Source organism: Actinoplanes sp. NPDC049802, from assembly GCF_040656595.1.
Classification (GTDB): Bacteria; Actinomycetota; Actinomycetes; order Mycobacteriales; family Micromonosporaceae; genus Actinoplanes.
Window position 1 is genome coordinate 114,513 of record NZ_JBFAMR010000005.1, and the last position, 56,890, is coordinate 171,402.

Here is a 56,890-nt window from a genome sequence, read left to right on the forward strand (position 1 = left end):
GATCGCGAACCGGGTCCGCTGCTCGCCCTGGGTCACCGAGAACCAGAACTTCACCAGGTGGATCCCGGAGCGGACCAGCATCCGCTCCAGCTCCGGGGTCTGCCGCAGAAACTCCAGATACTCCTTGCGGTCGCAGAAGTCCATCACCCGCTCCACCCCGGCCCGGTTGTACCAGGACCGGTCGAAGAGCACGATCTCACCGGCCGCCGGCAGGTGCTTGATGTAGCGCTGGAAATACCACTGGGTGCTCTCCCGCTGGTTCGGCTTCTCCAGGGCCACCACCCGGGCGCCACGCGGGTTCAGATGCTCCATGAACCGCTTGATCGTGCCGCCCTTGCCGGCCGCGTCCCGCCCCTCGAACAGGACCAGCAGCCGCTCCCCGGTGTCCTTGCACCAGTTCTGCAGCTTCAGCAGCTCGATCTGGAGCAGCCGCTTGTCGTGGTCGTAGTCGGTGCGGGCGAGGCGTTCGTCGTACGGGTAGTCCTCCCGCCAGGTGTCCACCGGCTGCCCGTCGGCGTCGAGCAGCCGGGGATCGTCGTCTTCGTCGTCCTGGACCCGATAGCCGGCCAGCTCGGCGATCGGCCCGGCATAGGGATGAGTGGTCGCCGGCTCAAGCTCCGATTGCATGACACGCATTCATACCCGCGCCGGCCCGCGCCCAACGTTCTTGATCAGAACAGTCGCCGAACTTTCCGCCGTCGCGCCGCCTTCGCCAGCCCGGGCACCTCGGCCAGCTCCTCCCGGCCCACCTGTTCCTGCCGGCCGTACAACACGCCGAACTCGAAACTGCCCGTGCCCAGCTCCCGCAGGACCGACCGGGCGACGTTCGAATCCTGGAACGACCCCAGGCCGTCCTGGAGCGCGGTCAGCCGCTTCACCAGGCGCTTCGCGTCCTTGCCGTGCTCCGGGACGAGCAGCTCCACCGCGTACCGTGCCTGTTTGAAGCCCTTGCGGGACTCGTGGATCTCCTCCTCCACGCCGCTCTTCAGCGCGGCGTCCAGCGTCGCGTCGGCCTTGGCCAGCACCTTGCGCGCCCGCTTCACCGGGTCCGGCGTGTCGAAGGAGCCGCCGTCGACCAGCTCGTCGATCCGGTCCAGCAGGTCCAGATAACGGTCCGAGTCCAGAGCCGTGGCCAGGTCGGCGCGGCCGGTCGCGATCTGCTCCTCCAGGTGGCCGCGCACCCGGTCGGCGGCCGGAGCGAACTCCGGGCCACCCGCCTCCACCAGGGCCAGCAGCTTCTCCTCCAGCACCTGTGGATCCCGGACCGCGCCCAGCACCCCGGCCAGCCAGCGCAGCTCGTCGCGGATGCCGGAGTCGGGGATCGCCTTCCTGTAGGTCTTCAGCGTGCTCCGCAGCCGCCGGGTGGCCACCCGCATCTGGTGCACCGCCCGCGGCTCCCCCCGACGGGCCGCCGGGTCGTGGCCGATGATCGCGTCACGCTGCTCGCGTGCGTACCCGGAAACGAGGTTGACCTTGGTCTTGGCCTTGGGCTTCGGCCGGTGGGCGGCGAGCCGGTCGGCCAGCGCCCGGGCCACCTTGGAGGGCCCCTCCGCCGGGCGTGCGCCCGCGGCGAACAGCGCACGCTCGATGGCGTCGAGCACCTCCGGGCCGCCGGACACCAGCTCGACTTCGACCTCCTGCCAGGCCTGCTCGGCGCCCTCCGACTCGGCGTGCACCCGGTCCTGGGCGATCAGCGCGAGAGTGTTGCCGTCGGCGTCCCGCAGCGGCGTCTCCACCCGATGGGTACGCAGCCGGGCCACCGGGCCGAGCGGCTTGCGGCGGACGATCGCCCGGACCACGCTGACCAGCTCGTCCGGCACCACGTCGGAGTCGCCGGGCAGGCGGTGCTCGGTACGCCCGGCGCCGTCCCCGGGGGTCTTGAGATGCCACCCGGCGTCGTTGCCGCCGGAGCGCCGCCGCAGAGTCCGGCGGTTTCTCATCAAGATCAGGTCTTCGGTGTCGAAGTAGGTGGCGTCGAGATCGTGGATCTCGGCGCCGTCGACGCGGGTGATCTCCGCGGCGCCGACCAGGTCAGGAAGGTCGAACGTCTCGGGGACGTCGTATTTACGCTCGGTCTCGGTGGCGATCTCCACCCGTCCATGGTGCCTGGCGCGGCGGCTGATGCACAGCGGTGTCTCAGGTTGACCTGGCATCGTGGTGCCCCGGCTCGTAAGGAGTGCTGCATGGAGAAGCCCGAACGTCGTCCTGTCCCGCTCGCCGCCTCGCTGACCGGCCTGCGCCTCATCGGTGCCGGCGCGGTCCTCGGCCTGACTCTCGCGGTGCCCGCGTCACCGGCGCAGGCCGACCCGCCGCGCCCGCCGGCCACCACCCAGGACTCGTCGGCCGACGACGCTCCGGAGAGCTGACCAGGCGCCGGCTTCGGGGACCTAGAGCCGGGCGTCGTCGCGGGCGTGCAGGTAGAGGGCGCGGGCGTAGTTCGCCGTCGCCGCGTTGAAGTACATGGTGGCCAGATTGGTGTAGAAGCCGTTCGCGGTCAGCGCGTTCTTCGCGTTGGCCGAGGCGGACCAGCGGATCTCGGCGTCGGTGGTGCTGATTCCGCGGCGCGCGCAGCGCAGGCGGTTCATCTCCTTGCCGGTCTTCCAGGTGTCCAGGGCCTCCTCGGCCTCGCGCATCATGGCCCGCGCCTGCTGCAGGAGGAACTCGGCGAGATCCCAGCTGGCCTGTTCCTCGTCGTTGTGGTACCTCGGCGACATGCCCCCACCTCCGCGTTGCTCGATCTCGAGTGTGAGCGGGATGTCCGGACATGTCGACTTTTTTCGATCGCGCGCGTGAATTCCGCGCCCCCGTCTTGACCTTCTCCGGCCGGACCGGCGGCAGCCGGCCCGGCCGTCACGCGTCAGGCGGTGCGGGCCACGCCGATCGGGCACGTCATGCCGTTCGGGCCGTGGTTGCAGTAGCCGCCCGGGTTCTTGTCGAGGTACTGCTGGTGGTAGTCCTCGGCGTAGTAGTACGCGGTCAGCGGCTTGATCTCGGTGGTGATCGTCCCGTGGTCGGCGGCCGTGACCACCGGCTGGAAGGCGTCCCGCGAGGCCGCCGCCGTCGCCGCCTGGGCGTCCGTGGTCGTGTAGATCGCGGACCGGTACTGCGTGCCCACGTCGTTGCCCTGGCGCATGCCCTGGGTCGGGTCGTGGTTCTCCCAGAACGCCTTCAGCAGGTCCGCGTAGCTGATCTTCGCGGGGTCGTGGACCACCTGGACCACCTCGGCGTGCCCGGTCGTCCCGAAGCAGGTCTCCTCGTACGTCGGGTTGGCGGTGAAGCCACCCGCGTAACCGACCGACGTGGAGTACACGCCGGGCAGCTTCCAGAAGATGCGCTCCGCGCCCCAGAAACAGCCCATTCCGAAGACCGCGACCTCCAGGCCGGCCGGCCACGGGCCCTTCATCGGGGTGCCCAGCACGGTGTGCGTGTCCGCGACCGGCATCTCGGCGTCGCGGCCGGGCAGGGCGGTCTCGGCGGTGGGCAGGTCGAGCTTCTTGTACCGCAGGAACACGGTCACTCCCTTCGTCCGGTCTCTGCAACGCTGAGGCGGGTGTATTCCTTACCGATGGCGGCGGCGATCCCGGTCGCCTCCTCGTCGTCGGCGTATTTCCGGCGCGGCCAGAAGAAACCCTTCAAACCATCACCTTTGGTACGCGGGACGACGTGCGTGTGCAGGTGTGGCACCGACTGCGAGACGACGTTGTTCACCGCCACGAAGGTGCCCCGCGCTCCCGTCGCCACCGGAACGGCGGCGGAGAGCAACTGCACGAACCGAAAATATTCGGCGATGTCGTCACTCGGCAGGTCGGGCAGGGTCACGATGTGCGGGCGCGGGATCACCAGCACGTGCCCCTTGAACACCGGGCGGATGTCGAGAAAGGCCAGCCCGGCCGGGGACGACGCGACCAGGAACGCCGGGATCGACCCCGCCACGATGCCGCAGAACACGCAGTCCGCCATCAGGTGAGACTAGCCTTGCGCAGCATGACGGTTGACAGCTATGGGTTCGACACCCGCGCCATCCACGCCGGCCAGGAGCCGGACCCACGGACCGGCGCGGTGGTACCACCCATCTACCAGACGAGCACCTACGCCCAGGACGCCGTCGGCGCTCCCCGCCTGGGTTACGAGTACAGCCGTTCCGGCAACCCGACGCGTGACGCGCTCCAGGAGTGCCTCGCCGCGATCGAGGGCGGGCAGCGGGGGCTGGCCTTCGCCAGCGGCCTCGCGGCCGAGGACACCCTGCTGCGTACGGTGTGCCGGCCGGGCGATCACGTGGTCATCCCGAACGACGCGTACGGCGGCACGTTCCGGCTGTTCAGCAAGGTGGCCGAGCGGTGGGGCCTGGCCTGGACCGCGGCGCCGCTGGACGACATCGACGCGGTGCGGGCGGCCTTCCGCCCCGGGCACACCCGGCTCATCTGGTCCGAGACGCCGACCAACCCGCTGCTCAACGTCAACGACATCGCGCTGCTCGCCGGCCTCGCCCACGAGTACGACGCGATGCTCGCCGTGGACAACACGTTCGCCTCGCCGTACCTCCAGCAGCCGATCGCCCTCGGCGCCGACGTGGTGATCCACTCGACCACCAAGTACCTCGGCGGTCACTCGGACGTGGTCGGCGGGGCGCTGGTCACCGCGGACGCCGGGCTCGGCGACGAACTGGCCTTCCACCAGAACGCGATGGGCGCGGTGAACGGCCCCTTCGACGCGTGGCTCACCCTGCGCGGGATCAAGACCCTCGGCGTACGGATGGACCGGCACTGTGACAACGCCGAGCGGATCGCCGGTTACCTGAGCGAGCACCCGGCCGTGTCCGAGGTCCTCTACCCGGGCCTGGAGACGCACCGCGGTCACGATGTGGCGGCCAAGCAGATGAGCAGGTTCGGCGGCATGGTCTCGTTCCGTGCGGCCGGCGGCCCGGAGCAGGCGGTGGCCGTCTGCAACCGGGCGAAGCTCTTCGTGCTCGCCGAGTCGCTGGGCGGTGTGGAGTCGCTGATCGAGCACCCGGGACAGATGACACATCTGTCGGCTGCGGGCTCAGCGCTTGAGGTTCCCGCCGATCTCGTGAGACTGTCTGTCGGCATCGAAACCGTTGACGATCTGCTCGCCGATCTCGAGCAGGCTCTCGGATAACTGACCGACGCTGGAGATTCTGCGCGATGGACTCGACGACCTGGGTGGGAGCAACCGCCAAACAGATCGCCCGCGCGGTACGCCGCGGCGACGCGAGCGCTACCCAGGTCGTCGCCGACCATCTGGAGCAGATCGCCATCTCGGATCCGGCGCTCGGCGCGTTCCGGGTGGTCCGGGGCGGCGAGGCGATCACCGAGGCGGAGAAGGTCGACGACCAGGAGGACCTGGCGAACCTGCCGCTCGCCGGTGTGCCGGTCGCGGTCAAGGAGAACACTCCCGTCGCGGGGCTGCCCACCTGGCACGGCTCGGCCGCCGCCCGTACCCCGGAGGTGGCCGAGCAGGACCACGAGGTGGTCCGCAGGCTGCGCGGGGCGGGCGCCGTCGTGGTCGGGGTGACCCGGATGCCGGAGATGGGCCTCTGGGCCGTCACCGACGACGAGACCGGCCCCACCCGCAACCCGTGGGATCTGGAGCGGACCCCCGGCGGCTCGTCCGGCGGGTCGGCGGCGGCGGTGGCGGCCGGGCTCGTGCCGATCGCGCAAGGCAACGACGGGCTCGGCTCGATCCGGATCCCGGCGGCCTGCTGCGGCCTGGTCGGGCTGAAACCGGGCCGCGGCGTGGTCCCCGTCGACTTCGGCGACAAGGACTGGTTCGGCCTGGTGGAGAACGGGATGCTCGCCACCACGGTGGCCGACGCCGCGCTCGGCTTCTCGGTGCTCGCCGGCCAGGCGCCGGCCAAGCTGGTGGAGCCGTCCAAGCTGCGGATCGGCGTCTCGCTGCGATCCCCGGCGGCCGGGGTGAAACCCGACGAGCCGAACGTCTCGGCCGTCACCCGGGCGTCGAAACTGCTTGTCGACGCCGGACACGACACGGTCACCGCCGACCCCGCCTACCCGACCGGTGTGGCGCTCGGGGTGCTGGCCACCTGGTTCGCGGGGGCGTACCACAACTCCGAGGGACTGCCGCTGGACCGCCTCCAGCCGCGTACCCGCCGGCACATCCAGCTCGGCAGGGCGGTCATGAAGGCCGGGCTGGTCCGGCAGCGGCAGCGCGACACCTGGCGGGAGCGGTCCATCCAGTTCTTCGCCGACCGCTCGATCGACCTGCTGCTCACCCCGGCGCTGGCCACCGCCCCGCCGCCCGCCCTGCGGTACTCGGCGTCGGCCTGGCGCAAGAACATGTGGGCCAACGCGGCGTACGCGCCGTACGCCGCCCCGTGGAACTACGCCGGCCTGCCCGCGCTCGTGGTGCCGGTCGGATTCCGCCCGGACGGGCTGCCGCTCGCCGTGCAACTGGTCGGGCCGCCCGACTCCGAACTGCTGCTGCTCTCGGTGGCCGGCCAGTTCGAAGTGCTCAACCCCTGGCAGCGTCACGCCCTCGTCTGAGCCGGTGGCACGATTGGCGTCCATGGACCTGCTCACTCTCGCCGACGTCGAGGCCGCCCGTGACCTGCTCGCACCGGTGGTCAAGAAGACCCCGCTGATCCCGTCCCGGCCGCTCGGTGAGATCACCGGGGTGCCGGTCTGGCTCAAGTGCGAGAACCAGCAGCGGGCCGGGTCGTACAAGGTGCGGGGCGCCTACACCCGGATCTCGCGCCTGTCGCCCGCCGAACGGGCCCGCGGCGTGGTCGCCGCCAGCGCCGGCAACCACGCGCAAGGGGTGGCGCTCGCGGCCGGCCTGCTCGGCACGCGGGCCACCGTCTTCATGCCGGAGGGTGCGCCGCTGCCCAAGGTCTCCGCCACCAAGGGGTACGGCGCCGCGGTCGAATACGCCGGAACCAGCGTCGACGACGCGCTGGAGGCCGCCTACGACTTCGCGGGCACGACCGGGGCGGTGCTGATCCACCCGTTCGACCACGCGGACGTGATCGCCGGCCAGGGCACCGTGGCGCTGGAGATCCTGGAGCAGTGCCCGGAGGCGACCACGATCGTCACCGCGGTCGGCGGCGGCGGGCTGATCTCCGGGCTGGCGGTCGCGGCCAAGGCGCTGCGGCCGGACATCCGGGTCATCGGGGTGCAGGCGTCCGGCGCGGCGGCGTACCCGGCGTCACTCGCGGCCGGAACACCCCGGAAGCTGGAGTCGTGCGCCACCATCGCGGACGGCATCGCCGTGCGGCGGCCCGGTGATCTGCCGTTCGCGCACGTCGCGAAGCTGGTCGACGAGATCGTCACGGTGCACGACGAGGACCTGTCGGCGGCCCTGCTGGTGCTGCTGGAACGGCACAAGACGGTGGTCGAGCCGGCCGGGGCGGCGGCCGCCGCGGCGCTGCTGACCGGGGCGTACGTCCCGGTGGACGGCCCGGTCGTGGCGATCCTGTCGGGCGGCAACATCGACCCGATGCTGCTGCTGCGGGTGATCGAGCACGGGCTGGCCTCGGCGGGCCGGTTCCTGCGGCTCGCGGTGCGCTGCACCGACCGGCCCGGCCAGCTGGCCCGGCTGCTGCGCGAGATCGCCGAGCAGCGCGCCAACGTCGTCGACGTGAACCACTCGCGACAGAGCCCGCGGCTCAGCTTCGGCGAGGTCGAGGTGGCGCTGTCGGTGGAGACACGCGGGCCGGCGCACTCGTCGGCGCTGATCAAGGCGCTGCGCGACGCCGGTTACCGGGTGGCGCTGCTGGCCGACACGACCCCCTGAGAGCGAGAACGGCCCGCGGCGAGCGCCGCGGGCCGTTCTCGAAGCGATCAGCCCTCGAACGGGCCGAACTCGACCACGGTGACCTTGATGTCGGCGCCGCTGGGGGCCGTGTAGGTCACGGTCTGGCCGGGACGGGCGCCGAGGATGGCCTGGCCCAGCGCCGACTCGGGGCTGTAGACGGTGTACTCGGTGGTGGAGGAGATCTCCCGCGAACCGAGCAGGAACGTCTCGGTGTCGCTCTGGTCGTCGTCGAAGTAGATCGTCACTACCGACCCGGCGGTGATGGTCTCGCTGGCCTGGACCTCACCGATCTCCGAGTTGCGCAGGAACTCCTTCAAGTACAGGATCCGGCCCTCTTGACGGCTCTGCTCCTCGCGGGCGGCGTGGTAGCCGCCGTTCTCACGAAGGTCGCCTTCCTCGCGCCGGGCGTTGATCTCCGCAGCTACCGCCGGCCGGTTGGCGATCAACTCGTCGAGCTCGGCCTGCAGCCGGTCGTAAGCGTCCTGGGAGAGCCAGGTCTTCGGCGCCTCGGAACTGGACACGGTCGATCTCCTTGCTGGAACTGGGCAATGTCACTGCTCGGGGGTTGTAGCTCTTCGGGGTCGGAACATGAGGCCGCCGGGGGCAACATGCTCAACGCAGCGAATCACCAAGCTTACCAGCGGTGCTCACGCCGACCGGAGTGTGAAGTTTTGTCGGATCTTCTCAGTCCGCCGCGCGGCAGCCCATCACGTCGCCGACCGAGGCCCGCGCCGTGGTCGCCACCGGTTCCCGCAGCCGCACCGAACCGCCGCCCGCCGGTGCCGGAATCGTCACCGGCCGCCGGCCCACCTCGAAGCCGTCGTAGTCGCGCGCCCGCAACATGCAGTACGCCTGACCGCCCTCGGGCACCCGGACCCGGAACTCGATCACCATCTGGGTGTCCGACGGAATGCTCCAGCCGACGATGTCCGCGGTGTAGTCGGTCGCCCCGAACTTGTCGTAGTAGGCGACCGTGAGCCCGCCCAGGAGCAGCGCGGAGACCGCCACGGCGAGCACGGACGGCCAACGGCGACGGCCACCCTCACGGCGCCGGCCGTACCGTCCGGGCGGGAAGACCGGTGCTGTGGCGTGCGTCTCGCTCACCTGTCGACCTCTCGTGCGTTTGTTGTCGGTGGGATCGGCCAGAATGGCAGAGTCCATCTTCGCAGCCGATCCCGGCCTGCCCGCGGCAGGCCTGGTCGAGAGGATTCCAACACCGTGGCCGAGCAATTGCGTCTGATGACCGTTCACGCGCATCCCGACGACGAGTCGAGCAAGGGCGCCGCCACCATGGCGAAGTACGTCGCCGAGGGTGTCCACGTGCTGGTCGCGACCTGTACGGGCGGGGAGCGCGGCAGCGTCCTCAACCCCAAGATGGACCGGCCCGAGGTGCTCGCCGACATCGCCAACATCCGCCGCGCCGAGATGGACAAGGCGCGCGAGATCCTCGGGGTCGACCAGGCGTGGCTCGGTTTCGTGGACTCCGGCCTGCCCGAGGGCGACCCGCTGCCGCCGCTGCCCGAGGGCTGTTTCGGCCTCCAGGACCCGGAGGAAGCGGCGAAACCGCTGATCAAGCTGATCCGCGAGTTCCGTCCGCACGTCATGACGACGTATGACGAGAACGGCGGTTATCCGCACCCCGACCACATCATGTGCCACAAGATCTCGGTGGTGGCCTTCGACGCGGCCGGCGACCCGCAGAGGTACCCGGAGCTCGGCGAGCCGTGGCAGCCCTCGAAGCTGTACTACAACTCCGGCTGGACCCGCGCGCGGATGCTCGCCCTGCACGAGGGCATGCTCGCCGCCGGCCTCGAGTCGCCGTACGTGGAGTGGCTGGAGAAGTGGTCGGACCGGCAGGACCGGGGTGACAAGATCACCACCCGGGTCGAGTGCGGGGAGTACTTCGGCGTTCGCGACGACGCGCTGCGTGCCCACGCCACCCAGGTGGACCCGGACGGGTTCTGGTTCCACATCCCGCTGGAGATGCAGCAGAAGGTGTGGCCCACCGAGGACTTCGAGTTGGCCCGCTCGGTCATCGACAGCCCGCTTCCGGAGTCCGACCTGTTCGCGGGCATCCGGGAGAAGGTCTGCGTCCACTGAGCAGTAGGCTGGCGGGGTGGACGTTCTCGCGGTCAACAACTTCGGTGACACCCGGTCGGGCGGTCTGGCCGGCCCGATGGGCCTGTTCCTCATCGTTCTGATGTGCATAGCGACCGTGCTGCTGATCCGCAACATGAACAAGCGCATTCGTCGGCTTCCCGACAGTTTCCCGGTCGCCGGGGAGCGGGATCGTGTGGCGGAGATCGCCCGTGACGACGCCGGCGCCCGGAGTTCCGGCGCGACGACCGGCGCCGAAGTCGAGGCCGGTCGATCGGCGGAGGCCGCCGGAGCCGCAGAGCCCGAGGTGGCGGGCGTGCCGGAGGAGCACAGTGGATCCGCCGCCGGGAACGGCGCGGATCGCTCGTGACCGAGCCGCCCGCCGGCCGCGCCGGCGTGGTTTCGGCAACATCGCCCCGAGTGTGGCCCTCTCGGCGCCGTCAAGCCCTGTTGCGTTCATCGGGATTGATTTAGCCTTCCGCCGGGGGCCGCACGGCCCTCGGGACCCTGCGCGGAAGGGGGCGCCGACATGACCACTGTCCGGCGCCGACTCTCGGTAACCGTGGTGCACGTGCATTCGGCCGTGCGCCGCCGGGCGTCGCCATGACCCCTCCCCAGCGTTCCTGGCCGGGCTCCGCCATGCTGACCGGCCGTCCGCGCCCGGTCCGGATCCTGACCGCCGTCGTCGTGATCGCCGCAGCCGCGGCCGTCGTCCTCGGCGCCCTCCAGCCGGTGCACCCGGCCGACGGCCGCCCGCTCCCGCCCGTCTACGGCGTCTGCGTGGCCGCCGTGCTCGCCGCCATCGCCCAGCTCGCCGGCCTGCGGTTCCGACTCGGACCGGACGCCGTGTCGGTCAGCTGGGCCGAGGCCGCCGTGGTGGTCGGCTTCGTGCTGGCCCCGGCCGGCTGGCTGCCCGCCGCCACCCTGGCCGGCACCGGCGCCGCCTGGCTGATGCTGGCCTGGTTCACCGGGCTGCGCAACGTCGCCGAGATCGTGCACCTCATCGCTTCGATGACCCTCGGTGTCGCCGGCGCCGCCCTGGTCACCGCGCTGCTGGCCGGCGACGTCCCGGTGCACAGCGCCCGGCTGCCGCTCGCCCTGATGGCCGGCGCCGGCACCTACCTGCTCATCACGTTCGGCCTGGTCGTGCTCACCCTGATGCTGCACCGCGACGCGCATCCCGGGCAGATCGCCACCCGGGTCCTCTACGCCAAGCTGCCGATGACCGTGGGAAACCTGATCGTCGGCCTGTGCGCGGTCTACGCCCTGATCCGCGAACCGCTCTGGCTGCTCGCCTTCGGGCCGGTGCTGTGGCTGCTGCACCGGACGTACCGGTTCCATCTGCGGGCCGCCGAGGAACGCCGGATGTGGGAGGCGTTCGCGGCGGCCACCGCCCGGCTGCCCGGCGCCAGCGAGGCCGAGGTCGCCCGGGCCGGGCTGCTCGGCGCCCTGGACGTGTTCGGCGCCCGCCGGGCCGAACTGGAGGTCCGCACCGGGCACGGCCACCGGCGGTACGCCCAGGACGTCCCCGGCCTGGAGAACGCCACCGGCGCCCGCTCCGGCCCGGCGATCACCCGCAGCATGGCGGTGTCCGGCCGGCCCGTCGGCGAACTCACCGTCTGGCTCGGCGAGCCCGGGCTGCCGGTGCCGCGCGACGAGGCGGCCATCGCGGCGTACGGGGAGGCGCTGGCCGGGGCCCTGCACGACGCGGCCGCCCACCAGCGGATCGTCGACGTGGAGGCCCGCGCCGCCCACGACCGGGTGCACGACCCGCTCACCGGCCTGCTCAACCGGAGCGCGTTCCGGGCCGAGGGAGACCGGCTGCTGCGCTCGCTCGACCGGCCCCGGCCGGTGGCGCTGCTGCTGCTCGACGTCGTCGGCTTCGGCGAGGTGAACAGCACGCTCGGCCACCGCGGCGGCGACGAGGTGCTCCGCCTGATCGCGGAACGGCTCAACGGGCTGATCCGCGACGGGGAGCTGACCGGGCGTACCGGGGACGACGAGTTCGCCCTGCTCGCCCCGGTCGCCACCCTCGCCGACTCGAACGCGCCGGCGCACGGCGAACCCAGCCCGATGCTGCCCGCCCTGCGCCGGGCCCGCGAGCTGGTCGAACAGCTGCGGGTGCCGATGGAGGTGGCCGGGGTCCGGCTCTCGGTCGAGGTGACCGTCGGCGTGGCCGTGGAACGGGCCGGCCAGTGCGAGGTCGGCGAGCTGCTGCGCCGGGCGTCCCTGGCGATCGGGCGGGCCAAGGAGATGGGCGTCACGGTCGGGACCTACGACAGTGGGCAGGACGTCAGCAGCACCGACCGGCTGGCGCTGCTCGCCGACCTGCAGGACGCGTTCGCCGCCGACGACCAGATCATGCTGCACCTCCAGCCGGCCGTGGACCTAGTCACGTCCGAGCCGACCGGGGTGGAGGCGCTGGTCCGCTGGCGGCACCCGCGGCGCGGCAACCTGTCGCCGGCCGAGTTCCTGCCCGCCGTGGAACGCAGCGAGCTGCTCATCCCGTTCACCCGGCGGGTCCTCGACCTGGCCCTGGCCTCGGCCGCGGACTGGACGGCGAGCGGCATCGACGTACCGGTCTCGGTGAACGTGTCGGCCCGCAGCCTCACCGACCCGACCTTCCCTGCCCAGGTGACCGAAGCGCTGCGCCGGCACCGTACACCCGCTTCTCGGTTGGTCCTGGAGATCACCGAATCGGTGGCGGTCAGCGAGCAGGACATCGTCGACGAGGTGCTGGCCCGGCTCCGCTCCTCCGGCGTGCAGGTGTCGCTCGACGACTTCGGCACCGGCTTCTCGTCACTGGCGTCGGTCACCCGGATGCCGGTCGACGAGATCAAGATCGACCGCTCCTTCGTGGACGAGATGATCGACTCCGCGGCGGCCGGCGCCGTGGTGCGCGGCGCCGTCGAACTGGGCGCCCGGCTGGGCGTGCGGGTCGTCGCCGAAGGCATCGAGACGATCGAGCAGCGGGCCGCTCTCATCGCGCTCGGCTGCCCCTCCGCGCAGGGCTACCACTTCTGCAAACCGATGCCCGCCGACAAGATCGTCCAGGCGTTGTCGCAGCTGGCCCGGTCGGCCTCCGGCAACGTGACGCCGTTGCGGGCGGACGACGCCTCCACCGCGTGAGAGTTCCCGCCGTTCGCGAACATCGTCCCCCCACCTACAGGCGACGGGTCACCACCGACGGGCCGAGCAGACCGGCCATCGGCTGAGCTGCATGGCCTCGCCGGAGGGCGATCGGGTAAGCCGAGTCGTGCCGCATGTCGCCGCCGCGGTTGTGAGAGGGTTGTTCCATGAACCGGCTGGGTAGTGCCACCTCGCCGTACCTCCTCCAGCACGCCGGCAACCCCGTTGACTGGTGGCCGTGGGGGGACGATGCCTTCGCGGAAGCCAGACGGCGAGATGTGCCCCTACTGATCTCAGTGGGGTATTCGAGTTGCCACTGGTGTCATGTGATGGCTCACGAGTCGTTCGAGGACGAGTCGATCGCCGCCCAGCTCAACGACGGGTTCGTGTCGATCAAGGTGGACCGGGAGGAGCGGCCCGACGTCGACGCCGTCTACATGACCGCCACCCAGGCGATGAGCGGGCAGGGCGGCTGGCCGATGACCGTTTTCGCCACGCCCGACGGTGAGCCGTTCTTCTGCGGCACCTACTTCCCGAAGCAGAGCTTCGCCCGGCTTCTCGACTCGGTCATCACCGCCTGGCGGGAACAGCGCGACGACGTCGTCAAACAGGGCGCCGCGGTGGTTCAGGCGGTCGGTGGGGCCCAGCTCGTCGGTGGCCCGGCCGCGCCGATCTCCGCGGAGCTGCTCGGCGCCGCGGTGGTCGCCCTCCTCAAGGACCACGATCAGACGTACGGGGGATTCGGCGGCGCTCCCAAGTTCCCGCCGCACATGAACCTGCTGTTCCTGCTGCGCCACCATGAGCGCACCGGGTCGGCGGAGGCGCTGGAGACGGTCCGTCACACGTGCGAGCGGATGGCCCGCGGCGGCCTCTACGACCAGCTCGCCGGCGGTTTCGCGCGTTACTCGGTGGACGCCACGTGGACGGTGCCGCACTTCGAGAAGATGCTGTACGACAACGCGCTGCTGCTTCGGGCGTACACCCGGTTGTGGCGGCTCACCGGGGACGTGATCGCCCGCCGGATCGCCGACGAGACGGCCGCCTTCCTGCTGCGCGACCTCGGTACGGCGTCGGGCGGCCTGGCGTCCGCCCTGGACGCCGACGCGGCCGGGGCCGAGGGCTCCACCTACGCGTGGACGCCCGCCGAACTGGTCGAGGCGCTCGGCGAGGACGACGGCAGCTGGGCCGCCGACCTGTTCCGGGTGACCCCGTCCGGCACGTTCGAGCACGGGAAGAGTGTGCTGGTCCTGGCCCGCGACATCGACGAGGCCGACCCCGCGATCATCGCCCGCTGGCAGGACGTCCGGCAGCGGCTGCTCGCCGCCCGGGCCGCCCGCCCGCAGCCGGCCCGCGACGACAAGGTGGTCGCCTCCTGGAACGGGCTGGCCGTCACCGCCCTGGCCGAACACGGCACGCTGACCGGTTCGGACGTCGCCCGGGAGGCGGCGATCAGTCTGGCCGGGGTGCTGGCCGACCGGCACCTGATCGACGGCCGCCTGCGCCGGGTGTCCCGCGACGGTGTGGCCGGGGATCCGGCCGGGGTGCTGGAGGACTACGGCTGCGTGGCCGAGGCGTTCCTGGCCGTCCATCAGGTCACCGCCGAACCGCGCTGGCTCGACCTGGCGAAACAGCTGCTGGACGTGGTTCTGGCCCACTTCGGGACCGGGGCGGGCGGCTTCTACGACACCGCCGACGACGCCGAGAAGCTGGTCACCCGCCCGGCCGACCCGACCGACAACGCCACCCCGTCCGGGGCGTCGTCGATCTGCGCGGCCCTGGTCGCCTACGCGGCCCTCACCGGCGAGACCTCCTACCGGGAGGCGGCCGACGCGGCGCTGGCCACGCTCGGGCCGCTCATCGAGGGCCATCCGCGGTTCGCCGGCTACTCGGCCGCCGTCGCCGAGGCGGTGCTCGCCGGGCCGTACGAGATCGCCGTGGCCACTCACGACCTCGCGGATCCGCTGGTCGAGGCCGCGTTCCGGCACGCACCCGGCGGCACGGTCGTGGTCGCCGGAGAGCCGGACCGGCCCGGCGTGCCGCTGCTGGCCGGCCGTCCGTTGATCGACGGCCGGGCCGCCGCCTACGTCTGCCGCGGCTTCGTCTGCGACCGCCCGGTCACCACCCCCGCCGAGTTGATGATGCGGTTAGATCACCCCTCAACGGGAAGATGATCTGCGGGCGAGGTCTGCATCAGCCATGTGAATGGCACTTTTGCGGTGACCTCGTAGACGCCTTCGGGAGTGAGCTGGTGGATTGTCACCGTGTTCGCGGCGTCTCGGGCGACCGTCCAGTATTGCGGGATACCGGCGCTCGCATACTCCTTGACCTTCGTGACTTGGTCTGTTGCCTCGGACCCAGGAGAGATGATCTCGATGACCAGGATGACGTCGTCGACGCTGTACCAGACCTTGTCGCCTGGATCGTGGGACCAGACAGTGAGGTCCGGGATCCGTCCCGCGTTGCCTGCCGGACCGGGAATCCGGATGCCGGCCGCTTGGACGAACTGGTCACCGGACAGCACGCGACCGAGCCAAAGCGTGAGCTGAGTGGCGAGCTTGCCGTGCTTGCCGTCGGGGGGCGGAACCACGGACAGCGCTCCTTGGGTGCTCGTCTCATACCGATGACCGTGCTCGTCGGCCTCCATCATCGCGACCAGGTCGTCGAGCGTGATGACGGCGGGCATCAACCTGCCGATTGCCTCTGCGCTCATGGACTCATGCTAACGGTGAAAGGCGCCGACACGGCCGTCGGTTATCGGTAGCGCCCGGAGGGCGTCGGCGATTCTGGTGTGGTCGGGGGCGCTGTCGCGCGTACCACGAAAAGGGATCGATTTTGGGGTTGATCTGCGGCGTCGCTAGGCTGGCCTGGCGATGGATACCCGAACCGGACTGCCTGTAGTCGGCATGGTGGGAGGCGGGCAACTGGCCCGGATGACCCACCAGGCCGCCATTTCCCTCGGCCAGTCACTGCGTGTGCTCAGTGAGAAGGCCGATGACAGTGCCGCGCTCGTCGCGGCCGACGTGCCGATCGGCACGCACACCGATCTCGCGGCGCTGCGCGAGTTCGCCAAGGGGTGCGACGCCGTCACCTTCGACCACGAGCATGTGCCGACCGGGCACATCGAGGCGCTCGAGGCCGAGGGCGTGAAAATCTTCCCGGGTTCGAAGGCGCTGGTCTTCGCCCAGGACAAGGGTCTGATGCGGGAGCGTCTCACGGAGCTCGGCGCGCCGGTGCCGCGCTGGGCGCGGATCGCCACGGCCTCCGACGTGGAGACCTTCGCGGGCGGGTCCTGGCCGGTGGTGGCCAAGGCGACCCGAGGGGGGTACGACGGACGCGGCGTCTGGATGGTCGGCTCCCCGGAGGCCGCCGCCGACCTGATGTCGACCGGCATCCCGCTGATCGTCGAGGAGAAGGTCCCCCTGAAGCGGGAGCTGGCCGCTCTCGTGGCGCGGTCACCGTTCGGGCAGGTGGCCGCCTATCCGGTGGTGGAGACCGTGCAGAGGGACGGGATCTGCGTCGAGGTGATCGCGCCCGCGCCCGGCCTCGCCGAGGAGCGTGCGCTGGAGGCCCAGCAACTCGCCATCGACCTGGCCACCGAGCTCGGTGTGGTCGGCCTGCTGGCTGTCGAGTTGTTCGAGACCGACGCCGGCATCGTCGTCAACGAGCTGGCGATGCGCCCGCACAACTCCGGGCACTGGACCATCGAGGGCGCCCGGACGTCGCAGTTCGAGCAGCACCTGCGGGCGGTGCTGGACTATCCGATGGGCTCGACCGCGCTGACCGCGCCGGTCGTCGTGATGGCGAACGTGCTGGGTGGCGAGCCCGGCGGCATCTCCGTCGACGAGCGGCTGCACCACCTGTTCGCCGAGGTGCCGGACGCGCGGGTGCACCTTTACGGCAAGCAGGTCCGGCCCGGCCGCAAGATCGGCCACGTGACCGTGCTCGGCGACGATCTGACCGAGGTGCGGGCGCGGGCCGCGCGCGCCGCCAAGTGGCTCCAGGAAGGCGTGTAGATGGCCCCGCGTGTCGGCATCATCATGGGCAGCGACTCGGACTGGCCCACCATGGAGGCGGCGGCCGTCGCGCTCGCCGAGTTCGAGGTGCCGTTCGAGGTGGGCGTGGTCTCCGCGCACCGCACGGTGCGCAAGATGGTGGACTACGCCGAGTCGGCCGCCGGCCGGGGCATCCAGGCGATCATCGCCGGCGCCGGTGGGGCAGCCCACCTGCCGGGCATGGTGGCGGCGCTGACCCCGCTGCCGGTGATCGGCGTCCCGGTGCCGCTCAAGCACCTGGACGGGATGGACTCGCTGCTGTCGATCGTGCAGATGCCGGCCGGTGTGCCGGTGGCGACCGTGTCGATCGGCGGGGCGCGCAACGCCGGCCTGCTCGCCGTCCGGATCCTCGGCGCCTCCGATCCGGCGTTGCGGCAGCGGATGGCGGAGTTCCAGAAGGGCCTGGAGGAGCTGGTCGCCGAGAAGGACGCGGCGCTGCGCGAGAAACTGATGGGCTAACTCCGCGCCCCACGCAGGACGTAGAGGCCGGCGCCGACCGCGAACACGGCCAGCGCCGGCGCCCACGACAGGACGGCCGTCGACGGCTGCAACGGCCACGCCCACAGGTTCTCCCAGCCGCCGTCGCGGGCCGGAGACGCGCCGTAGACGGTGACCATGTAGGCGAAGGCGGGCAGCCACGCCAGCCGGGCGCCGGCCGGCACCGCCGTCCCGGCGACCAAACCGATACAGCCCAGGGTGTTGCGGATCAGCGCGTGGGAGCCGTAGACCGCCGGGTCGTGCAGGCCGGCCGAGGCCAGCAGCAGCGCCACCAGCCCGGTCGCGGCACCCAGGTGGGCGGCCCGGACCAGCCGCCAGCGAACCGGGAAGCTGCGCTCCAGCGATTCGTCGGCGCCGGCCAGGGTCCGGCCGAGCAGCATCGCGGCCAGCAGCGGGGCGAGCGCGACGATCGGCACCCGGGCGCCCGGACCGTCGAAGAACGGCCGGGTCGCCAGCCACTGCGCGGCCACCGCGGCGAACACGGTGACCAGGATCAGTCCGGTACCGAACCGGGGGCCACCCCGGGCCCGCAGGTGCAGCCGTACCGCCCGGGCGCTCATCACGGCGCCAACCGGGCCAGCTCGGCACGGTCACAGGCCCGGCTCGCGGCGAACACCCGGCCGATCCACTCCCGTTGCCGGTCCACGGGCAGGGCCGTCAGCTCCGGCGGCGGGTCGCCCTCCATCCAGAGGTACGCCGCCAGTTCCGTACGCCACAGCGGGTCCACGGCGGGATCCCCGACCGAATCCGGCGGCGGCGGGCAGTCGCTGTCGCCCAGGCTGCTGCGGAACGTGGTCTCCAGCCAGTCCCGGTGGCTCAGCCCGCCGGTGATCGTGGCCTGGTCGAGGAGGGCGAACCACGCGGTGTCGGGACGGTACTCGCCCCGCCGGCGGGCGGTGTCCTCCACCGCGCGGACCGGCGTGCCCGGGATGCCGGCCAGCCGCTCCAGGCCGGGCCGCAGCACCGCGTCGACGTCGTCCAGCAGGAACTCGTTGATCCGGGTGACGCAGACCTGCGGTGCCCGCTCGGTGCACACCAGCGTGAGCGCGCCCGGATCCTCGGCCGGCTCATCCGGTGGTAGCGCCACCAGCAGCGTCCCGGCGAGCGCCGCCGGGACGACGGCCGTCCCCCACCGGCGGGTCGCCAGCAGCAGGAACGTCACGGCGAGCAGCCCGAACCAGGCCGCCTGCCAGGCGTGGAAGGTGCCCGGCCAGAACACGTACGCCCGGAACTCGTCGGTCGACGGGGACAGGACCGCCCACCGGCTCTCCGAGAAGTAGGCGGGCACTGCGAGCCCCACGTAGAGCGCCAGCGCGGCGACCGGCGCGATGATCCGCCCGGGGAACCGCCGGCCGATCAGGACACCGAGAGCCGACGCGGCGCCCAGCCCGGCCGGAGCCACCAACATCGGCCACCACCAGCCCGGACCGGCGTAGGTGGCGAACCGGGCGGTCAGAACCGCGGCCACCAGCAGCGGCGCCGCCAGGCCGGCCAGACCGGCCAGCGTCACCGCCGCCCAACCGGTGATCATGGGATGCCATCCCGGGCGCGGCACGGTCCCGAGCAGCTCCACCATCCGGGCACGGCGGTCCCGGCCGGCCTGCCAGGCGCCCGCGGCCAGGAACAACGGGCACAGCACCAGCATGCACACCCGCAGATAGACGGCCAGGCCGCCCCAATGGCCCAGCCAATCCGCCGGGTGCACCACCAGCAACCAGGCCATGGCGACGGCGCAGGCCGTCGCGGCCAGCGGCGCGGCGCCGCGCCGCGACTCGGTGCGCAGGATGCGCCCGATCATGCCTGTGCCGTCGCGCCGCTCGGTGCGCGGGATCTGCTTGATCATGCGCGGGCCGCCCGCAGCACGGCCGTGTAGCCCCGCTCGATGGCGGAGTCACCGGCATCGCCGTCGCCGCCGGCCGCGGCCAACTGCGCCGACGTGCCGGTGAAGACCAGCCTGCCCCCGTCGACCAGGCTGACCCGTTCGCACGCCGCCGCGACGTCCTCCACCAGATGCGTGCTGACCAGCACGCACGCGTCCACCCCGAGCTCGCGCAGCAGGGCCCGGAACTCCACCCGCTGCTCCGGGTCCAGCCCGGCGGTCGGCTCGTCCAGCAGCAGCAGCCGCGGATCGTTGACGATCGCCTGGGCGATCCCGGCCCGGCGCTGCATGCCGCCGGAGAGGGTCCGCATCCGGTCGTCGGCCCGGTCCAGCAGCCCGACCCGCTGCAGCGCCCGGTCCACCGCCACCGGGATCCCGGCGGCCGGCATCTCCTTGAGCCAGGCCAGGTACTCGACGAACTCGCGCACCGTGAACCGCGGATAGAACCCGAACGTCTGCGGCAGGTAGCCGAGCTGCCGGCGAACCGCCCGCAGCGCCTTCTCGTCGGTGATCGCGCTGCCCAGCAGCCGCACGCCGCCGCTGTCCGGTACGGACACCGTGGCCAGCACCCGCATCAGCGTGGTCTTGCCGGCGCCGTTCGGGCCGAGCAGCCCGTGCACGCCGGTGTCCAGCGCCAGATCCAGGCCGTCCAGCACGACCCGGCGGCCGTACCGGACGGTCACATCGTCGACGGCGACCGTCATCGGCGCGCCTCCCTTCGGTACGTGATGATCAGAGACCCGACCGCGGTGACGGCCAGCCAGGGCGGGGTGGCAGATGGGGCCACCAGCAGCGGCGTGGCGTCCACCGGCAGCCCGTGTGCGGCGGTGACCAGCGCGAACCAACCGCCGCCGACGACCCAGGCGGAAACCGTCGGACCGGTGAACGAGGCCAGCGCCAGAGTCAGCGCGGTCAGGGCGCAGCACGGCAGCAGCCACATCGCCGGAGAACCCAGACCGGAGACGAAACCGCCCGCCGCCGCCACCGGAAGCGACACGGCCAGCACCGACAGGGTCCGCCACAGCACGATGCGCAACCCGCCGTACGCGGTCGACGCCACCAGCTCGGCCATCGGATCCGACCGCGGCCCGTACGACACCGCCGTCCCCAGCACCGGCAGCGCCGGGCCGACCAGAAGAAGCAGCCAGTGCGGAACACGGTCGCCCAGCGTCACAGTCAGCAGCACCGTGACGGCCACCGCCGAGAACCAGGCGATCCGCGCCTGCGGGCCGGCCTCGACGAGCACCCGGATCCGGCGGGCCCGGGTGGCCGGCCGGACCCTGCCCTGCGCCGGCAGATGCAGCGGAGCCGGCGGGAGGCCCGGGGTCGCCGGCACCCGGGAACGGCAGATCGCGCAGCCGTCCAGGTGGGCCTCCACCGACCAGGCGGCCGGCTCGGACAGCCGGTTCTCCGCCCAGGCCCACAGATCGGCGTCCGCGACGTGGAATTCGGTCACGCGAGCTCCTCCCGCAGCTGACGCCGGGCCCGCATGGCGCGGGTCTTCACCGTCCCCTCGGGCACGCCGAGCAGGACGGCCGCCTCCCGGACGCTCAAGCCGTCGAGGACGGTCGCCTGCAACACGGCACGCAACTCGGGGGAGAGCCGGCGCAGGGCGTCGATCACCGCGGTGTCCCAGACCCGGGTGAGCGCCTCGTCCTCGGCCGACGGATGCCGGCCGGGTTCCTCGTCACCGAGCGCCGGAACCGTACGGGGCCGGACCGCGGCCCGCCGCTGCGAGTCGATCAGCCGGCTGAGGGCGATCGACCAGAGCCAGCCGGCCGCCTCCGCGCCGCCGCGATAGCCGGCCGCCACCCGCCACACCGCCAGGAAGGTCTCCTGAAGCAGTTCGGCGGCCAGCTCCGGGTCGGGGCAGCGCCGTCGCAGGCGAGCCGTCAGCCAGGGCGCGTGCGCTTGATAGAACGCCTGGAACGCGGCCCGGTCACCGGCCGCGATCCGGCGTAGCGCCGCGTCGTCCTCCATGCAGAGTAAGGACGCAGCGATTCAGGATCCGGTTCACCGCATCTTGGCGAGGACCTCACGGAACTCCTGGGTACGCCGCCTGTTCTCGCTCGACGCGCCCAGGAACAGCAGCACCACACCGACCGGCACCAGCATCAGCCACGGCCCGCCGACCGTCACCGCGAACGCCAGCGCCGCGATCACCGTGGCCACCGTGCCGACCACCACCGGGGCCTGCTGGCGGGTACGCGAACCGATGATCAGCGTGAGCACCGCCCCCAGGAGCAGCAACACCGCCCGCAGATCGCCGCCCTCACCGGTCAGCACGATCCCGATGGTCGGCACGAACGCCGCCAGCAGCGCCGGACCGTACGCCGCCCAGCTGCTCAGATCCGACCGGTGATGGGCCTCCACCACGCCGACCGCGAGAGCCAGCGCCGCGAACGGCAGAGTGTACGCCTCCGGCAGCCCCACCGACGCCAGCGAGATGAACAGCCACCAGCCGACGATCTCGAACCCGACCGCCACCCAGAACAGCGTGCGCCGCTGGCTCGGGGTGCGGTCCGGCCGGGACGCCGCCAGGCCGAGCACCGCGCCCCAGGCCGCGAGCAGCGCCGCCAGATGGGTCGGGGAGTCGAACGCCAGCGCCCCGGCGATCGCCGCCGACGTGTAGCCGCTCCACTCGACGGTGACCGCCTCCGCCCGGTACTGCGGCAGCCCCAGCCGGGGCAGCGCCGCCTCCAGGGTCAGCAGCACCGCGCCGACGGCCAGGACCCCGAACGCCGCCCACTGCCGCTCCAGCCCGGCCGCGATCGACACGGCGAGCACGAACATCTGGCCCATCAGGGCGGCGAACAGCCAGCCCAGCAGCCGGGCCATCTGGGTGCGCCCGTTGATCGCCGCGACCAGCCCGACGCCGACCGCGCTGCCCAGCGTGAACAGGGTCAGCGGCTTCTCCGCCAGACTGCCGACCAGCCCGGCGCCACCGGCCAGCAGACCGATCACGAACACCACGTTGCGGGTGCCGCGCAGCACCGGCGCCCGGGTGGCGATCGGCGGCGGGGTCAGCGCCAGCCCCAGCATCGAGATGGTGAACACCACCAGGGCCGCCCCGGTGGCCGCCGGATAGCCGGCGTGCAGGGCGATCGGCGTGATCAGCAGGGTCAGCGCGAGCCCCGGCAGGATCACCGGCACCGCCTCGGACGCCTTGCCGCCGAACCCGATCGCGGCGAGCGCGGCCGCGCCGGTGAGCAGCACGGCGGCCAGGGCGCTGGTGCCGTCGATGTTGCCGACCACCGGGTCGGCCAGCGCCGGCACCGGGCCCTGCCAGATCGCGTCGAGCTGCTTCAACGGGTCGATGAGAGCCGCGCGCAGAGCCGGGGCCAGCGAGAACAGCGCCAGCACGGTGGGCAGCAGGGCCAGCATCACCGCGCCGGTGGCCGGGTCGGCGAGCCAGCGCTCACCCCAGCCGGGCCGCCGGATCCGCGAATACCGCCCGACCGCCGGGTTGTCGAACGGCGCCACCCTCGGCGTCGGGTCGGCCGGTGCCGGCGGGACGGAGCCGCGCAACATCTCGGCCAGCACACCGACCAGGGCGGCGGCCGCGGCGTACAGCGCCGTCGGATAGTCGGTGGGGATGCAGGCGAGCGCGATGACCGAGGCGCCCAGGACCACGCCGATCGTCGCCCACGGCAGGTACTGCGGAAGGTACCGGCCGACGGCGGCCAGCACCGCGAGACCCAGTGTGGAGCCGGCCAGGGCGGCGGTCAGCACCACCTGGAGATCGTGACCCTGATCGGCGGCGAGCGCGGCCAGGAGACCGGGCAGCGCCAGCAGCACCGAGGCCGTCGCCGCGCCGCCGATCTGCGCCCGGTGCCGGGGCAGCACCCGCACCGGTGGCCGGTCCGGATCGGACCCGTCCATCTCGGCGGTGTCGTCCGACGAGGACGCGGGCAGCCGTGCCGGGATCCGGGCCATCGCCGCCACCAGCGTGCCGAGCAGCACCACCACGAGCAGCGCCAGCGCCGTCGACCACGGGCGGGCCAGACCGGCCGAGGCGGCGTGCAGCAGCACCACGGCGGCGACCCCGGCGCGGGCGCGGGCGGTGTGCGGTTCGATCGCGGCGACGGCGGCCAGCGCGTAGCCGACCGCCACGGCGGTGCCGATGATCAGCGGGGACCACCAGGGGAAGCCGAGCGCGTACGGCGTACCGATGGTGGCGAGCGCGGCGGCGAGCCCGGACGCGTAGGGTGACCACGGCTTGGGCATCGCGATCGCGGCCGTGACCGCGACCATGACCAGGGCGAACGGGGCCTGCCACGCGCCCTCCGGCGCCGCGGCCGGATAGGCGGCCAGGTCGGCCTCCCACAGCGGGCCCGGCAGCGACAGCACCCGCAGGCCACCGACCAGCGCCTGCCAGCCGGCGATCGCGCCGACGACCAGTGCGGCGATGCCGAGGCCGCGGGCCGGGCCGGCCCGCCAGTCGTCCGGCAGGACCGTGACGCCCATGCCGACCAGCAGCACCACCACCCCGGCGACAGCCAGCGGCGCGGACGGGAAACCGAGCGCGGCCACCCGGGCGAGCGCGCCGCAGATCGCCACCGTGGCGGCCGCCGCGGCGATGTCCGGGCCGTCCAGCAGCCGGTCGGTACGCCCCCGGTTGTCGATCGACTTGGCGAAGAACAGGAGCCCGGCGGCACCGAGCAGCAGCGCGCCCACCCAGATGTCCGGGGCCGTGGCGCCCGGGGCGAACAGCGCGGCCAGCGCCATCGCCACCGCGCCCAGCCCGGTGCCGACGGTCAACGGCAGGCTGATCTCGCGGCGGGCCACCTGGAAGACGGCCGCGTAGCTGAGCGTGCCGGCCACCGCGAGGAAGCCCGCCGCCAGCGCCGGAACGGTCGACCCGGCGTTGGGCGGGGGACCGCCGCCGGGGTCGGAGACGGCCAGCGCGGCGGTCACGGCGGCCCCCGGGACGGCCAGCGCCGCGGCGCCCGAGGCCCAGTCGCCGACCACCCACGCGAACAGCCGGACCGGGATCTGCCGGGCCGCGATGGTCACCATCACCCCGGCGCCGGCCAGGGCGGTCAGCACGGCGGCGGTCAGCCAGGAGGCGCTCAGCGCGGCGCACGCGCCGAACAGCCCGACCACCCCGGCCGCGGCCACATGCGCGTACGCGATCCGGGAGGTGCTCGCCCACAGGCCGGCGGCGCCCAGGCCGATCGACGCCAGCACCAGCGGCCACGGGGCCTCCGACCAGGGCAGGCCCAGCGAGGCGGGAACGGACAGGGCGGTCACCACGATGCCCGCGACCGCGCCCTCGTGACGGATGCCGGCCGGCAGGGCCAGGGCGGCGGCGATCGTCATCAGCAGCGCGCTGAACGCCAGCAGCCAGCCGGACGGGCCGACCGCCTCGGCGAGCTTCTGGGCGTACGCCGCGGTGTCCGCGTCCCACACCGGGCGGGCCGCGGCGACCGGGGCGATCGCCGCGCGGATCGCGTCCACCCCGACGACCAGGCCGATCAGCGCCAGGGCGGCGGTCGACGCGTACTGCGGGCCACGGCGCACCGGCTCGGCCAGCATCCCGATCACGGCGCCGGTCAGGGCGACCGTCGCGGCGGCGGCCACCACACTCCACGGCGGGGCGATCACCCCGGCGATCCGGGCGATCGCACCGATCACCGCCAGCGTCAGCACGCCGCCCGCCACGTTCAGCGCCAGCGGGTGCTTCAACAGCCGGGCCGCGGCCACCGCGGTGCCCGCCGCGGCCACCAGGATCAGGCCCGACCGCAACGCGTCACCGACCGCCCGGGCCTGCAGCAGCGCCACCGACGAGTAGAGCAGAGCGCCCGCCGACGCGAGACAGAGCAGGGCGAAGGTCAGCTCGCGCAGCCAGTCCGCCGACGGCGGGGTGGCCGGCGGGGCCAGCGGCATCGAGCCGGCCGGCGGGGCGCCCTGCGGCCGCGGACCGGGGAAGACCCGGCTCGGCGACCAGCGGCGACGAGGCCGGTTCAGCCCTGAGATGATCAGATCCGGTTCCTCCGGACGGGACTCCGGGCGCGGCGGGGCGTCCGCCGCGTACGCCGACGGGTCCGCCGGATCGGGGGCGCCCTCACGTTTCGCGAACCGCTCGGCGTCGGCGTCCGCCTCCGCGAGCGACACGCGGTCGGCCGCCACCGGCCGCCCCAGCGGCCAGCGCGGCACCAGCCGGCCGGTGCGGATCACGGTGGTCAGGAGAAGCAGGTCGAGCACGGCCACGGTGGTCAGCGCGAGGCCCCACCCGGCCGGGCTCTCGATCATCGGGTACGCGAGAAGCGGCGCCACCGGCTGAGTGGCGATGACCGTGGCGTACCGGGGAGCGGCCAGCCGGGTGACTCCGGCGTAGAGGAAGCCGGCCATCGCGGTGATCGCGAAGGTGATCCCCAGGTAGAGGGCGGTCGGCACGTCCCCGCCGGTCAGTGGGGTGTCGTGCAGCGCATACAGCGTCATCGGCAGCATGGCCAGACCGATCGCCGCGATCGCCTCGCCGGTGGAGGTGAGCCCCCGCTTGGCCACCCCGGGCGCCGCGGACAGGGCGATCCCGGTGGCCAGGGCCAGAATCAGCGCACGGGCGAACGGGTTGGACACCGCCACCCCGGCGAACACGACGGCGGCCACGCCCAGCAGCAGCGCGCCGAGGACGAGCAGGATGTTCTGCACCGACTGGGTGGACGCCTCCGGCGGGTGCTCCATGGTGGCCAGCGGCTGCCGGCGCGGGCCGGGCGGCGGGACCACCCGCTCGGTCGGTGGTGGATCGTCGACCAGCACGGTCACCCCGTCGGAGGCGACGCCGGGCGGACCGGTGTGCGCGGCGTCCGGATCGGCCCACTCCGGCGGTGGCTGCGGCCGGCGGCGGGGCCGTGGCGGCTCCTCGTCGGCGTGCGGGGCGCCGGGCGGCGGGGGCGGCGGGAAGTCCTCCGGGGGCCGGCGCCGGGTGGAGCGGCGGCTCTTGGCGCCCTTCTGCTTCTGCGCGTGGGACAGGATGTCGCGCTGGAACTGGGCGGCCTGGATCTTGCTGGCGATCTTGGTGCGTTCGGCAGCGGCCTGCATGTCCCGGATCTTCAGATCCGCTATCGACGCGTCGATACGAGCCAGCTCGTCTACGTAGTCGGGCTCGTCAGCCTGCGCCACAGGACCCCCTCGCTCCAGCCGGCCGCTGTCAGTAGTTAGAGCATGCCGTTCAGACACCTCATTAGAACAGTCTCAAGCGGATGGAGATCTGCGGAAACGGCCCCGAACCCGGCGGTTCACCGGCATGCCCTCGATCGGGCGGCGATATTCGGCACAGACGGCGGTGTTGCCAGGGCCACGCTACGCGCCGGTAACATGGCCCGGGACCGGCTTAGGGAAGGTTAAGTAAATGGCTGACATCGACGTCTACCGGCTGCCGGAGGACCACGAGACGATCCGCGCCGCCGTGCGTGAGATCTGCGACGCGCGGGTCGCCCCGCACGCCGCCGAGGCCGACGAGACCGGAGAGTTCCCCAAGGCGTCGTACGACGCTCTCCGCTCCTCCGACTTCCACGCCCCGCACATCCCGGCCGAGTACGGCGGTGCCGGCGCCGACGCCCTCGCCACCGCGATCGTCATCGAGGAGGTGGCCCGGGCCTGCGCGTCCTCCTCGCTGATCCCCGCCGTCAACAAGCTCGGCACCATGCCGCTGCTGATCGCCGGCTCCGAAGAACTCAAGCGCAAGTACCTGCCGAAGGTCGCGTCCGGTGAGGCGATGTTCTCCTACTGCCTCTCCGAGCCCGAGGCCGGCTCCGACGCCGCCTCGATGACCACCCGCGCCGTCCGCGACGGCGACCACTGGGTGCTCAACGGCGTCAAGCGGTGGATCACCAACGCCGGCGTCTCCGAGTACTACACCGTCTTCGCCGTCACCGACCCGTCCGCCCGGTCCCGCGGCATCTCCGCCTTCGTGGTCGAGAAGTCCGACGAGGGCGTCGGCTTCGGCGCGCCGGAGAAGAAACTCGGCATCAAGGGCTCGCCCACCCGCGAGGTCTACTTCGACAACGTGCGCATCCCCGCCGACCGGATGATCGGCGACGAGGGCACCGGCTTCGCCACCGCCATGAAAACCCTCGACCACACGCGGGTCACCATCGCCGCGCAGGCCATCGGCATCGCGCAGGGCGCGCTCGACTTCGCTCTCTCGTACGCCAAGGAGCGCAAGCAGTTCGGAAAGTCGATCGCCGACTTCCAGGGCCTGCAGTTCATGCTCGCCGACATGGGCATGAAGCTGGAGGCGGCCCGCCAGCTCACCTACGTGGCGGCCGGCAAGAGCGAGCGCGGCGACGCCGACCTGACCTACTTCGGCGCGGCCGCCAAGTGCTTCGCCTCGGACGCCGCCATGGAGATCACCACCGACGCGGTCCAGATCCTCGGCGGGTACGGCTACACCCGCGACTACCCGGTCGAGCGGATGATGCGCGACGCCAAGATCACCCAGATCTACGAAGGGACCAATCAGGTCCAGCGCATCGTGATGGCACGACAGCTCCTGAAGGGCTGAGTCAGCAGAGTTTCGGCAGGTCACACCGGGTTGGCTGATGGTAGTCAACCCGGCGCGACCTGCGTATGCCACTTTCCCAGGGGTAGGGTTTGCTATCCGGATCCTGACCGTACGCGTATCGCCTGACCCGACCGCGGCTCGCTGTTCAGGCCTGGCGAGACGGGGGGGCAGTCGGCAGAAGGCTCTCTCCACGTCACCTTCGGTCAGTGTGGCCAAGCGGGGCAGGCGGCGTAGGCGCTTGGTCATCTCCGGGATGCTCATACCTGGCGACTTTTTGCGCAGGGTGCGTAGCGCATCCATCAAAGGCGTGGTTTCGTGCCCGGAGTGCCGTGATGCCGTAGCGACCCGGCCCGGCGCAGCGGGCGGATCATCGGACTGTCGGAGCCTATGGTTGTCGAGCCAGGAGTCCGGAGTCCGATCGGCCTGGTCGTCATTCTCCTGGTCGTAGCTGAAACCACCACGCTCGCGGGCGCCGGCATTGGCATACCAGTCACCGATTGTGCCCACAGGGAGACCTCCGCGATGTCGGGCGGCGCCGAACGGCACGACACCGAGAATCCAGAAGAGAAAGGTGGTCGATCAGCCGGCGTTGGCCGAGGTCAGCGCCCACTCGGTGGCAACGGTTTCCAGCTGACGGAGGACCATGTCGATGGCGGCGCGTTCGTGGTCCGGGAGTAAGAACCGAAACCGCCACGGCGATCGTGCCGCTCAGGCATCGGGCGCAACATAGAGGACACGGCCCGACCATGCGCACACCATGTAGACCGCATTTCGTGCAAGGACCGGAACCGCGCGATCAAACGGGTAGGGGCCAGGCACCGTTGCCGTGACGCCGGGCGACGTGCATGGCCTCGGTCAGGGCCGGCACCGGCGCAATGAGGCCGGTGGGAGGAACCTGGAACAGGCGGTCGACCCGCTGCCACCGCTGGCTCTGTTGCAGAATCCACGCGGTCATCACCGACGCGTCCAGAACCAGCGGCCCAGCGGCCTTCCGACTCACTTGGCGAAAAGCTGCGTCAGCAGCTCGTCGCCCGGCATCGACGCCGTGTCCTCATCCTCGCTGTCGAACCAGCGTGCGACACGGGCGGCGTCCGTGCTGCTCTCACGGTTGCGATCGTCATCGTCGACGTCGTCGACCACGCGGGAGTTCTGCGCCTGCCATCCCGGTTACGGTGCCCCGCCCAGCAGGCGATGGGGCGTCAGTCAATGATCATCGGGTCGGCTTGGGTCAGTCAGGCTCAACCCATCGATAGCGCCGCTTAGTGTTTCGGCTAGGTCCCACAACGTGGTCAGTCTCGTTCTCGGCTAGAGCGGTAGACATCGGAGCTTCACACCTCGCAAGTTATGCGCGAAGGAATTGTGAAGCTCGGTGAAGTCTTGTGAAGACTGCGGCGCACCGTCAAGCATCGCCTCGATGCGCGTAGCCCCTTCCCACAGGATGTGGACCTCGTCCTTGACCAGCGCCAGCGCACGGGCAAGTTCGGCGGCGTGCGCCAGCGCGAGCAGAGCGGCGTGCGAATCGGAGTGGGTGCGTTCGTTGACGGCTATCGCCGGCCATGTCGTCAGGTCCGGCCGCCGCAGTGGTCATCGTCCGCCTGGCGTCACCCATCAGCGGCCGCCCGTCCCGGAACGCTTCGGTCGACGTGACGGAAAATACGGCCCGTGAGATGCGGAAAATCTGAGGCGTGATTGCGGAACTAGGTAGCCTGGTGTCCGTGGATGGCTTGCTGACCGGGATGGCGGAGCGGCAGCTCGTGGGCGTTCTCGGGCGCCGACTCGGCGAAGAGGCAGCGATCGTGCTCAACGGTCCCCGCACCGTCGGGAAGAGCACGTTGTTACATGCCTTGGCCGCCCGGTTCGGGCGGCCGGTGCTCGACTGCGACGACCCCGCCACGCGGGCCGCGGTTCGCAGTGATCCGGGGCGCTTCGTCAGTGGGCCGAGCCCGATTCTGATCGATGAGTACCAGCACGTTCCGGACCTTCTCGACGCCATCAAGGCGGAGTTGAACCGGGACCTCAGCCCGGGACGCTTCGTTCTCGCCGGATCGACCCGGTATGAGACCCTGCCGCGAGCCGGTCAGGCGTTGACCGGCCGGGTGGACGTTCTCGAGGTGTTGCCGCTGGCGCAGGCGGAGATCGATGGCCGAACCGACGACCTCCTGATGCACCGGCTGCTCGACGGTCGTGCGCTGCCGGCAGCCCAGGAACCTTCGGTGACGTCACGAGAGGAGTACGCACGCCGGATCACCTCCGGTGGTATGCCGGTGCCTTTGCGTCGGCCGCCCGGACGTTCCCGGTCGCGCTGGTTCGCCAACTACCTCGATCTCGTCATCGAGCGTGACGTGATCGAACTGACTCGGGTGCGTCAGCGGGAAATGCTGCCGCGATTGCTCAAAGTGCTCGCCGCGCGGTCCGGTCAAGTGCTCAACATTGCTGCCGTGGCCGAGGCCGTGGGAATGGAGAAGAGCAGCGCGGAGAACTACATCCGGCTCTTGGAGGCGGTCTTTCTCGTCCAGCGTCTGCCGGCGTGGGGGACGACCCTCGGTTCCCGGATCACCCGTCAGCCCAAGGTGCATGTGGTCGACGCCGGTGTGATGGCGTGGCTTGCCGGTCTGACACCAGAGAAGATCGCCAAGAACGACCCGTCGACGCTGACCGAGTACGGGCACCTCGTCGAGACCTTCGCCGTGGGCGAGATTCTCAAGCAGGTCAGTTGGTGGGACGGGCCGGTGGCGGCCGGGCATTTCCGTACTGCCGCGGCCCAGGAGGTCGACCTGGTCCTGGAGCGCGATGACGGGATCGTCTTCGCTTTCGAGATCAAGGCCGGGACACGGGTCGATCGGGCGGATCTAGCCGGGATCGATGCGTTGCGCGCGCGGATCGGCACCCGGCTGGCGACGGCGATCGTCTTCTACGCCGGGTCGCTCACCTTCACGCACGAGAACGGCACGCTGGTGATGCCGATTGACGCTTTGTGGAGGTGTTGAGAGGCCGGATGCGGCGGGGCCTGCTCGGCCCTTACGCGCCGTGCGGTGTGCGGGCGAGCCGTTGACAGGACGGTTGCCGTGGGACGAACGCGTTCGCTACGATCGCGTTATGAGTCCGCGCCGTGATCCGGTCAGCCGTCGTGATCGTCCCGCCAAGGCCCCGCTGAGCCGCGCGGGTGTGGTCGCCGTCGCCGTGCGCATCATGCGCGACGAAGGGCTCGAGCAGGTGACGATGCGACGGCTCGCCGCTGAGCTCGACACCGGTCCCGCGTCCTTGTATGTCTACATTCGCAACACCGCAGAGTTGCACGGCGCGTTGCTCGACGAACTGCTCGCGGAACTGGAGCGGCCCGGCACGGCGAAGGGCAGTGACGGGCGTGAGCAGCTGATAGACCTGCTGTGTTCCTGCACCGAATTGTTGTTCGCGTACCCCAGCCTGGCGCGTTCGGTGCTGGTGCTGCGGCCCTCCGGGCCCCATTACCTGCGGTTGATCGACACGATCGTCGGGCTGCTGCTCGCCAGGGGTGTGCCGGCGCGGCAGGCCGCCTGGGGTGTCGACATCCTGTTGCAGCAGGCGATCGCGATGGCGGCCGAGCAGGGCAGCCGCAGCGAAGCCTCCGAAGCGGCGGGGGAAGAGCGCGACCTTGCGCTCGCGGTCGCGGAGGCCCGATCCGAAACCTATCCGAGCATCACGCGCGTTCGCGACGAGATCCTCTCCGGCGGCTACGAGGAGCGGATGCGCTGGACGTTCGCCACGATCGTCGACGGGCTCCACACCGACCGCTGAGCCCTCAGTAGAGGAGCGTCCTCCCTTGACGGTCCATGTGCCGGGAGCGGGTAGACGCATGGTTTCAAAGAACGTGTTCGTCACGAACGCGTACCCGAAGTGAAAGGGCCGAACGAGAACATGACCATCGCCATCGTCAACGCACGCGTCTTCGACGGGCACGAGGTGCTCAGCGCGACCACCACCGTCGTCATCGACGGCACCACGATCACGGCCGTGGGAGGGGAGGCGCCGTCCGGCGCCGAGATCATCGACGCGGCCGGAGGCACCCTGCTACCCGGGCTCTTCGACGCCCACGTGCACACCAACAGGCCGAGCCTGGCGCTGGCCCTGACCTTTGGGGTGACCACCCACCTGGAGATGCAGGGCACCAACACCCGCCCCAACCGCCGGCACATCGAGGAGGACGACGGCCTCGCCGACGTACGCTCGTCCGGGTTCGGGATCACCCCGCCGGGCGGGCACCCGTCGGAACTGTTCCCTGAAGGCTTCCGGCCCGGTCCGCCGCCCGGCGCGGGACCGGCGCAGGCGCCGCCGGTGATGCCGTTCTCCACCACCCCGGAGGAGGCGGTCGCCTTCATCCCGCAACTGATCGCGACCGGCTCCGACTACATCAAGTTCATGGTCGACGACGGCACTGTGGAAGGCCATCCCGGCCTGCCCGCACTCGATCAAGGGACCCTGAACGCCGGTGTCACCGAGGCCGGGCGCCATGGCATGCTCACCGTCGCCCACGCCCTGACCGTCGACGCCACCCGCATGTCGATCGAGGCCGGCATCGGTGGCCTCGCCCACCTGTTCATGGACCGGCCCCACACCACCGAGATCGTCGAACTGATCGCCGCCTCGGGTGCCTTCGTCGTGCCGTGCGTGGTCCTGAACGCCTCGATGATGGGCATCACCGGTGCCGAACTCGCCGCCGATCCGCGGGTGTCCGCACGTCTGGACCAGCCGTGGCTGGACACCCTGCGGTCCAGTTTCAACCACTATCCGCAAGGTGACATCGACGACGTGCTGGCCTCCGTCAAGGCGCTGCACGACGCCGGCGTGGACCTGCTCGTCGGCACGGACGCCTCGGTTCCGCTGCCGTTCCTGGGCGGTCTGGCACACGGCGCCAGCGTTCACCACGAACTTCAATATCTGGTACGGGCCGGCCTGACCCCGGTCGAGGCGCTGCGCGCGGCCACCAGCACCCCGGCGCGCCGGTTCGGTCTCACCGACCGGGGCCGTGTCGCCGCCGGGCTCCGGGCCGATCTGCTCCTGGTCGACGGCGACCCCACCACGACGATCAGCGACACACTCAACACCCGGGCAGTCTGGCGGCGGGGAAAGAGGCTCGCCGGTTCGCGATGAGCGACTGATTCCGCCGCCGACGGACTCATCCGCGAGCCCGGCTGCGGCGGCCGCAGCCGGGCTCGACCCGCCGCCCGCGGAGGAGGGGCGGAGGTCAGCCCGCGGCGCGGGCGATGAGCTTGACGACCGTGTCCGGGCGCGAGACCGCCACGGCGTGCGAGGCGCCGTCGACGGTCACGGTGGCGCGTGATCCGGCGCGGTCGGCCATGAACCTCTGCGCCTGCAGGGGGATGTTCTTGTCGGCGCCGGCCAGCAGGAACCATGAGGGGATGCTCGTCCAGGAGGGCTCGCCGGACGCCTCGCCCAGCGCGGCGTCCCGGATGGGCCGCTGGGTGGCCGCCATGAGAGCGGCCTGCCGCGCCGGAACGTCGGCGGCGAACTGCTGCCGGAAGAGGTCGGGCTTAATGTAGAGGTCGTTCGAGCCGTCGGGCAGCGGGACCGGCGCCAGCGTCTCGCCCAGCGTGCCACCGGGGTACTTCCCGGCGAGCTGGCCCGCGTTCTCACCCTTCGCCGGGGCGAACGCGGCGACGTACACCAGCGCCTTCACTTTCGGGGACCGGGCCGTCACATTGGTGATGACGGCGCCGCCGTAGGAGTGGCCGACGAGCACCACGGGACCGTCGATGCCGGCGAGGCGCGCGTCGAGGGACTCCGCGTCGGAGCGGACTCCGCGCAGGGGGTTCGCCACGGCGACAGCGGTGAACCCGCGCCGCTGCAGCCGCTCGATGACGGGGTTCCAACTGGAGCCGTCGGCGAAGGCGCCGTGGACGAGGACGATCGTGGGCTTCTGCCCGGCGGGGTGGGCGGCCACCGCGTGCGACGTGCTGAGCAGAGCGACCGCTACCAGCGCGGCCAGGCCAGCGATGACGCGTACGGTGACGCGGTGTTTGAGCGTGTGCATGGCCGGGCTCTCAGTCTTTGAGGAAGGCGATCAGGGCGGCGTTGACCTCAGCCGCGTGGGTGAGCAGCAGGCCGTGCGGAGCACCGTCGATCTCGACGTAACGCGCGCCGGGCAGGCGGCGGCGGAACTCGCGGGCGGTGGCGTCGATCGGCAGGATGCGGTCGGCGGTGCCGTGCAGGATCAGCGACGGCACGTCGATGCGCTCCACGTCAGCCCGGAAGTCGGTCAGCCACGCCGGAACGCACGCGTACGCCGCCATGGGAGCCGAGCCGATAGCGGTGGACCAGTTGGCTCGCAGCGCTGCCTCACTCAGCCGGGACCCCAGCGTCTCATCGGTGTTGAAGAAGTCGACGAAGAAGTTCTCGTACCAGGCGTAGCGGTCCGCCTCGGCCTGCTCGGCGATACCGTCGAAGACGCTCTGCGGCACGCCGGCCGGATTGTCGCCGGTCTGCAGCAGGAACGGCTGCAGCGCGCCGAGGAACGCCGCCTTCGCCACCCGCTCCGAACCGTAGGTGCCGAGGTAGCGGGCGACCTCGCCCGAGCCCATCGAGAAGCCGACGAGGACGACGTCCCGCAGGTCGAGTCGCGTCAGAACGGTGTTCAGGTCACCGGCGAAGGTGTCGTAGTCGTAGCCCGTCATGGTCTTGCTCGACCGGCCGAAACCCCGGCGGTCATAGGTGATGACTCGATAACCGGCCTTGACGAGCGCATCGGTCTGCTTCTCCCACGACTGCCCGTCCAGCGGGTAGCCGTGGATCAGGACGACCGGCTGTCCGGAGCCGTGGTCCTCGTAGTAGAGCTCGACGGCGGTCGAACCCTCGGTACCGACGGTGATGGTCCCCATGGTGTGCCTTTCCGCCCATCCGCCGTGTGCGGACCGGGCATGGCACAAAGCTAGGGAACAGGCGGCATCGGCCGCGTCCGTCAGACGACGTCTTCGCCATACGTCATCGTGCCGCGCAGGACCACGGCGAGCTCACCACGGGCGGTCACACCCAGCTTAGGAAACAACCGCTGGAGATGGGTGCTGACCGTCCTCGGTGACACGTACAGCCGCTCGCCGATCTCCCGGTTCGTCAGCCCTTGCGCGGCGAGCTGGGCGACGTGCAGCTCGGTCGAGGTGAGCTGGTCGACAGCGGCCGGGTCGCGGCGAGGCGACGACGCGCCGGCGGCTCGCAGTTCCTGCCGCGCCCGCTCCGACCACGCTGATGCGCCGAGCGCGTCGAACACCTCGCGCGCCGCCTGCAGACTGACACGGCTTTCCGCGGGTCGTCGCTGCCGCCGCAGCCACTCGCCCAGCGCGAGGTGCACCCGCGCACGCTCGAACGGCCAGTCGACGGGAGCGCCGTCGAGGGCAGCCCGGTAGAGCGGCTCGGCGGCGTCCGGCGGGCTGAGCAGGGCGCGGGCCAGGCGGAGCCCGCAGAGCAGGGCGGGGGAGGGATTCAGGTCCCCGAGCGGCGCGAGCTCCGTCAGGACGCCGCGTGCCGCCTCGCCGGACTCGCTGCGCAGAGCCGCCTCGACGAGTTCCGCTACCGCGTAGAAGCGCATCCAGGGGTGGTAGGCGGGGTCGGCCGGGTCGAAGATGCGGCTCAGGTGCCCGAACGCGTCGCCGTAACGGCCCTGGCAGAGGGCTTCCTGCCCGCGGGCCATCTGCACGATGGCCAGCACCGGGCGCACCCCGCCGGGAAGGGCTACGCGCTCTGCCTCCGCTGCCCACGCCTGCGCCCGTGAGTCGCCGCAGAGGGCGGCCAGCTGCGCGCGGATGGCGCGCACCATCGCGTGCACGACGGGCTGCCCGGTCTCGCGTGCCAACTCGATGCCCTCTTCGGCGGCGAGGACACCGGCGCGTACGTCACCAAGACGCACCGCGCTGCCGGCGTGGGCGCAGAGGGCGCGGGCCAGCATCGACAGACGGCCCTGTGCCCGAAGGGCGTCCATCGACCTTGCTGTCAGCCGGTGCGCCATGGCGGGAGCACCCACTGTCAGCGCGGCGGTCCCCAAGAGCCGGTCCCCTTCGCCGTCCCCGGACAGCCGCTCGAGGTGTCGCGCCAAGGACTCCAGGGAGCCGCGGCCACGCTCGACCGGCGCGCAGAACGCTCGCAGGGCCACCAGTTGCGGGTTGTCCTCCGGCACCGGCATCCGGTCGGCGGCTGCTACGACCCGCCGGCGGACGGCGGGCCCGGTTTCTCTCCAGAAGCAGTACAGGACCGCGCCCCACAGCATGCGCAACCCCAGCACGGGCTCGCCTTCGGCGGCGGTGTCGACGGCCATCTCGGCCAGCTCGGCGATCGCGGCGCCCTCGTGAAGGGCTCCCTCGACCAGAGCGATGCCGACCCAGGCTGCGCGGCCCTGGTCCCGGACCGAGAGATCCAGCGAGCGCGCCTGGGCCAGCAGGTGCGCCGCGACGTCACCCTGGCCCGACTCCAGCGCGAGCTCGGCCGCGCGCAACAGCCGGTCCGCGCGTGCGGACGGGTCAGCGGTCAGCTCTGCCGCCCGCTGCAGAGCGGCCAGCGCAGCGGCGACACCGCCCCGACGCAGGGCCCGGTCGGCGGTGGAGTCCAGGTCCCGCGCCGCTCTCTCGTCGGGACCCGCGGTCGCGGCAGCGCGGTGCCATGCCTGCCGATCGGGCTGTCCCTGCAGTTCGCGGGCGAGAGCTGCGTGCGCGGCCTGTCGTTCCGCAGCGGTCGCGGCGTGGTGCATGGCGGAGCGGATGAGCGGGTGACGGAAGACAACCCCCTGGGCCTCCATCAGTCCCGCGCCGACCGCCGGCCCGAGGGCGGTGACGTCGACCGGCGTCCCGAGCATCCGGGCGGCGGCGGCAAGGCACTCGTCCATCGTCCCGTCACCGTTGAGGGCCGCGAGTAGCAGGACCGCGCGGGTGTCGGCCGGAAGACGGGAAACCCGTGCCGTGAAGGTGCGTTCCAGCCTCTCGGTCAACAGCAACGGACCCGGGGTGAGCGCGTACGCCCCACCGACCGACCGCAGCGCAACCGGCAACTCCGTCAGTGCCAGCGGGTTCCCGGCTGCCTCCTCCAGCAGCCGCCGCCGGACCTGCTGCCCCAGACCGGGGGCGACCGCATCCAGCAGTTTCCCCGACACCTCGTCCGTCAACCGGTCCACACGCATCACCGCCAGGCCGGCACAACCGAGCCGCTCGTCCGTGTCCCGCGTGACGGCGACCAGAACCAGCGGGTCGGACTTGATGCGCCGCGCGACGAACCCGAGTACATCGAGACTGGCGCGGTCCATCCAGTGGGCGTCCTCGACGACCACCAGCAGCGGTGCCTTCACCGCCGCGTCCGACAGCAGGGTCAGCGCGGCGAGGCCGACCAGATAGAGATCGGGCACCGCCTCGTCGACGAGCCCGACGGCGGCGCGCAGTGCGGCACGTTGCGGTCCCGGCAGGTCGTCGACCCCGTCTCGCAACTGGTGGACCAGCTGATGCAGGCCGGCGTAGGGCACATGCTCCTCCGACTCCACCCCCACCGCGGTGATCACCTGGGTACCGCTGTGCGCTGCCCGTTCCGCCACCTCGGCGACCAGCGCCGACTTGCCGATTCCCGGGGCGCCGAGGACCACCACCGCGCCGCCCGACCCAGCAGCTGCCTGCTCCACCAGAGCAGCCAGCGCCCGACGCTCCGCCTCTCGGCCCAGCAGCGCCTGTCGTTGCATTCCTCGCTCCGTCTCCCGCGTGCGACTTCCACTGCCCCCGTAGAGCGCCGTCCTCACCCGGCTGGGCACCCCGGCCGCAACTTCCGGAACCGGCCGGGAGATTGCTGAGGACGTGACCGCACAATGACACGCGCGCCCCGTCGGCTGGAACAAGAAGACCCGGAGCTGGCAAGTACTTTTGGTCACCAACCCGGACATTCCACGTACTCGATGCTCGCGGAGGAGGTACGGCTCACATCCATCCCGACACCGCGGGCGGCTCCGCATCGGCTTGGCGCCTGCGGCCGGCGAAGCGAGCGAGGGCTCAATGCGCGGCGCCGGGCCTGGCATCTCCTGGATCAGTGAAACCTTCCGCGAGGCCGGTGAGGCGGGCCAGACGCCGGGTACGTCGAGAGCGCGCGCGGCGTACCCGGCGATTGACGGGAGGGCTTACGGGCCGTATCGGGGATCATCCCGATGCGGCCCACGGTGCGGCGTTCCTACCGTCGAAGCATGAAGTTGCTGCTCAAGACGCTCGGTGTGATCGTCGCGACGTTGCTCGTCGCGCAGGCGGTCGCTACGCCGTTCGTCATGGACCTGACCGATCCGGCCACCTACAGCGGTCACTGGGGCGGCCCGAGCCTCGTCGGGGTGCTCGCCCTGCGCATCGGCGCGGGAGTGCTGGCCGGGATGTACCTCTACGGCGCGGCGGTGCGGTCGTATCCTCGCCGCCATGAAACAGGACGATGAAACAAGAGCGACCGTACGTGACGTGGCCGCTCGCACCGGCCTGTCGATCGCCACGGTGTCGCGGGTGCTGAACGGGCGCGCCAACGTCGCCCCGGGCACCCGGGAGAGGGTTCGTGGCCGAACCGACCACGGAGCTGGGGCATCGGGCCGCCGCCGAGCTGCTCGAACTGCCGGACCGGCCGACCGCGCTGGTGGCGTTCAACGACAAGATGGCGATCGGCGCGCTGCGGGCGGCGGCCGAGCGTGGCCTGCGGGTGCCCGGGGACCTGTCGGTGGCCGGGTTCGACGACATCGACCTCGGGCAGGCCTGCCGGCCGATGCTGACGACGGTCCGGCAGCCGCTGGCGGAGATGGGGCGGATGGCGGTGCACCTGCTGCTGCGGATGCTCGGCGGGCACCGGATCGACGCCCTGCACGTGGAGCTGGGCACCGAACTGGTGGTCCGGGACTCCACCGGGCCGGTTCCTGACGTGTTTCACGGTTCCGGAACCGGATCGCGGCGATCCGGAGCCGGTTCTCATTGACCTCCCCGAATTGACGGAGGTTTCCTTCCTGTTACATCCCCCAAGTGACAGGAGTCCTCATGCGCGTGCGATATGCGCTGCTCATCGCGGCTCTCGGCGCCACCATGACCGCCACCCCCGCCCAGGCCGCCGGGGAGACCGTCAACGTCTACCTCACCACCACATCGGACAGCGCCGGCCGCGTCGTCACCCGCGGCCTCGAACAGCAGGCCGCCATCGCCTTCGGCCCGGCCGGCGGCAGCGCGAACCAGACCATCAAGGTCGACGAGGGCACCACCTACCAGACCTTCGAGGGCGGCGGCGCGTCGATCACCGACACCACCGCCTACCTGCTGCGCGGCGGCCCGGTCAGCGCCGCCACCCGGGACGCCGTGATGGCGAGACTGTTCAGCCCCACCCAGGGCATCGGGCTCTCCTTCGTCCGCAACCCGATCGGCGCCTCCGACCTGTCCCGGCCCGGCAACGTGTCCCTCGACGACACCTGCTGCGACCTCAACGACTTCAACACCAACGGGTACGACACGAACGTCCGGCTGCTGACCCAGCAGGCTCGCTCGCTGAACCCCGCCCTGCGCGTCAAAGGCGTCCCGTGGAGCGCGCCCGGCTGGATGAAGGACAACGGCCGGATGGACCAGATGGGCTGGCTCAAGTGGGAGCACTACCCCACCTACGCCCAGTACCTGGTCAAGTACATCCAGAGCTACCAGTCCGCCGGGGTGCCGATCAACTACATCTCGGTGCAGAACGAGCCGAACTGCTGCCAGGCCGCGAACCCGACGGCGATGAACTACCCGGGCATGAGCTGGAACCCGTCCGGCCTGGTCGAGTTCACCAAGAACCACGTCTACCCGGCGTTCCGGGCGGCCGGCATCACCACCAAGGTGCTGATCCACGACTGGAACTACGGCGACTACGCGAACTTCGGGGCGGCCATCCTCGCCGACTCCGGCGTACGCGATGATCCGCTCTTCGGAGGCATCGCCTGGCACGGCTACTTCGGCGATCCGGCGGTCGGCACCCAGGTCCACGACCAGTACCCGTCGGTGCGGCAGTTCAGCACCGAGCACTCCGGCGGCACCTGGATCACCAACCAGCACAACGAGGACCTCGCCGACATCGTCAACTACGCCCGCAACTGGAGCAGCAGCCTGGTCAAGTGGAGCCTCGCGCTGAACCAGAACATGGGACCGCACAACGGCGGCTGCGGCACCTGCACCGGGCTGATCACCGTGCAGGAGGGCGGCTCCCGGGCCGGTCAGGTCGACTACACCGTCGAGTACTACACGACCGGGCACCTCACCAAGTTCGTCAAGCCGGGCGCGGTACGGATCGCCTCCAACAACACCGCCGTGCAGAACGTGGCGTGGCGCAACCCGGACGGCTCCAAGGCCCTCATCGCGCACAACGGCGGCGCGAGCAGCCAGTCGGTGCGGGTCGACTGGGGCACACAGTCCTTCGTGTACACCCTGCCCGCCCGTACCACCGCGACCTTCACCTGGTCCGGAAACGCGACCCAGACACCCGCCGGAACGATCACCGGGCTCGCCGGCAAATGCGTCGACGTGGCCGGCGCCGCCACCACGAACGGCACCGCCATCCAGCTCTACGGCTGCAACGGCACCGCGGCGCAGCGGTGGTCCCGGCCCGGCGACGGCACCCTCCGGTCGCTCGGCAAGTGCCTGGACATCAGCGGCCCGAGCAACGCCGACGGCACCGTCGCCCACCTCTGGGACTGCCACAGCGGCACCTCGCAGAAGTGGACGCTGGACAGCTCGCAACGCCTCGTCAACACCTACTCCGGCAAGTGCCTCGACGTCACCGGCAACACCTCCGCCGACGGCACCCGTCTGCAGATCTGGACCTGCACCACCGGCGCCAACCAGAGGTGGACCCTCAACTGACCCGACCGCCTCCGGCGGCGCCCGGGTACGGCGTGCGGGTTCCGAAGTGATCCGAGACACGAAGGGCGGGCGCATCGAGGCGCCCGCCCTTCGCCGTCGCTCAGGATTCGATCTCGGGTGGCCGCCGCTGAGCCGGAATCAGCGCGGTGGGCTCGGTCGGCAGCCGCAGCGGCTCGGTCACATCCCCGGGCGGGGTCACCAGCCCATGCGGCCGCTCGGCCTCATCCGTCCCGGACTCGAGCTCGTGCGGGAGGGTCGCCTCGTCGTTGTCCGCCTCGTTCTGGTCGGCTGCCGCCGCCAGTCCGTGTGGCAGGGTCGCCTCGTCGGCTCCGGGCTTCGCGACAGGCTCGGCCGCCGGCTTCGCCGGCGTCACCATGGGCCGGGTGGCGTCGGGGCCGGCCTCCGTTTCCGGCCGCGAGATCTTCGCGATCGACAACGGCTGGGTACGGTCGTCCGCCGGCCGTTGCGGCACGAACGTCTTCTCGTCCTTCTCGGCCTCCGCCGGAGTCCCGCCGTGTGCGGCGCTCGCGGCCTTCTCATCGGAGGCGGCCGGTGACGGGGCGGCCGTGGCGGCCGGTGCCGAGGCGGCCGCCACGGGGGCGGCGGTGATCGTCGGCTTCTCGGGGGCTGCCGTGATCGTCGGTTTTCCGGGAGCTGTCGTGACCGTCGGCTTCTCGGAGGCTGCGGTGACAGTCGGTTTTGCGGGGGCTGTCGTGACCGTCGGTTTGTCGGAGGGTGCGGCGGCCGCCGGTTTCTCGGCGGCTGCCGCGAGGAGGGTCGTCGGTTCGTCCCCGGATCCCCGGACCGCCGTGCCCGCCGGCCCGGAGGTGGGGGCGACCGTGGCCGGCTTCGCCTCGGGGAGGCGCAGCACGGCGGTCAGCTCGGCCTCCGGCGCCCGGATCGCGACGGTCGGTTCCGGTGCGGCGGGGGCCGCGGTCATCGTGACGGTGCGGTCGGCGCCGGTCACAGCGTCGGCGCGGTCGGCCGGCGCGCCGGTGTGGATGACCGTCGTCTCGGCGATGGAGACCGGGATGCCGGCGACCTTGGCGGCGCCGCGGAAGCGGGCGATCTCGCCGATGATCGGCAGGACCGGGGGCTCGTAGCGGGCCCAGCGGCGGGCGCTCAGCGCGGTGCCGAGAAGGGGAACGGCGAGGAGCGCGGCCAGCCCGTAACCGGGGCGGCTCAGGTCGAAGCCCTCTTTGGAGACCTCGGGGGCCCACAGTGCCGCGTACGCCGTCGGGGACTGCCACGCCCAGATGGTCACGCCCAGGTAGACGGCGCCGGTGAGGACCGGGCCGGCGGGGGAGACCGGCGCGAAGGTGAGGATCGTGAAGAGGATGCCGGCGAACAGCAGCAGCAGGAGCCCGGAGATCGACTCGGCGGCGAACAGTTCGCGCCCCCGGCTGCTCAGATCGTGTGTGAATCCGACACCGCACAGCACCCAGATGCTGGGTCCGAGCACGAGCCCGTAGAAGATCGACCTGACGTGGCGCATGATCCGGCACGGTACCCGGGCGCGGCAAGGGCACGCCGACTCCGCCGTAACGTACCGGGGATGGAAGAACAGCACTCCGGGCGGCCGACGGCGCTCTCCCGGGTCACCCTGAGCCGGATCATGACCGCCGTCGACGTGAACCTGTACGGAACCGTGCACGGCGGCGTACTGATGAAGTTTGTGGACGACGTGGCGGGCGCGTCCGCGGCGCGGCACAGCGGTGGCACCGCGGTGACCGCGGCGATCGACGAGATCGTCTTTCTGGAGCCGGTCCGGGTGGGTGACCTCGTGCACGCGTACGCCCAGGTCAACTGGACCGGCACCAGTTCGATGGAGGTGGGCGTGAAACTGGCGGCCGAGCGGTGGGACGCGGTCGGCGCGGTTCCGCTGCCGGTGGCGACCGCCTATCTGGTGTTCGTGGCGGTGGACGCGGCCGGGCATCCGCGTGCCGTGCCGTCGGTGCGGCCCGAGGACGACGCCGACAAGCGCCGGTTCACCGAGGCGATGATCCGCCGGGATCACCGTCTGGCACGCCGTGCGGCCATCCAGAAAGCCCGCGCCGAGCACCGGCCGGACGGCGATTGATCCACCGTTATGGTGTGGTGATGACGACAGGTGTGGTGACGGCCGGCACACTTCTCTGGGAGCCGCCGGCGGACATCCGGGAGACGTCCCGGATCGGGCGCTATCTGGAGTGGCTGGAGCGGGAACGGGGCCTCTCGTTCGCCGACTACGCGGCGCTGTGGGAGTGGTCCGTCACCGACCTTTCCGGCTTCTGGGGCTCCATCTGGGAGTACTTCGACGTGGTGGCGCACGAGCCGGCGACCGCGGTGCTGGACGGCGACGCCATGCCGGGCGCCCGCTGGTTTCCCGGGGCGACCCTCAACTACGCCGAGAACGTGCTGCGGATGCCGGGGCGGGACTCCGACGATCCGGTCGTCGTCGCGTACTCCCAGACCCGTGAGCCGGTGACGCTGACCGGCCGGAGGCTGCGCGAGGAGGTGCGGAGGGTCCGTGCCGGGCTGAAGGCCCGTGGGGTCGGCAAGGGTGACCGGGTCGCGGCCTATGCCCCGAACATCCCGGAGACCTACGTGCTGATGCTGGCGACGGCCGGCCTGGGCGCGATCTTCTCCTCCTGCGCGCCGGAGTTCGGCGCCCGCAGCGTGATCGACCGCTGGAGCCAGATCGAGCCGAAGGTGCTGGTCGCGACCGACGGGTACCGGTACGGCGACAAGGACATCGACCGGCGCCCGGAAATCGCCGCGATCACGGCAGCGATTCCGTCGATCGAACACGTCATCACCATCGGATACCTGAACGAAGGTGGTGACTGGAGTGATCTCGACGGCGACGATCCGCTGGAGTTCGAGCCGGTGCCGTTCGACCATCCGCTCTACGTGCTCTACAGCTCCGGCACCACCGGCCTGCCCAAGCCCATCGTGCACGGTCACGGCGGCATCCTCCTGGAGCACCTGAAAATCCTGGCGCTGCACCACGACCTGGGCCCGTCCGACCGGTTCTTCTGGTTCACCACCACCGGCTGGATGATGTGGAACTACCTGGCCAGCGGCCCGGCCGTGGGCGCGGCCGTCGTGCTCTTCGACGGCAATCCGGGCTGGCCCTCGCTGGACACGCTGTGGGACCTGATCGACACCGCCGGGATCACGTATTTCGGGACGTCGGCGCCGTTCCTGCTGGCCTGCCGCAAAGCCGGGATCACCCCGCGCAAGCGGCTCAAGGGTCTCGGATCCACCGGGGCGCCGCTGCCCCCCGAGGGCTGGGGCTGGGTGTATGAGGCGGTCAGCCCGGACGTGCAGCTGACCTCCCTGTCCGGCGGCACCGATGTGTGCACCGGTTTCGTGGGCGGGTCACCGCTGCTGCCGGTGCGGGCCGGGGTGATCGCCTGCCGCGCTCTCGGCGCGCGCGTGGAGGCGTTCGACCCGGAGGGCAAGCCGGTCATCGGCGGGCTGGGCGAGCTGGTGATCACCGCGCCGATGCCGAGCATGCCGGTCGGGTTCTGGAACGATCCGGACGGTTCGCGCTACCGGGAGGCGTATTTCGACGTGTTCCCGGGCGTCTGGCGGCACGGCGACTGGATCACCGTCGACACCGACGGCAGCTGCGTGATCACCGGCCGGTCGGACGCCACGCTCAACCGCGGTGGCGTACGCCTCGGCACCGCCGAGTTCTACTCGGTGGTGGAGAGCCTGCCCGAGGTCGCCGACTCGCTCGTCGTACACCTGGACAAACCCGGCGACCCGAACGGCGAGCTGCTGCTCTTCGTCGTGCTGGCCGACGGTCTCGAGCTCGACGACGCCCTGCGCGGCCGGATCGCGCGGGAGCTGCGCGGGGCGCTCTCCCCCCGGCACGTGCCGGACGCCGCCTACCAGGTACGCGCCCTGCCGCGCACCCTGTCCGGCAAGAAGCTGGAGGTGCCGGTGAAACGGATCCTCACCGGCACCCCGGTCGACTCGGCGGCGGCGAAGGGTGCCCTGGCCAACCCGGACTCGCTCAACGCTTTCGCCGACCTGGCCCGGCACCGGGTCAGGCCAGCGTCAGAGTGACTTTTTCGGCGGCGGCCCGCGCTCCGGTGCTCGGCCCGTCCAGGTTGGCGCAGAGGACGATCGAGGCGCCGGCCACCAGCGGGGCCAGCAGCCAGTCGGCCGGGTCCGGGTAGAGCGCGGTGTCGATCATCACGCGGGCGCCGGAGGTGATGCCGAGTTCGGTGGCGCGCTCGGCAGCCAGGTCGACCACCTCGTGGTGGCTCATCTCGACCGGTCCGGCCAGCGCCCGGTCGGCCGCGGCGACCGGGGCGCCGCGGAAGTGGTCGCCGTGCTCGCGGACCTCGGTGACATAGTCGGCGTACCCGTCCGGCAGCGTGCGCAGCGGCATGGCCAGCGGCAGCAGGCCGGTGGCGTACCGGTCGAGGCAGGTCCAGCCGGCCGCCCGGGTCACCAGCTCCGGGGTGGTGAACAGGGCCTCCACCGGCTGCGGGTCGCCGCCCAGGTCGGCGGCCAGACCGGCCGCGGACACGCCGAGCAGCAGCGCCGCGGTCTGCCAGTGCGGCGGCAGCAGCAGGGCCACCGCGTCGCCGTGCCCCAGGCCGACCCCGTCGACCAGCAGGTTCGCGGTCTTCGACACCCAGTTGTCCAGGGTCGCCCCGGACAATTCGGTGCGGTCGCCGGTTGCGTCGTCATACCAGGTCAGCAGGGGCGCGGCCGGGTCACGCCGGACCGCCTCCGCGAACGCCTGCGGGATCGTCGTTTTCATCACCACACACCTTAAGGCCCGAACCCCCGCCTGACGATTACGGTCCGTGATGCCGTGGGTTGACTGCGGCGATCGTCGGTGTCGTGGACACGTCCGCGCCGCGATCCAGGCGTACCCTCGAATCGTCGGTAGTTCCATCGCCGCATCGGTACGTCAGAGACGCCAAGGAGATGCCTCGTGACCCCCGGTCGCCCCCCGCGAGTGCTCGTCGACGCCACCAGTGTCCCCGCGGACCGGGGCGGTGTCGGCAGATATGTCGACGGTCTGCTCGGAGCGCTCGGGCAGGTCAGCCCCGAGCGAGTGGACCTCGCAGTCGTGGCCCAGCGCTCCGATGCGGAGCGTTACCGCCGCATGCTGCCCACCGCGGAGGTGATCCCGGGCCCCGCCGCGATCGTGCACCGCCCGGCCCGTCTCGCCTGGGAGCAGACCGGTCTGCCGCTGCTCGCCCAGCAGGTGGGGGCCAAGGTGCTGCACTCGCCGTTCTACACCTGCCCCTTGCGTACCGGCTGCCCGGTGACGGTGACGGTGCACGACGCCACGTTCTTCACCGAGCCGGAGCACTACGACAACACCAAGCGGACCTTCTTCCGCAGCGCGATCAAGACGTCGCTGCGCCGGGCCGCCCGGGTGATCGTGCCCAGCAAGGCCACCAGGGACGAGTTGATCCGCCTGCTGGACGCGGACCCGACCCGGATCGACGTGGCGTACCACGGGGTGGACCAGGCGGCCTTCCACGTGCCGACCGACGACGAGAAGGCGCGGGTCCGGGCCCGGCTCGGCCTGGGCGACTCCGGCTATGTGGCGTTCCTGGGCGCCAAGGAGCCGCGGAAGAACGTGCCGAACCTGATCCGTGGCTGGGTCCGGGCGGTCGCCGACTGGCCGCACCCGCCGGCCCTGGTGATCGCCGGCGGCCAGGGCCACGACGACGACATCGACCGCGCGGTGGCCGAGGTCCCGGCACACCTGCGCCTGCTGCGACCAGGCTATCTGCGGTACGCGGACCTGCCCGGCTTCCTCGGTGGCGCCCTGGTGGCCTGCTACCCGTCCTTCGGGGAGGGGTTCGGCCTGCCGATCCTGGAGGCGATGGCCTGTGGCACCCCGGTGCTGACCACTCCCCGGCTGTCGCTTCCGGAGGTCGGTGGCGACGCTGTCGCGTACACGACGGAGACCCCGGAGCGGATCGCCGAGGACCTGGCCGACCTGCTGCACGACGAGCAGCGCCGCCGGACGTTGGCGAAGGCGGCCTTCGACCGGGCGAAAGAGTTCACCTGGATGTCAAGCGCGGAGGTACATGTAACAACGTGGAATCGAGTCGCCGCTTGATCATCTACTAAACTCTCCGCGCATGAGCGACGAACAGGCTGTGTTGTACGGAGTGGTTCTGGCGGGCGGCACCGGAACCCGTCTCTGGCCACTGTCTCGCGCCGGTCATCCCAAGTTTCTGCACCCGTTGACCGGCACCGAGGCGTCCCTTCTCCAGGCGACGGTGGCCCGGTTGGACACCCTCGCCTCACCCGATCGGGTTTTTGTGGTGACCGGCGTGGCTCATGCGGCCGCCGTCTCCCGGCAGCTTTCCGCCGTCCCGGAGGACAACGTTCTGGTCGAGCCGTCCCCGCGGGACTCGTGCGCCGCGATCGCCCTGGCCGCCGCGGTCATCGCCCGCCGCGACCCGGAAGCGATCATGGGTTCCTTCGCGTCCGATCACCTGATCGCCGACAAGGAGGCGTTCGCCGACGTGATCCGGTCGGCGATGGCCGGCGCCCGGGAGGGTCTGCTGATGACCCTCGGCATCACCCCGACCCGGCCCGAGACCGGCTACGGCTACCTCCAGTGCGGCGGCCAGCTCGGCACCGGCGCCCTGTTGAAGGTCGAGGAGTTCAAGGAGAAGCCGACGTACGACGTGGCCGAGAGCTACGTGAAGTCCGGCAACTACCTGTGGAACGCCGGCATGTTCGTCTGGCGTGCCGACGCCTTCCTGTCCGAGCTGCACCGGCAGCAGCCGCAGCTCGCGGCGGGCGTCAGCCGGATCGCGCAGGCGTGGGGCACGGCCGATCAGGAAGAGGTGATGGGTGACGTCTGGCCGACGCTGCCCAAGATCTCGGTGGACTACGCGGTGATGGAGGGCGCGGCCTCGGTCGGCCGGGTCGGCACCGTGCCGGGCGACTTCGGGTGGAACGACGTCGGCGACTTCCACACCCTCGGCGAGGTGCTCACCGCGGACCAGGCCGGCAACGTGGTGGTCGGGCACGACGGCGCCGAGCGGCCCACCGTGCTGCTGCGGGAGACGGAAGGCCTGGTCGTGGTGCCGTCGTCGAGCCGTCTGGTCGCCGCCCTGGGCGTCCGGGACCTCATCATCGTGGACACGCCCGACGCCGTCCTGGTGTGCCCACGGGAGCGGGCGCAGGAGGTCAAGCAGCTCGTCGACCAGCTCAAGGAGCTCGGCCAGCACGGCTACATCTAAGGCCTTGCTCCGGCGTGATCCACGCGGCGAGGCCGGTCGGCTCACCAGTCGAGGGCCTCGGCGCTGGACGCCTGCAAAGAGCCGATCCGCAGCTCGGCCATGGTGATGCCGTTGCGTTTCGAGGTGGGGAAGTCGGCGAGGACGGCCGCCGGGCCGTCCTTGTTCTGGCCCACGTCGTAACGCAACGTGCCGCCGGCGTGGCAGTCGTCCTCGGAGCGGGCACACGAGGTCCAGCGGAGGCCGGTGTAGGCGGCCTGGCTCGGCCGCACCACGAACTCGGCCGCCGGCGCGGGCTCGTCCACCTTCGTGGTCGGCACCGGGAGCACCTTGCGGCCGGCGGTCGCCAGCGTGATCGTCAGCCAGCCGTCGACGGTGCAGTCCCGGCCCGCGTTGTTGATCAACGTGACCAGGGCGGCGCGCTCCGGGCCGGTGGCGGTGGCCTGCAACGTGACGGTGGCCTCCAGATCGGTCGTCAGACAGGCGGGGTTCTGAGCGTCGACGGCGGCCGGGACGGGGGCCGTGCCGGGCCCGGCGCATGCGGTCAGCGCCAGAACGGTGGCCAGGGCGGGGATGGCCGGCCTCGGGGTGTTACGCATGTCTCCATCTCAAACGGCGCGCGACGACAGGCGGGCCAGGGCGGGGGCGATCTGCTGGATCGTGCCGGCGGCCAGTGGAGACGGTAGAGCGTCGGGGTCGAACCACGCTAGATCTGACGACTCGTCACTTATCCGCGCGATGGCGCCGGACGGGGCGCGCAGCAGGAATCGGACATCGAAGTGAACCGACGAGGTGGCCGGCGAGCCGTCCCCGGCGCCGCAGCGAACCTCGTGGACGTCGATGTCGATCGGCACCGGATCGAGAACCAGGCCGGGAATGCCGGACTCCTCGGTGGCCTCCCGGAACGCCGCGGCCGCGAGGGTTCCGTCGCCCTCCTCGCAGTGCCCGCCCAACTGCATCCAGAGGCCCAGGCGTCCGTGCAGGCAGAGCAGGACCCGCCGCGCGTCGTCGACGATCAGGGCGCTGGCGGTGACGTGCCCGGCCCGGTGGGCGCGGGTCATCGCGACCGGGCCGTCGGCGAGCAGGCCGAGGGTGCGCTTGCGGTTCGTCTCGGCGACCTCGGACGTGGCGATCCACGTCGACAGCACATCGACGGCATCCTGATACAGCTCGCTCATGTCGCCGCCTCCGCTGCGCTCCGGCGTCGCCATGAGTTCAACCCTGAGCTGACCGATTCGCTCGCAAGCTCGCTCATGTCGCCGCCTCCGCTTCGTTACCGCTCCGGCAGGTCAGAGTGACGCCCTCGTCGTCGATCGCGAGGCCGGTGGGAATGTCCTCGGCCAGCAGGGCGGCCCGCAGACGCTGGGCGTCGGCGCCGGCCCGGATCAGCGCGGCCGGCCCGGTCCCGGCCGGGCGCAGCCGGATCGTCCCGGCGGCCAGGTCCAGTTCGGCGGCGGGGACACCGGCCGTGGCGAGAGCGCGGTGGACGGCCGCGGGGTCCGGCGCCGCCTCCGCCGCGGGATGCTCACCGAGCGCCGCCTCGCGCAGACCGAGGGCGCGGGCCTCCGCCGTACCCCATCGGAACATGTCGCCGGCGGAGTCGCGGACCAGAACCGACGCGCCCGGGCCGTCACCCGGTGTGGTGCGCGGGTAACCACGCACCACCGCGACCGGCACCCGGTCGCATTTGCCTTTGACCAGTTCGGCGGCCGCGGACAGCTCGTCGATCACGGCCATCTGGGTGAGGCTCAGCTCGTTGCCGTACGGGTCGACCTGCCCACGATGGTCGAGAAGCGCGTCGATGCCCGCCGCGCCGAGGGCCACGTCGGTGAGGCCGTTGCGCCAGGCCCGCCCCATCGTGTCGGAGACGATGACCGCCACGTCCAGTCCACGGGCCCGGAACCCGGCGCGCAGCCGGCGGGCCGAGGCGTCCGGGTCGCGGGGCAGCAGCACGAGGTGGGTCTTGTCGACGTTCGACGCGTCGATGCCGGCCGCCGCCATCACGAAACCGTGGTGGGTCTCGACGATGGTGGTGTTGCCGCGGCGGGCCACCACCCGGGCGGTCTCGCCGGCCAGCGCCCGCTGCCGCGCCTCCTCCCGTTCGGGCCCGTCGGCCGGGACCTCGACCAGACGGCCCTCCGCCTTCGACACGATCTTGCTGGTCACCACGAGGACGTCGCCGTCGGCGAGCCACGGCGCCGCGCCGGTGATCAGCCCGGCCAGGTCGTCTCCGGCGGTGACGTCACCGATGCCGCGGACCGGCAGGATCTCCAGACCGTCGATCACGCGACACCGCCCAGCTCCAGCGCGTCGGCGACCATCCGGGCCGTGGTCACCTCGTCGCGCATCCACAGCGGCACGGCGCGGGTGGCCACGCCGGGCATCCGCACCCCGGCGTCCGACTCGTCCACCAGCCAGCCGTCCAGCAGGCCGCCTTCGGAGCGCGGGCCGTACATCCGGCCGACCCCACCGGCGCTCACCTCGACCTCCAGGGTGGCCAGGCACTTGTCGGCCATGCCGCGGACCGGCGCGCCACCGATGATCGGCGACACCCCGACGACCGGCGCCGGGCCGTTCGCCACGGCCTCCCTCAGATGCGGTACGGCGAGGATCGGCGCGATGCTGACCACCGGATTGCTCGGCGCGATCAGCACCACGTCGGCGGCCGTGATCGCTTCGAGCACACCGGCGGCCGGTTTCGCCGTCTCGGCGCCGCGGAAGACGAACCGGTGCGTCGGCACCTCGCCGCGGTGGCGCACCCACCACTCCTGGAAGTGGATCGCCTTCCGCTCGCCGTCGACGTCCACGACCACGTGCGTCTCCAGCCGGTCGTCGGTGGCCGGCAGCATGGTGATGCCCGGCTGCCAGCGCTCGCACAGCGCCGCGGTGACCGCGGAGAGTGGGTATCCGGCGTTCAGCATGGTGGTGCGCACCAGGTGGGTGGCAGTGTCCTTGTCACCGAGGCCGAACCAGGACGGCTCCACCCCGTACTTCGCCAGCTCCTCCTTGACCACCCAGGTCTCACCGACCCGGCCCCAGCCACGCTGCGGGTCGGCGTCGCCGCCCAGCGTGTACATGACGCTGTCCAGGTCGGGACAGATCTGGAGGCCGTGCATCTGTACGTCGTCGCCGACATTCACGATCGCCGTGACGTCGGCGCCGATGGCGCGGGCGTGCGCGCGCACGCCGACGAGGAAACGGGCACCGCCGATGCCCCCGGTCAGGACCACGATCCGCATTCCCTCATCCTCCCGCACCCACGTCGTCTCCTCGGGTGGCGGGTATCGGTTTACTCTGGGCCGACCTCGATCACCGCACCGGGAGCAATCGTGACCACACCACCGCAGCCGGGACCGGCCGCCGAGAAGCCTGTCGGGCAGTTCCTCCGGCCCGTGCGTGACCTGGCGGCGTACGCCCTCGTCGGCGCCCCCGCAGTGTTTCTCTTCGTGGGCTTCGTCGGGATGTTCGGCGACGACTTCATGGCGAGCACCCGGTACAGCTTCAGCGCCTTCGTGAATTTCGAGACGGTCCTCTTCCCGCTCGGGGCCGTGCTCCTCGCGGTGGGCGTCAAGCCGGTTCACCCGCGGGCCCGGCTGATCACCATGATCGCCGGTATCGAGTACGTGGTGGCGTCCGTCTTCGGGGTGATCTTCGGGATCCTCTTCGGGGTGAGCGGCCTCGCCACCCTGAACGCCGGGACCGCTTTCACGGCCCTGCTCTACCGGGTCGCCTATCTGGGTGTGCTGGGCGTCGCGGGGTACGCGGTGTTCCGCCTCTGGCAGGGCCTCTACCACGTGCCGAAGCCCCAGCCGCAGCCCGGCGTCTACGGCCAGCCGTACGGTCAGCCCTACGGGCAGGCTCCGTACGCCGCCTACCCGCAGCCGGGATCGGTGCCGCCGCCCGGGTACGCCACCGGCCAGTACCCGCCGCCGCCCGGTTGGGGCCAGCCGCCGGTGAGCGGGGCTCCGGTGCCGCCGCCGGGTTGGGGCCAGCCGCCGGTGAGCGGGGCTCCGGTCCCGCCGCCTCAGGGTTGGGGCCCGCCGGTGAGCGTGACTCCGGTGTCGCCGCCGCCCGGTTGGGGTCAGCCCGCGAGCGGAGCCCCCACGCCGCCGCCGGCCGCGCCGTTCGCCGAGCCGACGCAGGTGGTTCCGCCGGCCGAGCCGACCCAGGCGGTTCCGGCCACGCCGCCGACCGCGCCGGCCGCGCCCGAGGAGGGCACCGACCACACCGAGGTGCTGCCGGAGAACCGTCCCGGATTCGGCCCGGCCGACCAGGATCCGCCCCGTCAGTGACCCTGTTCCCGGTCCGGGGGTGTTTCACGACACTTCCCGGGCCGGGGAAGCACGGCGGCGGGCGAAACGATTCCGGCCTAGGCTGCTTTGCGTGGTAGAGGCCAACGTGGAACCCGTGCCGACACCGGCGAGCATCCGCCGCGCACTGCGCCGCGCCGCCGACGGCAGAGCGATCGACACCGACGAGGCGACCGCGTTGCTCGCGGCCACCGGAGACCAGTTCGACGAGCTGCTGGCGATCGCCGGCGGCATTCGGGACGCCGGTCTGCGGGAGGCCGGGCGTCCGGGCGTCGTGACGTACTCCCGCAAGGTCTTCATCCCGCTCACCCGGCTCTGCCGTGACCGATGTCACTACTGCACCTTCGCGACCGTGCCGCACAAGCTGCCGGCCGCGTTCCTGGAGCGCGACGAGGTGCTGGAGATCGCCCGCCAGGGCGCCGCGCAGGGCTGCAAGGAGGCGCTGTTCACCCTCGGCGACCGGCCGGAGGAGCGGTGGCCGGCGGCCCGGCAGTGGCTGGACGAGCGGGGCTACGACTCCACCCTCGACTACGTGCGGGCCTGCGCCATCGCGGTGCTGGAGGAGACCGGCCTGCTGCCGCACCTCAATCCGGGGGTGATGAGCTGGGCCGAGCTCCAGCGGCTCAAGCCGGTGGCGCCGAGCATGGGCATGATGCTGGAGACCACCGCCACCCGGCTCTGGTCGGAGAAGGGCGGTCCGCACTTCGGTTCGCCCGACAAGGAGCCGGCGGTCCGGCTTCGGGTGCTGGACGACGCCGGCCGGGTCGGTGTGCCGTTCACCACCGGGATCCTGATCGGCATCGGCGAGACCGCCGCCGAGCGGGTCGAGTCGCTGTTCGCGATCCGCCGGACGGCCCGGGAGTTCGGGCACGTCCAGGAGGTCATCGTCCAGAATTTCCGCGCCAAGCCGGACACGGCGATGCGCGGGATGCCGGACGCCGAGTTGCGCGAGCTGGCCGCCACGGTGGCCGTCGCCCGGATCATCATGGGCCCGCGCGCCCGGATCCAGGCCCCGCCGAATCTGATCGACGACGAGTTCGCCCTGCTGCTGCGGGCCGGGATCGACGACTGGGGCGGCGTCTCGCCGGTGACCCCGGATCACGTCAACCCCGAGCGCCCCTGGCCCCAGATCGACCTGCTCGCCGAGATGTCGGAGAAATCCGGTTTCGAGCTGCGGGAGCGCCTCACCATCTACCCGGAGTACGTTCGCCGCGGTGACGAGGGCTGGCTGGATCCGCGGATCAAGGCGCACGTGGCGGCGCTGGCCGAGAGCAGCGGCCTGGCCGAGCCGGGCGCGAGTCCCGTCGGCCTGCCGTGGCAGGAGCCCGACGACGCCTTCGGGACCGGCCGCACCGACCTGTTCAAGAGCATCGACACCGACGGCCGCAGCGAGGACCGCCGCACCGACTTCGACGACGTCTACGGCGACTGGGACGAGGTGGCCGCGCACGTCAAGAGCGCGCCGAGAAGCATGCCGACCGACGTGGTGGCGGCCCTCAGGCTGGCCGAGACCGACCCGGGCGCGCTGCTGCTGGAGAAGCACGAGGACAAGGCCATGGCGCTGTTCAACGCCGACGGCCCGGCCCTCGACGAGCTGGCCCGGATCGCCGACGGTCTGCGCCGCGAGGTCAACGGCGACGACATCACGTACGTGGTGAACCGCAACATCAACTTCTCGAACGTCTGTTACGTGGGCTGCCGGTTCTGTGCGTTCGCCCAGCGGGAGAAGGACGCCGACGCGTACCGGCTGTCGGTCGAGCAGGTCGCCGACCGGGCCGAGGAGGCCTGGCGGGACGGCGCGTCCGAGGTCTGCATGCAGGGCGGCATCGACCCGAAGATGCCGGTCACGGCGTACGCCGATCTGGTCCGGGCCGTGAAGGAGCGGGTGCCCGGGATGCACGTCCACGCGTACTCCCCGATGGAGATCGTCACCGCCTCGGCGAAGGCGGGTGTCTCGCTGCGGGAGTGGCTGACCGACCTCAGGGAGGCGGGTCTCGGCACCATCCCGGGCACCGCGGCCGAGATCCTGGACGACGACGTGCGCTGGGTCCTCACCAAGGGCAAGCTGCCCGCCTCCGCCTGGGTCGACGTGGTGACCACAGCGCACCAGGTGGGCATCCGTTCCAGCTCGACCATGATGTACGGCCATGTCGACCACCCCCGCCAGTGGCTGGGCCATTTCCGGGTGCTGGCCGGCATCCAGGACGTCACGGGCGGTTTCACGGAGTTCGTGGCGCTCCCGTTCGTGCACACGAACGCCCCGATCTACCTGGCCGGCATCGCCCGCCCCGGTCCGGCCTGGAGGGAGAACCGGGTGGTGCACGCCATGGCGCGGGTGCTGCTGCACGGCCGGATCGACAACATTCAGTGTTCATGGGTGAAACTCGGCGACGAGGGAACCCGGGTGATGTTGAACAGTGGCTGCAATGACCTCGGCGGAACTCTGATGGAGGAAACAATTTCACGAATGGCCGGTTCGGAACACGGGTCGGCCCGCACTGTCGCGGAGTTGAAAGAACTCGCCGCTTCCGCCGGTCGCCCGGCCGTGGAACGGACCACGGTGTACGGGCGCCGCTGACAAAACGTGATCCATTCGGCGGACCCGTCCTGGGGGACCCCCTGTCCCCAGGTCACAAATCGGGTTAAATTGGACGCGAAGGCCCGGCCTCGCGTTACCTTCCGGCGTTCTGGAGAGATATGGCTGGAACGGGGCCGTGAACCGTTCTCAAGCGTGGGGGAAACGGGCCCATTTAGCAGGTTCGGCTTGACGACGCACGTCTTACACGCGTGTAATTTTGGTGGGGTTGCGGGGACGATGTGGCACAAAGGCGTCGAACCCGCAAAAACACGCCGCGTGCGTGGGGGGTCAGCGCTGGCTTCACGCCGGCGCGGAATTTTGGAGGCACGCCGATGGAAGCGCAGGTTGAAGGGGTAGACCTGCTCGGGGACGCGCCCGAGTGGCAGGAACGGGCGCTGTGTTCGCAGACCGATCCCGAGGCCTTCTTCCCGGAGAAGGGTGGCTCGACGCGCGAGGCGAAGCGCATCTGCGGCCGCTGTGATGTCAAGGTCGAGTGCCTGGAGTACGCGCTCGGCCACGACGAACGCTTCGGGATCTGGGGTGGACTGTCCGAACGTGAACGTCGCAAACTCAAACGGCGCGTGGCCTGACCTCAGGCCAGTTCGTCCGGATCCACTCCGAGCAGGTTGGCTACCTGCTCGATGATCACGTCGTGGACGAGGTCGGCGAGGTCCTCGCGATCCATCGCCCGGAATTCCAGCGGGCGCCGGTAGAGCACGATCCGCGGCGGCAGCTCGTGCCGCCCCGGGCGGCCGGGCAGCAGCCGGGCCAGGGGCACCTCGCCGTCCTCGAGCACATCCGAGTCGTAGACGTTGAGTTCCGGCGGCACGTCCTCGACCGCGAACTCCACGCCGGCCAGCTCCTTGGCGTAGCGGCGCTCCAGGCTCTCCACCGTGTCCAGCACCAGGTCGTCGAAGATCTCGGCCTTGGTGCGGGCCAGTGGCACGGTCGCCGGAACCAGACGGCCGCGGAGTCCGCGCCCGTGCCGGTCGCGCCGAGCCGGATGACCCGGGCCGGAACCGCGCTTCACCTTGCCATCCGTTCGGCGGCGTTCAGGGCTGGTGGTCACGCGGCCAGCGTATCCCCACCGGGGCGGCACGAGCGGTCAGCCCGTGCTCATCGTGTGTCCGCGCCGTGATTTCGCCCCAACGGGGCGGCGTGTCTAACGACCATGGCCGAATCGTGATGCGTCCGAGTCGGCGTGTCGCGGGGCAACACTCCCCAGAATCGCGGGCGGGGAGATAAGTTGCCGCCGTGAGGTCACCACGGCGCTGCTCCCGGAACGGCTGTCCCCGACAGGCGGTCGCCACCCTGACCTACGTCTACGGCGATTCCACGGCCGTCGTGGGCCCTCTCGCGGCCTTCGCCGAACCCCACACCTACGACCTGTGCGAGCCGCACGCCCGCAGCCTCACCGCCCCCCGAGGCTGGGAACTGGTCCGCCACGACGGCGACTTCGCGCCCCCACCCCCCACCACCGACGACCTGGTCGCTCTGGCCGAGGCCGTCCGCGAGGCCGCCCGCCCGGTGCACCCACGCCCGGACGACACCGACCACACCCCCCAGACCGGCCGCCGCGGCCACTTGAGAGTGATTCCCCCCTCCCACTGAGACCCACCCGAAGCCGAGCGCGATCAACCTCCCCGCTGAAGATCAACCCCATGTCGTGGCGGGGTGGGTGGTGCTGACCGTTGCTCCCGCCGAGGGCCCGGCGCGCCCCGCTGGCCGCTGGCGCGTCCAGAACGCGAGCCACCCCGGGCGACGTGCGTGAGTGGTTGCGCCCCAAAGGCGGCTGGCTCAGGGCTGACTCGACACTGTCGAGACAGCCCTGAGTCAGCCGAACCACCGATCTCAGCCCGGCGGGCGCGTCGCCGGCTCGACCCGGCAGCGCCTCGCGTGGGACCGGCGGGACGGGGCGGATTCGGCGGGGCGGCGCACGCCGTACCAGAGAAGGGGTTTGGAAGGCGGTG

Annotated in this window: 50 protein-coding genes and 1 pseudogene (1 of these 51 running past the window's edge); 26 read left to right on the forward strand and 25 right to left on the reverse strand. The window is 71.5% G+C overall.

The genetic code is table 11. The features are described from left to right. Both ppk2 and AB0I88_RS05500 read right to left on the reverse strand, forming a co-directional pair. A protein-coding gene (gene ppk2, locus AB0I88_RS05495) for a polyphosphate kinase 2 (protein ID WP_361018693.1) crosses the window boundary here: on the reverse strand, positions 1-627 show its 5' portion. It extends 315 nt beyond the left edge of the window; only the first 627 of its 942 coding nucleotides appear in the window; it begins with the start codon at positions 625-627; the stop codon falls past the left edge of the window. A 44-nt stretch (positions 628-671) separates the two neighbouring features. Then, positions 672-2,093, reverse strand: a complete 1,422-nt coding sequence (locus tag AB0I88_RS05500) for a CYTH and CHAD domain-containing protein (protein ID WP_361018696.1) — start codon at positions 2,091-2,093, stop codon at positions 672-674. A 90-nt stretch (positions 2,094-2,183) separates the two neighbouring features. Here AB0I88_RS05500 and AB0I88_RS05505 point away from each other — a divergent pair, with 90 nt between their 5' ends. After that, positions 2,184-2,366 (forward strand): hypothetical protein, encoded by a 183-nt coding sequence (locus AB0I88_RS05505; protein ID WP_361018699.1) that lies wholly within the window; start codon positions 2,184-2,186, stop codon positions 2,364-2,366. A 21-nt stretch (positions 2,367-2,387) separates the two neighbouring features. On the opposite strand, the gene AB0I88_RS05510 is transcribed toward AB0I88_RS05505, so the two are convergent. From AB0I88_RS05510 to AB0I88_RS05520, 3 genes are all read right to left on the reverse strand, one after another. Continuing rightward, positions 2,388-2,714, reverse strand: coding sequence for a hypothetical protein (locus AB0I88_RS05510; RefSeq protein ID WP_361018701.1), 327 nt, complete (start codon positions 2,712-2,714; stop codon positions 2,388-2,390). Positions 2,715-2,857: 143 nt separating this feature from the next. Then, the gene (msrA, locus tag AB0I88_RS05515; RefSeq protein WP_361018704.1) at positions 2,858-3,511 is read right to left on the reverse strand and encodes a peptide-methionine (S)-S-oxide reductase MsrA; all 654 of its coding nucleotides are present in this window, start codon (positions 3,509-3,511) and stop codon (positions 2,858-2,860) included. Positions 3,512-3,513: 2 nt separating this feature from the next. Further along, positions 3,514-3,960, reverse strand: coding sequence for an HIT family protein (locus AB0I88_RS05520; protein ID WP_361018707.1), 447 nt, complete (start codon positions 3,958-3,960; stop codon positions 3,514-3,516). Positions 3,961-3,984: 24 nt separating this feature from the next. Between AB0I88_RS05520 and AB0I88_RS05525 the strand changes: the two genes are divergently transcribed. Genes AB0I88_RS05525 through ilvA form a run of 3 tightly spaced genes read left to right on the forward strand, consistent with a single transcriptional unit; the run spans position 3,985 to position 7,770 of the window. Further along, the gene (locus AB0I88_RS05525) at positions 3,985-5,136 is read left to right on the forward strand and encodes a cystathionine gamma-synthase (protein ID WP_361018710.1); all 1,152 of its coding nucleotides are present in this window, start codon (positions 3,985-3,987) and stop codon (positions 5,134-5,136) included. A gap of 26 nt (positions 5,137-5,162) precedes the next feature. Then, positions 5,163-6,521 carry an amidase family protein gene (locus AB0I88_RS05530; RefSeq protein ID WP_361018713.1) on the forward strand — a complete coding sequence of 453 codons (1,359 nt, stop codon included), beginning with the start codon at positions 5,163-5,165 and terminating at the stop codon, positions 6,519-6,521. Positions 6,522-6,543: 22 nt separating this feature from the next. Next, the gene (gene ilvA / locus AB0I88_RS05535; RefSeq protein WP_361018716.1) at positions 6,544-7,770 is read left to right on the forward strand and encodes a threonine ammonia-lyase; all 1,227 of its coding nucleotides are present in this window, start codon (positions 6,544-6,546) and stop codon (positions 7,768-7,770) included. A gap of 47 nt (positions 7,771-7,817) precedes the next feature. Here ilvA and greA read toward each other — a convergent pair whose 3' ends face one another. Then, the gene (greA, locus tag AB0I88_RS05540) at positions 7,818-8,312 is read right to left on the reverse strand and encodes a transcription elongation factor GreA (RefSeq protein ID WP_361018719.1); all 495 of its coding nucleotides are present in this window, start codon (positions 8,310-8,312) and stop codon (positions 7,818-7,820) included. A gap of 163 nt (positions 8,313-8,475) precedes the next feature. Next, positions 8,476-8,895 (reverse strand): DUF4307 domain-containing protein, encoded by a 420-nt coding sequence (locus AB0I88_RS05545; protein WP_361018722.1) that lies wholly within the window; start codon positions 8,893-8,895, stop codon positions 8,476-8,478. A 114-nt stretch (positions 8,896-9,009) separates the two neighbouring features. Between AB0I88_RS05545 and mca the strand changes: the two genes are divergently transcribed. The 4 genes from mca (at position 9,010) to AB0I88_RS05565 (ending at position 15,188) form a co-directional block, all read left to right on the forward strand. After that, positions 9,010-9,891 (forward strand): mycothiol conjugate amidase Mca, encoded by an 882-nt coding sequence (gene mca, locus AB0I88_RS05550; protein WP_361018725.1) that lies wholly within the window; start codon positions 9,010-9,012, stop codon positions 9,889-9,891. A gap of 76 nt (positions 9,892-9,967) precedes the next feature. After that, entirely contained in the window at positions 9,968-10,258 is a 291-nt protein-coding gene (locus tag AB0I88_RS05555) for a hypothetical protein (protein WP_361018915.1), read from the forward strand. Positions 10,259-10,491: 233 nt separating this feature from the next. After that, positions 10,492-13,017 carry a bifunctional diguanylate cyclase/phosphodiesterase gene (locus AB0I88_RS05560; RefSeq protein ID WP_361018728.1) on the forward strand — a complete coding sequence of 842 codons (2,526 nt, stop codon included), beginning with the start codon at positions 10,492-10,494 and terminating at the stop codon, positions 13,015-13,017. Positions 13,018-13,184: 167 nt separating this feature from the next. Beyond that, the gene (locus tag AB0I88_RS05565; RefSeq protein ID WP_361018731.1) at positions 13,185-15,188 is read left to right on the forward strand and encodes a thioredoxin domain-containing protein; all 2,004 of its coding nucleotides are present in this window, start codon (positions 13,185-13,187) and stop codon (positions 15,186-15,188) included. Here AB0I88_RS05565 and AB0I88_RS05570 read toward each other — a convergent pair. Beyond that, complete coding sequence (locus AB0I88_RS05570; protein ID WP_361018734.1) at positions 15,167-15,727, reverse strand: Uma2 family endonuclease; 561 nt, start codon at positions 15,725-15,727, stop codon at positions 15,167-15,169. The genes AB0I88_RS05565 and AB0I88_RS05570 overlap by 22 nt on opposite strands. Positions 15,728-15,887: 160 nt before the next feature. Here AB0I88_RS05570 and AB0I88_RS05575 point away from each other — a divergent pair, with 160 nt between their 5' ends. Beyond that, positions 15,888-17,030: a 5-(carboxyamino)imidazole ribonucleotide synthase gene (locus AB0I88_RS05575; protein ID WP_361018737.1), complete on the forward strand. Its 1,143-nt coding sequence runs from the start codon at positions 15,888-15,890 to the stop codon at positions 17,028-17,030. Then, complete coding sequence (gene purE / locus AB0I88_RS05580) at positions 17,031-17,528, forward strand: 5-(carboxyamino)imidazole ribonucleotide mutase (RefSeq protein ID WP_361018741.1); 498 nt, start codon at positions 17,031-17,033, stop codon at positions 17,526-17,528. It abuts the gene before it with no gap. On the opposite strand, the gene AB0I88_RS05585 is transcribed toward purE, so the two are convergent. Genes AB0I88_RS05585 through AB0I88_RS05610 form a run of 6 tightly spaced genes read right to left on the reverse strand, consistent with a single transcriptional unit; the run spans position 17,525 to position 26,571 of the window. Beyond that, positions 17,525-18,127, reverse strand: a complete 603-nt coding sequence (locus tag AB0I88_RS05585; protein ID WP_361018744.1) for a hypothetical protein — start codon at positions 18,125-18,127, stop codon at positions 17,525-17,527. The genes purE and AB0I88_RS05585 overlap by 4 nt on opposite strands. Beyond that, positions 18,127-19,410, reverse strand: coding sequence for a hypothetical protein (locus AB0I88_RS05590; protein ID WP_361018747.1), 1,284 nt, complete (start codon positions 19,408-19,410; stop codon positions 18,127-18,129). Before AB0I88_RS05590 ends, AB0I88_RS05585 begins: the two co-directional genes overlap by 1 nt. Beyond that, positions 19,407-20,150: an ABC transporter ATP-binding protein gene (locus AB0I88_RS05595; RefSeq protein ID WP_361018750.1), complete on the reverse strand. Its 744-nt coding sequence runs from the start codon at positions 20,148-20,150 to the stop codon at positions 19,407-19,409. Before AB0I88_RS05595 ends, AB0I88_RS05590 begins: the two co-directional genes overlap by 4 nt. Further along, a complete protein-coding gene (locus tag AB0I88_RS05600; protein WP_361018753.1) occupies positions 20,147-20,902 on the reverse strand; it encodes a zf-HC2 domain-containing protein in 756 nt (251 codons plus the stop codon). Before AB0I88_RS05600 ends, AB0I88_RS05595 begins: the two co-directional genes overlap by 4 nt. Further along, positions 20,899-21,426: an RNA polymerase sigma factor gene (locus AB0I88_RS05605; protein ID WP_361018756.1), complete on the reverse strand. Its 528-nt coding sequence runs from the start codon at positions 21,424-21,426 to the stop codon at positions 20,899-20,901. The genes AB0I88_RS05600 and AB0I88_RS05605 overlap by 4 nt, the downstream gene beginning before the upstream one ends. A gap of 33 nt (positions 21,427-21,459) precedes the next feature. Further along, the gene (locus tag AB0I88_RS05610) at positions 21,460-26,571 is read right to left on the reverse strand and encodes a hypothetical protein (RefSeq protein ID WP_361018758.1); all 5,112 of its coding nucleotides are present in this window, start codon (positions 26,569-26,571) and stop codon (positions 21,460-21,462) included. Between the two features lie 229 nt (positions 26,572-26,800). Here AB0I88_RS05610 and AB0I88_RS05615 point away from each other — a divergent pair, with 229 nt between their 5' ends. Further along, entirely contained in the window at positions 26,801-27,955 is a 1,155-nt protein-coding gene (locus AB0I88_RS05615; protein WP_361018762.1) for an acyl-CoA dehydrogenase family protein, read from the forward strand. Positions 27,956-28,951: 996 nt separating this feature from the next. Here the strand turns inward: AB0I88_RS05615 and AB0I88_RS05620 are convergent. Continuing rightward, complete coding sequence (locus tag AB0I88_RS05620; RefSeq protein ID WP_361018765.1) at positions 28,952-29,095, reverse strand: hypothetical protein; 144 nt, start codon at positions 29,093-29,095, stop codon at positions 28,952-28,954. A gap of 575 nt (positions 29,096-29,670) precedes the next feature. Here AB0I88_RS05620 and AB0I88_RS05625 point away from each other — a divergent pair. From AB0I88_RS05625 to AB0I88_RS05635, 3 genes are all read left to right on the forward strand, one after another. Next, positions 29,671-30,942: an ATP-binding protein gene (locus AB0I88_RS05625; protein WP_361018768.1), complete on the forward strand. Its 1,272-nt coding sequence runs from the start codon at positions 29,671-29,673 to the stop codon at positions 30,940-30,942. Between the two features lie 109 nt (positions 30,943-31,051). After that, positions 31,052-31,729, forward strand: a complete 678-nt coding sequence (locus tag AB0I88_RS05630; protein WP_361018770.1) for a TetR/AcrR family transcriptional regulator — start codon at positions 31,052-31,054, stop codon at positions 31,727-31,729. Between the two features lie 120 nt (positions 31,730-31,849). Continuing rightward, positions 31,850-33,082 (forward strand): amidohydrolase family protein, encoded by a 1,233-nt coding sequence (locus tag AB0I88_RS05635; RefSeq protein ID WP_361018773.1) that lies wholly within the window; start codon positions 31,850-31,852, stop codon positions 33,080-33,082. Positions 33,083-33,176: 94 nt separating this feature from the next. Here AB0I88_RS05635 and AB0I88_RS05640 read toward each other — a convergent pair whose 3' ends face one another. The 3 genes from AB0I88_RS05640 to AB0I88_RS05650 form a co-directional block, all read right to left on the reverse strand. Beyond that, entirely contained in the window at positions 33,177-33,983 is an 807-nt protein-coding gene (locus AB0I88_RS05640; RefSeq protein WP_361018776.1) for an alpha/beta hydrolase, read from the reverse strand. A 10-nt stretch (positions 33,984-33,993) separates the two neighbouring features. Then, positions 33,994-34,827, reverse strand: coding sequence for an alpha/beta hydrolase (locus tag AB0I88_RS05645; RefSeq protein WP_361018779.1), 834 nt, complete (start codon positions 34,825-34,827; stop codon positions 33,994-33,996). A gap of 80 nt (positions 34,828-34,907) precedes the next feature. Further along, on the reverse strand, positions 34,908-37,655 hold the full coding sequence (locus AB0I88_RS05650; RefSeq protein WP_361018782.1) for an AAA family ATPase: 2,748 nt from the start codon (positions 37,653-37,655) through the stop codon (positions 34,908-34,910). A 492-nt stretch (positions 37,656-38,147) separates the two neighbouring features. Between AB0I88_RS05650 and AB0I88_RS05655 the strand changes: the two genes are divergently transcribed. The 4 genes and pseudogenes from AB0I88_RS05655 (at position 38,148) to AB0I88_RS05670 (ending at position 40,809) form a co-directional block, all read left to right on the forward strand. Continuing rightward, entirely contained in the window at positions 38,148-38,384 is a 237-nt protein-coding gene (locus AB0I88_RS05655; RefSeq protein ID WP_361018785.1) for a hypothetical protein, read from the forward strand. Further along, a pseudogene (locus tag AB0I88_RS05660) lies at positions 38,368-38,451 on the forward strand (hypothetical protein); the annotation flags it as partial. The gene AB0I88_RS05655 and the pseudogene AB0I88_RS05660, both read left to right, overlap by 17 nt. A gap of 46 nt (positions 38,452-38,497) precedes the next feature. Beyond that, on the forward strand, positions 38,498-38,908 hold the full coding sequence (locus tag AB0I88_RS05665; protein ID WP_361018789.1) for a substrate-binding domain-containing protein: 411 nt from the start codon (positions 38,498-38,500) through the stop codon (positions 38,906-38,908). 59 nt (positions 38,909-38,967) lie between these two features. Beyond that, positions 38,968-40,809: a ricin-type beta-trefoil lectin domain protein gene (locus AB0I88_RS05670; RefSeq protein ID WP_361018792.1), complete on the forward strand. Its 1,842-nt coding sequence runs from the start codon at positions 38,968-38,970 to the stop codon at positions 40,807-40,809. A gap of 100 nt (positions 40,810-40,909) precedes the next feature. Here AB0I88_RS05670 and AB0I88_RS05675 read toward each other — a convergent pair whose 3' ends face one another. After that, positions 40,910-42,304: a hypothetical protein gene (locus tag AB0I88_RS05675; RefSeq protein ID WP_361018795.1), complete on the reverse strand. Its 1,395-nt coding sequence runs from the start codon at positions 42,302-42,304 to the stop codon at positions 40,910-40,912. Positions 42,305-42,364: 60 nt separating this feature from the next. Between AB0I88_RS05675 and AB0I88_RS05680 the strand changes: the two genes are divergently transcribed. After that, positions 42,365-42,889, forward strand: coding sequence for an acyl-CoA thioesterase (locus AB0I88_RS05680; RefSeq protein WP_361018798.1), 525 nt, complete (start codon positions 42,365-42,367; stop codon positions 42,887-42,889). A 20-nt stretch (positions 42,890-42,909) separates the two neighbouring features. After that, positions 42,910-44,868 (forward strand): acetoacetate--CoA ligase, encoded by a 1,959-nt coding sequence (locus AB0I88_RS05685; protein WP_361018801.1) that lies wholly within the window; start codon positions 42,910-42,912, stop codon positions 44,866-44,868. On the opposite strand, the gene AB0I88_RS05690 is transcribed toward AB0I88_RS05685, so the two are convergent. Then, positions 44,849-45,574 carry a TIGR03089 family protein gene (locus tag AB0I88_RS05690; protein WP_361018804.1) on the reverse strand — a complete coding sequence of 242 codons (726 nt, stop codon included), beginning with the start codon at positions 45,572-45,574 and terminating at the stop codon, positions 44,849-44,851. The genes AB0I88_RS05685 and AB0I88_RS05690 overlap by 20 nt on opposite strands. Positions 45,575-45,751: 177 nt before the next feature. Between AB0I88_RS05690 and AB0I88_RS05695 the strand changes: the two genes are divergently transcribed. Beyond that, positions 45,752-46,897: a glycosyltransferase family 1 protein gene (locus AB0I88_RS05695; RefSeq protein ID WP_361018807.1), complete on the forward strand. Its 1,146-nt coding sequence runs from the start codon at positions 45,752-45,754 to the stop codon at positions 46,895-46,897. Positions 46,898-46,937: 40 nt separating this feature from the next. Then, positions 46,938-48,035 (forward strand): sugar phosphate nucleotidyltransferase, encoded by a 1,098-nt coding sequence (locus AB0I88_RS05700; protein ID WP_361018918.1) that lies wholly within the window; start codon positions 46,938-46,940, stop codon positions 48,033-48,035. Positions 48,036-48,076: 41 nt separating this feature from the next. On the opposite strand, the gene AB0I88_RS05705 is transcribed toward AB0I88_RS05700, so the two are convergent. From AB0I88_RS05705 to cofD, 4 genes are read right to left on the reverse strand one after another with little or no spacing between them, the layout of a single operon-like run. Further along, positions 48,077-48,631 (reverse strand): DUF4232 domain-containing protein, encoded by a 555-nt coding sequence (locus AB0I88_RS05705; RefSeq protein ID WP_361018809.1) that lies wholly within the window; start codon positions 48,629-48,631, stop codon positions 48,077-48,079. Between the two features lie 9 nt (positions 48,632-48,640). Further along, positions 48,641-49,243, reverse strand: a complete 603-nt coding sequence (locus AB0I88_RS05710; protein ID WP_361018812.1) for an NUDIX hydrolase — start codon at positions 49,241-49,243, stop codon at positions 48,641-48,643. A gap of 40 nt (positions 49,244-49,283) precedes the next feature. Beyond that, on the reverse strand, positions 49,284-50,318 hold the full coding sequence (locus AB0I88_RS05715) for a coenzyme F420-0:L-glutamate ligase (protein ID WP_361018815.1): 1,035 nt from the start codon (positions 50,316-50,318) through the stop codon (positions 49,284-49,286). Next, entirely contained in the window at positions 50,315-51,271 is a 957-nt protein-coding gene (gene cofD / locus AB0I88_RS05720; RefSeq protein WP_361018818.1) for a 2-phospho-L-lactate transferase, read from the reverse strand. Before cofD ends, AB0I88_RS05715 begins: the two co-directional genes overlap by 4 nt. 90 nt (positions 51,272-51,361) lie before the next feature. Here cofD and AB0I88_RS05725 point away from each other — a divergent pair, with 90 nt between their 5' ends. The 3 genes from AB0I88_RS05725 (at position 51,362) to AB0I88_RS05735 (ending at position 55,510) form a co-directional block, all read left to right on the forward strand. Next, a complete protein-coding gene (locus AB0I88_RS05725; protein WP_361018821.1) occupies positions 51,362-52,324 on the forward strand; it encodes a hypothetical protein in 963 nt (320 codons plus the stop codon). Positions 52,325-52,415: 91 nt separating this feature from the next. Continuing rightward, the gene (locus AB0I88_RS05730; RefSeq protein ID WP_361018823.1) at positions 52,416-54,920 is read left to right on the forward strand and encodes a bifunctional FO biosynthesis protein CofGH; all 2,505 of its coding nucleotides are present in this window, start codon (positions 52,416-52,418) and stop codon (positions 54,918-54,920) included. A gap of 332 nt (positions 54,921-55,252) precedes the next feature. Then, complete coding sequence (locus AB0I88_RS05735) at positions 55,253-55,510, forward strand: WhiB family transcriptional regulator (protein ID WP_361018826.1); 258 nt, start codon at positions 55,253-55,255, stop codon at positions 55,508-55,510. A gap of 2 nt (positions 55,511-55,512) precedes the next feature. On the opposite strand, the gene AB0I88_RS05740 is transcribed toward AB0I88_RS05735, so the two are convergent. Next, positions 55,513-55,950: a metallopeptidase family protein gene (locus AB0I88_RS05740; RefSeq protein WP_361018920.1), complete on the reverse strand. Its 438-nt coding sequence runs from the start codon at positions 55,948-55,950 to the stop codon at positions 55,513-55,515. A 224-nt stretch (positions 55,951-56,174) separates the two neighbouring features. Between AB0I88_RS05740 and AB0I88_RS05745 the strand changes: the two genes are divergently transcribed. Further along, positions 56,175-56,531 carry a DUF3499 domain-containing protein gene (locus AB0I88_RS05745; RefSeq protein WP_361018829.1) on the forward strand — a complete coding sequence of 119 codons (357 nt, stop codon included), beginning with the start codon at positions 56,175-56,177 and terminating at the stop codon, positions 56,529-56,531. Positions 56,532-56,890 lie beyond the last annotated feature (359 nt).

Excerpts from the sequence above, each read along its gene's own strand:
- AB0I88_RS05505 (WP_361018699.1), top strand. The coding sequence starts at position 2,184 with ATGGAGAAGCCCGAACGTCGTCCTGTCCCGCTCGCCGCCTCGCTGACC.
- AB0I88_RS05510 (WP_361018701.1), bottom strand. The coding sequence starts at position 2,714 with ATGTCGCCGAGGTACCACAACGACGAGGAACAGGCCAGCTGGGATCTC.
- AB0I88_RS05520 (WP_361018707.1), bottom strand. The coding sequence starts at position 3,960 with ATGGCGGACTGCGTGTTCTGCGGCATCGTGGCGGGGTCGATCCCGGCG.
- AB0I88_RS05525 (WP_361018710.1), top strand. The coding sequence starts at position 3,985 with ATGACGGTTGACAGCTATGGGTTCGACACCCGCGCCATCCACGCCGGC.
- AB0I88_RS05530 (WP_361018713.1), top strand. The coding sequence starts at position 5,163 with ATGGACTCGACGACCTGGGTGGGAGCAACCGCCAAACAGATCGCCCGC.
- ilvA (WP_361018716.1), top strand. The coding sequence starts at position 6,544 with ATGGACCTGCTCACTCTCGCCGACGTCGAGGCCGCCCGTGACCTGCTC.
- AB0I88_RS05555 (WP_361018915.1), top strand. The coding sequence starts at position 9,968 with ATGGGCCTGTTCCTCATCGTTCTGATGTGCATAGCGACCGTGCTGCTG.
- AB0I88_RS05560 (WP_361018728.1), top strand. The coding sequence starts at position 10,492 with ATGACCCCTCCCCAGCGTTCCTGGCCGGGCTCCGCCATGCTGACCGGC.
- AB0I88_RS05565 (WP_361018731.1), top strand. The coding sequence starts at position 13,185 with ATGAACCGGCTGGGTAGTGCCACCTCGCCGTACCTCCTCCAGCACGCC.
- AB0I88_RS05570 (WP_361018734.1), bottom strand. The coding sequence starts at position 15,727 with ATGAGCGCAGAGGCAATCGGCAGGTTGATGCCCGCCGTCATCACGCTC.
- AB0I88_RS05575 (WP_361018737.1), top strand. The coding sequence starts at position 15,888 with ATGGATACCCGAACCGGACTGCCTGTAGTCGGCATGGTGGGAGGCGGG.
- purE (WP_361018741.1), top strand. The coding sequence starts at position 17,031 with ATGGCCCCGCGTGTCGGCATCATCATGGGCAGCGACTCGGACTGGCCC.
- AB0I88_RS05585 (WP_361018744.1), bottom strand. The coding sequence starts at position 18,127 with ATGAGCGCCCGGGCGGTACGGCTGCACCTGCGGGCCCGGGGTGGCCCC.
- AB0I88_RS05590 (WP_361018747.1), bottom strand. The coding sequence starts at position 19,410 with ATGATCAAGCAGATCCCGCGCACCGAGCGGCGCGACGGCACAGGCATG.
- AB0I88_RS05595 (WP_361018750.1), bottom strand. The coding sequence starts at position 20,150 with ATGACGGTCGCCGTCGACGATGTGACCGTCCGGTACGGCCGCCGGGTC.
- AB0I88_RS05605 (WP_361018756.1), bottom strand. The coding sequence starts at position 21,426 with ATGGAGGACGACGCGGCGCTACGCCGGATCGCGGCCGGTGACCGGGCC.
- AB0I88_RS05615 (WP_361018762.1), top strand. The coding sequence starts at position 26,801 with ATGGCTGACATCGACGTCTACCGGCTGCCGGAGGACCACGAGACGATC.
- AB0I88_RS05630 (WP_361018770.1), top strand. The coding sequence starts at position 31,052 with ATGAGTCCGCGCCGTGATCCGGTCAGCCGTCGTGATCGTCCCGCCAAG.
- AB0I88_RS05635 (WP_361018773.1), top strand. The coding sequence starts at position 31,850 with ATGACCATCGCCATCGTCAACGCACGCGTCTTCGACGGGCACGAGGTG.
- AB0I88_RS05640 (WP_361018776.1), bottom strand. The coding sequence starts at position 33,983 with ATGCACACGCTCAAACACCGCGTCACCGTACGCGTCATCGCTGGCCTG.
- AB0I88_RS05645 (WP_361018779.1), bottom strand. The coding sequence starts at position 34,827 with ATGGGGACCATCACCGTCGGTACCGAGGGTTCGACCGCCGTCGAGCTC.
- AB0I88_RS05650 (WP_361018782.1), bottom strand. The coding sequence starts at position 37,655 with ATGCAACGACAGGCGCTGCTGGGCCGAGAGGCGGAGCGTCGGGCGCTG.
- AB0I88_RS05655 (WP_361018785.1), top strand. The coding sequence starts at position 38,148 with ATGAAGTTGCTGCTCAAGACGCTCGGTGTGATCGTCGCGACGTTGCTC.
- AB0I88_RS05670 (WP_361018792.1), top strand. The coding sequence starts at position 38,968 with ATGCGCGTGCGATATGCGCTGCTCATCGCGGCTCTCGGCGCCACCATG.
- AB0I88_RS05675 (WP_361018795.1), bottom strand. The coding sequence starts at position 42,304 with ATGCGCCACGTCAGGTCGATCTTCTACGGGCTCGTGCTCGGACCCAGC.
- AB0I88_RS05680 (WP_361018798.1), top strand. The coding sequence starts at position 42,365 with ATGGAAGAACAGCACTCCGGGCGGCCGACGGCGCTCTCCCGGGTCACC.
- AB0I88_RS05685 (WP_361018801.1), top strand. The coding sequence starts at position 42,910 with ATGACGACAGGTGTGGTGACGGCCGGCACACTTCTCTGGGAGCCGCCG.
- AB0I88_RS05690 (WP_361018804.1), bottom strand. The coding sequence starts at position 45,574 with ATGAAAACGACGATCCCGCAGGCGTTCGCGGAGGCGGTCCGGCGTGAC.
- AB0I88_RS05705 (WP_361018809.1), bottom strand. The coding sequence starts at position 48,631 with ATGCGTAACACCCCGAGGCCGGCCATCCCCGCCCTGGCCACCGTTCTG.
- AB0I88_RS05710 (WP_361018812.1), bottom strand. The coding sequence starts at position 49,243 with ATGGCGACGCCGGAGCGCAGCGGAGGCGGCGACATGAGCGAGCTGTAT.
- cofD (WP_361018818.1), bottom strand. The coding sequence starts at position 51,271 with ATGCGGATCGTGGTCCTGACCGGGGGCATCGGCGGTGCCCGTTTCCTC.
- AB0I88_RS05735 (WP_361018826.1), top strand. The coding sequence starts at position 55,253 with ATGGAAGCGCAGGTTGAAGGGGTAGACCTGCTCGGGGACGCGCCCGAG.